Source organism: Catellatospora sichuanensis (assembly GCF_007483665.1).
Lineage (GTDB): Bacteria > Actinomycetota > Actinomycetes > Mycobacteriales > Micromonosporaceae > Catellatospora > Catellatospora sichuanensis.
In genome coordinates, this window is record NZ_VIQO01000013.1 from 230,013 (window position 1) to 284,806 (window position 54,794).

Here is a 54,794-nt window from a genome sequence, read left to right on the forward strand (position 1 = left end):
GCGGCCGGTCTTCGCGCCCATCAGCACCACGATGTTGCCGGGGCCGTCGGCCTCCTTGCGCTGCAGGCCGTCGACCGGCAGCACGCCCAGGCTGAGCGCGTTGACCAGCGGGTTGCCCTGGTAGCACTCGTCGAAGAAGACCTCGCCGCCCACGTTGGGCAGGCCCAGGCAGTTGCCGTAGCCGCCGACGCCGGCCACCACGCCGGGCAGCACCCGCTGGGTGTCCGGGTGGTCCGCCGCGCCGAAGCGCAGCGAGTCCATCACCAGGATCGGGCGGGCGCCCATGGCGAGGATGTCGCGCACGATGCCGCCGACGCCGGTCGCCGCGCCCTGGTAGGGCTCCACGAACGACGGGTGGTTGTGCGACTCGACCTTGAAGGTGACCGCGATCTTCTCGTTGATCTGGATGACACCGGCGTTCTCGCCCATGCCCGCCAGCATCCGGTCGGACGGCGGGGCCTTCTCGCCGAACTGCCGCAGGTGCACCTTGCTCGACTTGTACGAGCAGTGCTCGCTCCACATGATCGAGTACATGGCCAGCTCGGACTGGGTCGGCCGACGACCCAGGATCTGCTTGATCCGCTGGTACTCGTCGTCCTTGAGGCCCAGCTCAAGATAGGGCTGCAGCTCTTCGGGGGTGGACTCGGCGTCCTTCACCGTGTCCACGGTCATCGCGTCCAAGTGGTTCTGGCTCATGCTGCCGCCTTAGCGTCGGCCAGGTGCTTCAGCACCGACGAGAAGAATCCGAGACCGTCCAGCGACGGGCCGGTCAGCGCCTCGACCGCGTGCTCCGGGTGGGGCATGATGCCCAGCACGTTGCCGGCCTCGTTGCGGATCGCCGCGATGTCGCGGGTCGATCCGTTCGGGTTGCCGCGGACGTAGCGCGCGACGATCTGGCCGTTGGCCTCGAGCTCGTCCAGGGTGCGCCGGTCGGCGACGTAGCAGCCCTCACCGTTCTTCACCGGGACCAGGATCTCCTGCCCCTCGGTGAAGTGGTTCGTCCACGCCGTCGAGGAGTTCTCCATCCGCAGCCACTGGTCGCGGTTGCGGAAGTGCAGGTGCTGGTTGCGGGTCAGCGCACCGGGCAGCAGGTGGGCCTCGCAGAGGATCTGGAAGCCGTTGCAGATGCCCATGACCGGCATGCCCCCGCGGGCGGCGTCGGCGATCGTCTCCATCACCGGCGCGAACCGGGCGATCGCGCCGCAGCGCAGGTAGTCACCGTAGGAGAAGCCGCCCGGGAGCACCACGGCGTCGACGCCGTGCAGGTCCGGGTCGGCGTGCCAGAGCCGTACGACCTCGGCTCCGGAGATGCGCGCGGCACGGGCCGCGTCCCCGTCGTCCAGCGAACCGGGGAAGGTCACCACACCGATCTTGCTCATGCTGCTTCGACTACCCGGATCTCGTAGTCCTCGATGACCGGGTTGGCGAGGAGCTTGTCCGCGATCTCGCGAGCCCTCTCCAGGTCGGCATCTCCAGCGAAATCGATCTCGACACGACGACCGATACGCACTGAGGCGACGTCATTGACGCCCAGGCGGGGCAGCGCGTTCGCGACGGCCTGCCCCTGCGGGTCGAGGATCTCGGGCTTAAGCATGACGTCAACCACGACGCGAGCCACGGGGAAACTCCTGACTTTTTTCTATGTCTGCCTGTCCGCCACGGGCACCACCAGATTACCGGTCGGCCAACTCGCCCCTTATTCTGGGGAGCGCCAAAACTCCCAGGAGTTGACTGCTTTCACAGAGCTGAGAGCAAGGTCACGACCGCGAGGACGGCGCACACCCCGGCTCCGACGTAACGGATGACTGCCAGTCTCACCCGTTTCAACAGCCATCGACCGAGGAGCACCGCGAGTCCGGAAACCGTCGCCAGACCGAGCCAGCCGCCCAGAAAAGTCGGCAGCATCGGCCGTCCACTGGCCACCAGACCCGCCAACAGCAGTTGTGACAGATCGCCCCATTCGGCCGTGAACAGCACCGCGAAACTGGCCGCCGCCGCCCGCCAGCCCTGCTTGGGCTCGACGGCCTTGGCCTCGAACTCGGCCTCCTGCTCCTTCTCCTGCGCGTCCGCCTTCCTTGCGCCCCGGGCCAGGACGAACGCCCCCACCGCGAACAGCAGCGCGGCCACCAGCTGCACCGGCCGGGTCGGCAGCTTGGTCAGCAGCGCGCCGAAGGCGACAGCGATCACACACTGCACGCCGAACGCCGCGACCACGCCGAGCCAGGTGGGCAGCGGGCGGTAGCGGGTGCTGAGCACGAGCGTCGCCACGAACGTCTTGTCCGGCAGCTCGACCGGAACGATCGCGATATAGGCGACCAACAGTGCGGTGAGGAACTCCACGTGCCGATCCTCCCAGCTCAGGCATGCCTGCGGGCCCGGACCGGCCCGCAGTCCGCACCCGCCCGGCCGGCCCGCTGGCCGGCGGACCGTCCGCCGTGGCCGCGCCCTGACTCGCGGCGACGCCGCTCCGTGGCACGTCACTCCCCGCGGACGGAATGTCGTCCCGCCGCGGACTCGTCTCCACACAGCTCGACGGCACCAGCCAGTTAGGAAGGGCACCTTCTACAACGCGGAGCGTTAAGAAGGTGCCCTTCCTTTGCTCGGGTCAGAGGATGGCGGCGGGGGTGTAGGCGGCTGCGGTGGGGTGGTGGGCGGCGATCTTCTCGACCTGGGCGACGATCGCGGCGACCTGGGCCGAGGCCGCGCCGACGAAGGCGGAACGGTCGGTGACCAGGGCGTCGATCTCGGCGCGGGACAGGCCGAGGCGGGTGTCGGCGGCCAGGCGGTCGAACAGGTCGTTGTCGGCCTGGCCGCGCTCGCGCATGGCCAGCGCCACGCCGACCGCGTGCTCCTTGATCGCCTCGTGTGCGGTCTCCCGGCCGACGCCCTTCTTCACCGCGCCGACCAGCACCTTCGTGGTGGCCAGGAAGGGCAGGTAGCGGTCCAGCTCGCGGTTGATGACCGCCGGGTACGCGCCGAACTCGTCGAGCACCGTGAGGAAGGTCTGGAACAGGCCGTCCAGGGCGAAGAAGGCGTCCGGCAGCGCCACCCGGCGCACCACCGAGCAGGACACGTCGCCCTCGTTCCACTGGTCGCCGGCCAGCTCGCCGGCCATGCTCGCGTACCCGCGGACGATCACGGCCAGGCCGTTGACCCGCTCGCTGGAGCGCGTGTTCATCTTGTGCGGCATCGCCGACGAGCCGACCTGGCCGGGCTTGAAGCCCTCGGTGGCCAGCTCCTGGCCCACCATCAGCCGGATCGTGGTGGCCAGGCTCGACGGCGCGGACGCGGCCTGGGCCAGCGCGGTGAGCACGTCGAAGTCGAGCGAGCGCGGGTACACCTGGCCGACGCTGTCGAGCACCCGCTGGAAGCCGAGGTGACCGGCGACCCGGCGCTCCAGCTCGGCGACCTTCGCGGCGTCGCCGTCGAACAGGTCGAGCTGGTCGGCCGACGTGCCGACCGGGCCCTTGATGCCGCGCAGGGGGTAACGGGCGATCAGCTCGTCGAGGCGCTCGTACGCGATGAGCATCTCCTGCGCGGCGCTCGCGAACCGCTTGCCCAGCGTGGTCGCCTGGGCGGGCACGTTGTGCGAGCGCCCGGCCATGATCAGGTTGTCGTACTCGGCGGCGCGGGCGGCCATCCGGGTCAGCGCGGCGACGATCCGGTCCCGGATCAGCAGCAGCGAGTCGTGGATCTGCAGCTGCTCGACGTTCTCGGTGAGGTCGCGCGACGTCATGCCCTTGTGGATCTGCTCGTGCCCGGCCAGCGCGCTGAACTCCTCGATGCGCGCCTTCACGTCATGACGGGTCACCCGCTCGCGCTCGGCGATCGAGTCCAGGTCGACGGTGTCCAGCACCCGCTCGTACGCCTCGATGACGCCGTCCGGGAGCGCGATGCCCAGATCGCGCTGCGCGCGGAGCACGGCGAGCCAGAGTCGCCGCTCGGCGCGGACCTTCTCCTCGGGTGACCACAGCGTCACCAGTTCGGCGGAGGCATACCTGGTGGCCAGGACATTCGGAACGTGCGGGCGCTTTGTCACGTGCCTCATTCTCGCACGCACCGATCGACGACCCTGGCGAGGCCGTGCGGCCGCGTATATACTCGGAAGCCAAAGCATATATACGCGGGGTGAGGGGGAGTCGATGGCGAAGATGCTGATCGACATCGACGAGGAGCTGCTCGCCGATGCCGCCGAGGTCTTCGGCACGAAGACCAAGAAGGACACGGTGAACACCGCGCTGCGCGAGAGCGCCGCCCAACGCCGTCGAGCCGAGGCTTTCGACGAGTTGAGCGCACTGGCAGATACCGGATACTTCGACGAGCTTCTGGACAAGAAGAATTACCGTCCGAAGCCGTGACACCGACCTTCCTCATCGACACCAGCGCGCTGGTGCGTCTGCACCGCGGTCCGGCTCTGCGGGACGTCTGGCGTGACAAGGTCGATGCGGGTCTGGTCGGCATCTGCCCGATCACCGAACTGGAGCTGCTGTTCTCTGCCCGGTCCATGGCCGACCGAGTCAAGATCGTTAGACTGCTGACGGGCTCCTATATCGCCACCTTCATGCCCGACGGGGTCTACCAGCGCGCCGCCGAGGTGCAGGACCTGCTGACGCGCAGGGGCCAACATCGCAGCGCCGGGCCGATCGATCTGCTGGTGGCGGCGGCTGCGGAGCTGAACGGGCTGACGGTGCTGCACTACGACGGGGACTTCGACGTGATCAGGCGAGCCACCGGGCAGCCCGCCCAGTGGCTCGCTCCGCCCGGCACCATCCGCTAAACGATGACCTTCGCGGCGACGGCCTGCGCGATGGCCTGGAGCTGCGCCACCGTCAGCGGAGGTTCCGCCTGCACCGCGGTGGCGACGGGGCGGCCGTAGATGTTGCTCGCGTGGACACTGAATGTCCGACCGTCCGCGAGCCGCACCGACACCGTTGTCACCACCTGCTGCAGCTCACCCTCGACGTTCCGGCGATCGGTCTCGACGGGTCCCCCGGACGGGCCGTACCCGACCGGAGACACCTGCAGATACAGGTTGCCCACGCGCTGCCCGATCGACACGTCGCCGCCACCGGAGAAGAGCAGCTGCGTGACGTCCGTGATTTCACCCTTGGGTTTGAACCGCACGACCGGCTCGCCGCCCCACACCCAGACCAGATTCGGGGCGACCGCCAGCACTGCCTTGTCGAACTCTTCAGCGAGCCGATCCGCGGTGGCCGCGGCCTCCTCCGGCGTGCTGTAGACCAGCCGGAACCCGTTCACCGGCGAGGGCTCAGCGGTTCCGGGCGCGCCGGTGACGGGCACCGCCACCGGCGTCGACGGGTCCACCTGCCAGGCTCCCGAGCCCAGCGCCACGACACCCGCCGCCAGCAGGGCGAGGGCACCCGTGGTCACTCCCGCCAGCCGGCGCGCTGCCGTCCCGCGCCGCTCCCGGCGGATGATCCGGTCGACGTCGACGCCAGGTGCGGGAACCTCACCGATGACGTCGTCGAACAGCTGCTGTGTCATGACAAACCCCCCATCGGGACGACCTGGCGCCGCAGCGTCTCCAGGCCTCGTGCGGACTGGCTCTTCACGGTGCCGGCCGAGATGCCCAGCACCTCGGCGGTCTCCTCGACCGAGTAGTCGAGGTAGTAACGCAGCACGACCACCGCGCGCTGCCGCGGCCCGAGCGAGCCCAGCAGGGCGTTCAGGCCGTCGCGGTCCAGGAAGCCGTGCGGCTCGTGCATCGCCCGCTCCGGCAGCTCGGCCGTGGCCCGCTCCCGCCGCCACGGGCGGGCGGTCTCGTCGAGCCAGGCACGGGCCAGCACCCGCTGGGCGTACGCGTCGGGATTGTCGGCGGCGCGGACCTTGCGCCAGTGCCGGTAGAGCTTGCCGACGGTGACCGACACCACGTCGTCGGCCGCATGCCAGTCCCTGCTGAGCAGGTAGGCGGTGCGCCGCCAGCGGTCCATCCGCTCCGCGACGAACACCCGGAAACATTCCTCTTCGGACTTCGTCATCCCTCACCTCCACCCGCCCGACCGGCCTTCCGCGGCGTGGGGTTGCACGTCCGGCGGTTTCCGGCAGAACTGCGCACCCACCCGGCGCCGGACCCGCAGGTTCCCCGAAGCCGCTCGTCGACCACGGTCACGGGCGCAGCCGGGGCGGGATCTGGCCGGCCACCTTCGCCTGGAAGTCGGGGCAGGTGGTGAAGTCCTCGGCGGGGCACTCCAGGGCGTGCTCGACGATCGCCAGCGAGGCCTGCACCGCCACGACGCGCTCGCGGAGCTCGGCATGGTGCTGCCGGTAGAGCGCCAGCCGCCGGTCCCGGTCGGCGTCCTCGCCGAGCAGCTCCCGGATCTGGTCCAGGCTCAGCCCGGCCTTCTTGCCGAGCAGGATCAGCGCCACGCGCGCCACGTCGGACGGGCCGTAGACCCGGTGACCGGCCCCGGTCCGGCCCGGTGTCAGCACCCCCATCTGCTCCCAGTGCCGCAGCACGTGCGTGCCCAGCCCGTAGGCCGCGGCGACGTCGCCGATCTCCATCCGCTCGCTTGACTTCATGTCGACATGAACCTGCACGCTCGCCACCGGTGTCAAGTCACCTGACGAAGGAGAGTCATGACCGAGTACGCGAGCAGGCAGCTCGGCCGCGGCGGGCCCGCGGTGTCGCCTGTCGGGCTGGGCTGCATGGGGCTGAACGGGGGCTACGGCGCGGTCGACCGCCGGCAGGCGGCGTCCGTCCTGCATCAGGCCCTGGACCTGGGCGTCGACATGTTCGACACGGCGGACGCCTACGCCGAGGGCGGCAACGAGGAACTGGTCGGCGAGGTCGTCCGGCAGCGTCGCGACGAGGTGGTGCTGGCCACGAAGTTCGGCATGCGCGGGCGGCTCGGCACCCCCGGAGCGGCCGTGGACACGTCACCCGCCTGGGTGGCCGAGGCCTGCGAGGCGTCGCTGCGGCGGCTCGGCGTCGACACGATCGATCTCTACTACGTGCACCGGCGCGATCCGCGGGTGCCCGTCGAGGAGACCGTCGGCGCGATGGCGAAGCTGGTGGTGGCGGGCAAGGTGCGCTGGATCGGCCTGTGCGAGGTGAGCCCCGAGACGCTGCGCGCGGCGCACGCGGTGCACCCCGTCGCGGCGGTGCAGGTCGAATATTCGCTGTTCACCCGGGAGGTGGCGGAGGGCGGGCTGCTGGCGACGTGCCGGGAGCTCGGGATCGGACTGGTCGCGTACTCACCGGTCGGGCGCGGCCTGCTGGCGGGTCTGCCCGGGCTGGCCGAGCAGGACCAGAGGCGGATGCTCCCCAGGTTCAGCCCGCTGCACCTGCCGCACAACCAGGCGCTGGCCGCCGCCGTCGCCGCCGTCGCCGCGGAACTCGGCTGCACGCCGGCTCAGGCCGCCCTGGCCTGGGTGCTGGGCGAGGGCGAGGACATCGTGGCGATCCCCGGCACGAGCGACCCCGGCCACCTCGCCGAGAACGCCGCCGCCCGCACGGTGCGGCTCACGTCGCAGCAGCGGGCCGGGCTGCGCGCGGCGGTGCCGGACGGCGCGGTCGCCGGGGAGCGCTACCCGGCCGCCGCCGCCGCACTGCTGGGCCGGTGACCGCGATGGACGGGCAGCATCACCCCGATCGGCGGCGCAGGTCCGAGCACCAGGGCGGACATGCCTTCGACCGCGACCGCAGCGAGTCCTATGACCGCCGCGCCGCGGCGCTGCTGCGGCCGTTCTACCGGCAGGTGGCGGCGGAGATCGCGGCGACGGCACCGGCGGGCGGCCATGTCGCCGACATCGGCACCGGACCCGGCCGCATGCTGCACGAACTGGCGCGGCGGCGCGGCGACCTGCGGCTCAGCGGAGTGGACAGTTCGCCGGACATGGTCGCGGTGGCCGCGACGGCGGCGGACCGGGCCGGGCTGGCACAGCGGATCAGCCTGCATACCGCCGACGTCGCCGCGCTGCCGTTTCCCGACGGCGGCCTCGACGTGGCCAGCTCCACGTTGAGCCAGCACGAGTGGCCCCGCCTGGAGGCGGCAGCCGTGGAACTGGCGCGGGTGCTGCGACCTGGCGGGCTGCTGCTGGTGTACGACTTCCGCTTCCTGCCGGTCCGGCCGGCGCTGGCCGCCTACGGCCGGGCTCCGTTCACGGTGCAGCGGTCACGGCTGCGGCTGCCCTGGCACCCGGCCGCCCTCTTCACCCGCCTCACGCTGCGCAGGCGCTGAACCGGTTCCCTGACGCGCGTTGCCCTCGAGCAGGTCTGCCGCTTGGCTGCGAGGACTGAGCAGAACCCGCCCGTGCCACTGCGGCACGGGCGGGGTGGTCGCCGGGCTCAGCGCTCCAGGACCGCGACGACGCCCTGGCCGCCGGCGGCGCAGATGGAGACGAGGGCGCGGCCCTTGCCCTTCTGCGCCAGGAGTTTCGCGGCGGTGGCGACGATGCGGCCGCCGGTCGCGGCGAACGGGTGGCCGGCGGCGAGCGAGGAGCCGTTGACGTTGAGACGCGAGCGGTCGATCGCGCCCAGCCCGTTGGACTCCCACGCGGCCAGGGTCGCCAGCACCTGCGACGCGAACGCCTCGTGGATCTCGTAGAAGTCGAAGTCCTGCAGTTTCAGGTCGAGCCGGGACAGCAGCTGCGGCACCGCGTACACCGGGGCCATGAGCAGGCCCTCGGGCTCCGGGTCGCCGTGCACGAAGTCGACGGCGGCGGTCTGCGCGGTGACGAAGTGCGCGAGCACCGGCAGTTTGCGATCGGCGGCCCACTCGTCGGTGCCGAGCAGCACGACCGCGGCCCCGTCGGTCAGCGGGGTGGAGTTGCCCGCGGTCATGGTGGGGTTCTTGCCACGCAGGCCGTAGACGGGCTTGAGCGCGCCGAGCTTCTCCAGCGAACTGTCCGGGCGCAGGTTCTGGTCGCGGGTGAGGCCCAGATACGGCGTGAGCAGATCGTCGAAGAAGCCCGCGTCGTACGCGGCGGCCAGTTTGCGGTGCGAGTCCAGGGCCAGCTCGTCCTGATCGGCGCGGGTGACGGCCCAGCGCTCGGCGGTGATCGCGGCGTGCTCGCCCATGGACAGGCCGGTGCGCGGCTCGGCGTTGCGGGGCAGCTCGGGTTTGAACGGCTGCAGCGGGCGCAGCGCCATCGCGGCCTTGATCCGTTCGCCCGTGGTGCGAGCGTTGTTGAGGCGCAGCAGGATGCGGCGGAACTGCTCGTTGAGGGCGAGCGGCGCGTCGGAGGTGGTGTCGACACCACCGGCGATACCGGACTCCAGCTGGCCGAGCGCGATCTTGTTGGCCAGGTAGGTGATCGCCTGGAGGCCGGTGCCGCAGGCCTGCTGCAGGTCGACGGCGGGGGTGGCCGGGTCGAGGCCGGTGCCGAGCACGGATTCGCGGGTGAGGTTGAAGTCGCGGGAGTGTTTGAGCACCGCGCCCGCGGCCACCTCACCGAGGCGCTGCCCGGCCAGGCCGTGGCGGGCGACGAGGCCGTCCAGCGCGGCCGTGAGCATGTCCTGGTTGGAGGCCCGGGCGTACCGGCTGTTGGAGCGGGCGAACGGGATGCGGTTGCCGCCGATCACAGCCACCTTGCGCACTCTGTCAGTCACAACAGCCTCCTGGTGTCAGACCTTACTCGCGAGTAAGGTCTACCGCATGAGCGACCGTTACACAAGTTTCGCAAGGTCCGGGCCGGGGCGGGCGATAGTCAAGCGGCTCGGGCTGCCCGATCCGCCGCGGCTGCCGCGATACCGGTCAGGCGATGCGCTCATCCCCGGGCCGGTGCTCGTCGGGCCGTCCGACGGCCCGCGCTACGAGGAGCTGGCCAAGCTGCTCGGCTCGAACGAGGAGGGCGAGAAGCACCACGCGCTGGTCTTCGACGCCACGGGCATCACCACGCCCGCCGGGCTGCGGGCGCTCTACGACTTCTTCCACCCGGTGGCGCGGGCGCTCACCCCGGCCGGCCGCGTGATCGTGCTGGGCCTGCCGCTGAGCAGCGCCGCCGACCCCGGCCAGGCCGCGGCCCAGCAGGCGCTCGACGGATTCGTGCGCAGCATCGGCAAGGAGTTCGGCCGGGGCACCACGGCCCAGCTGGTCCGGGTGCACCCGGAGGCCGACGTCGCCGCGCTGCGCTCGACGCTGGAGTTCCTGATCTCGACGAAGTCGGCGTACGTCAGCGGGCAGACGATCACGGTGGACGCGACGCCGGCGCCCGACACGAAGGACCTGACCGGCAAGGTCGCGCTGGTGACCGGGGCGGCGCGGGGCATCGGCGCGGCCATGGCCCGGGTGCTGGCCCGCGACGGGGCGCACGTGATCTGCCTGGACGTGCCGGCGGCCGGGGACGACCTGGCCAAGGTCGCCAACGAGGTGCGCGGCGAGGCGTACCAGCTGGACCTGACCGGCACCGACGCCGCGCAGCGGCTGGTCGACCACGTCCGGGAGCGGCACGGCCGGCTCGACGTGCTGGTCCACAACGCGGGCATCACCCGCGACAAGACGCTCGCGAACATGGATCAGACCCGCTGGGACAGCGTGCTCAAAGTCAACCTGATCGCCCCGGCGCACGTCACCGAGGCGCTGCTCGACGCGGGCCTGATCCCGGCGGGCGGCCGTGTCATCGGGGTCGCCTCGATCGCGGGCATCGCCGGCAACCGCGGGCAGACCAACTACGCCGCCAGCAAGGCCGGCGTGATCGGCTGGGTGCGCGCGCTCGCGCCGGTGCTCGCCGCGCAGGGCGTCACCGTCAACGCGGTCGCGCCGGGCTTCATCGAAACCGCGATGACCGCGAAGATGCCGGTGCTCATCCGCGAGGTGGGGCGGCGGATGAACAGCCTGTCCCAGGGCGGCCTGCCGGTCGACGTCGCCGAGACGGTGGCCTGGTTCGCCGCGCCCGGCTCGGCCGCGGTGACCGGCAACGTGGTCCGGGTCTGCGGCCAGTCGCTGCTGGGGGCCTGATGCCGAGCATGCTGCGCGCCGCGCTGTCCGTGCTGCCCTTTCCCCGGCCGAGCACGCTGCCCGAGGACACGATGACCGGCACGGTCACCGTCGACCCCGAACACCTGGCCCGCTACCAGCGGGTATGCGGGTTCCGGCTGAGCGACCGGCTGCCGGTCACGTATCCGCACGTGCTGGGCTTCGGCTTGCAGCTCGACCTGATGACCCGGCGCGACTTCCCGTTCCCGGTCGTCGGCGGGGTGCACGTGGCCAACCGGATCGAGCAGCACCGGCAGCTCACCGCGGACGACGTGCTCGAACTCGCGGTGCACGCGCAGGACCTGCGCGACCACCCGCGCGGCCGGCAGTACGACGTGATCACGACGGCGTCGGTAGGCGGCGAGGTGGTGTGGCGGGACGTGTCGACCTACCTGCGCAAGGGACCGAGCGTCGAGCCGAAGGGCGAGCGCCCCGCCCGCGAGCCCGCCCCGGCGACGCCGCCGCACGCGACGTGGCGGGTGCCGACGTCGACCGGCACCGCGTACGCCGACGCGTCCGGCGACCACAACCCGATCCACACCTCGTGGGCGGGCGCGCGACTGTTCGGCTTCCCCAGACCCATCGCGCACGGCATGTGGAGCAAGGCCCGCTGCCTGGCCGCGCTCGAAGGGCGACTGCCTGCGGCGTACGCCGTGGAGGTGTCCTTCAAGCTGCCCATCCTGCTCCCGGCCACGATCGGATTCACCTTCACCGGCCGCGACTTCGCCCTGCGCGACGCCCGCACCGCCAAGCCCCACCTCTCCGGCACGATCACCTCCTGACCCGCGCCGCGCTCCGACTGGACTCGCCAGTTTCGGGGAAACTGCGGTTATCGGCGGCCTGATTCGCGCACTTTCCCCGAAACTGCAGCCGCGCCACGGCCGCGGGGCGGGGTGGCGCGGGGCGGGGTGGCGCGGAGCGGGGGTCAGCGGTCGAAGAAGGCGCGGAGCAGGGTGGCGGACTCGTCGGCCAGCACGCCGGAGTAGACCTCGGGGCGGTGGTTGAGACGGCGGTCGCGCAGCACGTCCCAGAGTGAGCCGGCCGCGCCGGTCTTCGGCTCCCAGGCGCCGAAGACCACCGTGCCGATGCGAGCCAGCACGATCGCGCCCGCGCACATGGTGCACGGTTCGAGGGTCACCACCAGGGTGCAGCCCTCGAGCCGCCACGCGCCGAGCCGGGCGGCGGCGGCGCGCAGCGCGAGGATCTCGGCATGCGCGGTCGGGTCGTGGGCGGCTTCCCGCTCGTTGCGGCCGACCGCCAGCTCCGTGCCGTCGGGGGCGTACACCACCGCGCCGACCGGCACGTCCGCGCTGTCGTCGCAGCCCGCGGCGACGTCGAGGGCGCGGCGCATCCACTCCTCGTGCCGCGGCCGGGGTCTCAAGACTCCCGCAGCTCCTCGACCTCGTCGCCGCAGCCGATCGCCTGGCACACCTCGGCGGTGACGTCGGCGGGCAGCAGGCCGTCGGTGGCGCAGAGGGTCAGCAGCTTGTGTGCGGAGACGCCGAGGTCGGCCAGCAGGTCGGCGTCGCCGACCGGGTCGGCGGTCGGGTCGGCGGCGGGGCGGTCCTCGTCGTCGTCGGCCGCCTCGACCTCGTCGATCTCCACGACCGGGACCTCGACGTCGACGAGAAGCAGCTTGCCGAGGCGGGACTCGTCGGCGAAGGCCGAGTCGGAACCGAAGATCCGCAGGTCCTCGCCCTCGTCGAGGCGCATGACGACCAGGTAGGCGTCGTCGGACTCGACGAACATCAAGGAGACGTCGGCACCCGGGTCGGCCTCACGCAGCAGGTCGGCCACCTCGTCCACGTCTGCCGCGTCATGCAGGTTCAGTTCGCTGGCGGCCCAGCCGGACCGGCTCCGGACCACCGCGGCGGCGAAGTACGACACGGTCCCCCCAAATGGTGTCGATATGGGCTACGAGCGATCCATGATTCGCCCGCGAGACGGCCCTCAGGCGGCGGTCGGCCGACTGATGACCCTGATCTGACAACGACCCGTCAGCCCGCCAGTCGCCGACGCATCGCGATCAGCTCGCGGAGTTTGTCGGCGGCGACGCCCTTGCCGGCCCCCCGGACGGCACGCGTCATGTTGGAGGCGCCGCCCACGACAGGCAGCAGCCGCTCCCGGCCGGTGCCTCCCGACAGCTCGGCGAGCAGCTGCAGGCGCCGGCGACAACGGTCCGGATCTGGCTGCTGCGGCGTCCACATACAGCCGAGAGTGCCGCGCGAGTGTGAGCTTCGTCAAGTCCGGTAATGCGGTTGTTTGGTGACGCTTCGTGACCGCCGCTCCTCAGCACGGTACCGGCGGCGCGCTCGTCTCGGGGGTTTAACGCAAGGTCACTCACAGTGGCCAGGCTCCTCGGCGGATCCACTCCGCGATTACGGAGAGTGCTGCCGCGGTCCAGGCGACGCCGGTCGCCGCGGAGACTCCCGTCGCGACCCCGCGGTCGCCGTACCGGATCAGGGCCAACGCGGCGGCCCAGGCGAGCAGACCCGCCAGCAGGGTCCAGCCGACGTATCCCCCCAGGGTCACCCCGAACATCCCGAACGACAGCAGCCACACCCCCGCCGCCAGCGCGCCGGCGACCACCGCCCAGGGTCGCACCGGATGGGGTTCACGCAGGGTGGGACGCGTTCGAGGCTGGGTCATGCCTGCTCCTCGCTGCGCTCGTCGACGGCATGACCGGGACTGAGCCACCCGGTTCGCGTGCTCCGCTCGCTCACTACCCTTCAACCGGCAGGAAAGCCGTCACGGTACGGCGATCCGCCGCGACCTCGGTGATCCAGCCCCCGGCGCGGCCCAGCCGCAGCAGCGTCTCCGCCCGGACCGGGACCTGCTCGGGGCGGCCCGGAGCGGGCGGCCAGGCCTGCCGGGCGGCATGGCCGTCCTTCGCCCAGTCGCGCACCGCGCGCAGCGGGTCACGGCCCTCCAGCGCCTTGGCCGCCTCGTCCAGCCGGTCCTGCACGTCGCCGAGCGCGGTCAGCACCGCCGCCGCGTTGCCGCCGCACATCGCGGCCACCAGCTCGGGCCGGCTGCCCGCGACCCGGGTGCCGTCCCGGAACGAGCCCGCGGCCAGGGTCAGCGCCAGCGGGTCGCCCGCGGCCGTCGCCGCCAGGGCCAGCGCCAGCAGGTGCGGCACGTGGCTGATGACCGCCACCGCGCGGTCGTGCTCGGCGCTGGTCGACGGCACCACCCGAGCGCCCAGCGAGGTGACCAGGCCGGCCACGGTGAGCCAGTCGTCCAGGCCGGTCGGCTCGTCCAGGCACAGCACCCAGGCGCAGCCCGTGAACAGGGCCGGATCGGCGGACGCGAAGCCGGAGGCGGACTTGCCCGCCATCGGGTGCCCGCCGACGAACCCGGCGAGCGGGTTGGCCGCCCGGCGCAACCGGGCCGCGACCGCCTCGCGTACCGGCCCCTTCACCGAAGTCACGTCGGTGATCAGGCCGTGGTAGCCGCTGGCCACCAGCGCGTCGAGCACGTCGTCCAGGGCCGGCAGCGGCACCGCCAGCACCACCAGTTCGGCGTCGGCCGCGGCGTCGCGGATGGTCGCGGTGAGCTGCCAGCGCTGCGCCGCGGGCACCCGGGCCGCCGCGCTGCGGGCCGTGGCCCGGGTCTCCGGGTCGGCGTCGAACCCGAGCACGCGGTGCCCGGCAGCGGACAGGGCGCGCATGAGTGAGCCGCCGATGAGTCCGAGTCCGATCACCGCGATGTTCACACGCGCAGCCTGCCACACCGTGAGCGTGGGAGCGTCGGCCCGGTGGGTGCCTCGTTGGGTATGACGTGCTGAAATGTTCGACATTGCGCAATATGACGGTGACCGCGGCACTCGGCGTGCTGATCTCACCGCTGGCCTTCACGGCCGTCCTCGCCGCACCGGTGAACCCGGCTCCGGCTCCTTCAGTGACCTTCAACGGGGAGGTGCTCGCCACCACGTACTGGGGCGGCACCATCTACGTCGGCGGCGACTTCACCTCGGTCACCAGCAACGGCAAGTCGGTCGGACGGTCGCGGCTGGCGGCCGTGGACGCACGGACCGGCGCGCTGCTGCCGTGGAACCCCGGCGCGGACGCCCGGGTCACCGCGCTGACCGCGGACGGCGGAGGTGTCTACGCCGCCGGCTCGTTCCACAAGGTGAACGGCGTCAACCGCGACAACCTGGCGAAGATCAGCGCCTCGGGCGCCGTGGAGAGCACCTTCAAGCACTCGATCTCCGGCACGCCGTACGCCATCGCCGTCGGGCACGGCCGGGTCTACCTGGGCGGCTCCATCACCAGCGTGGACGGGCAGGAGCGCACCCGGGCCGCCGCGTTCGACGCGCGCTCCGGCGCGCTGGACCCGAACTGGCGGCCGCACGTCAACGACATCGTGCGCGCCCTGCTGGTCTCGTCCGACCGCGTCTACCTCGGCGGACGCTTCAATGCGGTGAACTGGCTCAGGGGCACCGGCAAGGTGGCCGCGGTCGATCCGGCGCAGGGCGAGGTCGATCTGGGCTTCTGGTCCCACGTGACGGCGATGGTGCACGACCTGGCCCTGGACGGCGGCACGCTGTACGCCGGGATCGACGGCGGCGGCGGGCGGGCCACCGCGATGGACCTGGCCGGCACCGCGAAGTGGACCATCACCACCGACGGCGACGTACAGGCCGTGGCCGTGCTCGACGGCACGGTCTACCTCGGCGGGCACTTCGACAACGTGTGCAAGAGCGCCAACGTCGGCAACAAGGGCGTCTGCCTCGACGGCTCGACCCGCCGCGTCAAGCTGGCCGCGGTGACCACGTCCGGCGAGCTGCTGCCGTGGACCGCGAACGGCAACGGTTCGGTCGGCGTGAACACCCTCAGCGCCAGCCGGGAACTGGGGCAGCTTGTCGCCGGGGGCGCGTACACCGCGATCAACGGCAATCAGCAGCGCCGCTTCGCGCTGTTCAACCTGGTCAACCGCCCGGGTTTCCTGGACAGCGGCTGGTGATCCGGCCTTGATCACGAGAATGGGCTCCCGCCGACCGCGGGAGCCCATTCTCGTGTCACGGGTTACTTGATGTTCTGGATCATTACCGCGATCAGACCGGCGACCACCGGGGAGAGCACGACCAGACCGGCCTTCAGCTCGCCGAACGTGGTCTGGTCGAGCCCGAGCAGCTTCTCCAGTTTCGCCTTGTTCTCCGCCGCCTCGATCAGCTCGCCGGTCGGCACCTCGCCCAGGGAGAAATGCCGCTCCAGGTAGAGCTGCCCACGCCTGCGCAGCGTCGCCGCGGTCGGGGCGAACATGGTGCCGACGACGAACGAGGCGACTACGCCGGAGTAGAGCACCACGCCCTTGTCCAGCTTCGGACCGAAGCCGATCGCGGTCGCGTTGACCGCCATCACCAGCAACACGAGGATGCCGAGCTGGCTCAGCATGCGCGAGCACATCCGGCGCAGCCGCAGCAGCGCGTCCAGTTGCTGGCCAGGCGTGCCCGGCAGTGGATCCGCGACCACCTGCTTCACCGCTGCGAGGGTCGCCGCGCTGGTGAGCCCGCCGAAGATGGCCAGGGCCGACAGCGCGACCCCGCGGCTGGTCAGGTTGTCCGCGCCGCTGTCGCTGCGCAGCACGAACGGCGTCGCATAGACCAGCGCACCGGCGACCACGAGCACGGTTCCCACGGAGAACCACACCCGCCACTTCACGATGGTGTGCAACCGGCGCACCTCGGCCCACCGCGACAGGCCGAACCCGAACGCCTCCCCGGCCGCGGCGCCCAGCAGCGCGGCGACCACGACGAACGTCATCGGGTGCTTCTCGCTGGACCAGGCGATGCCCGCCCCGATCAGCGCCCCGACGAGCATCGTGAGCAGACGGAAGTCGCCGATCGACCAGCCGCGGGCCTCACGCGCGTCGGCCTGGTGCGCGGCAGCGACGACACCCGCCTGCCCGGCGGGCCGCTCGTGCTCGGCGTAGTCGAAGGCCCCGATCAGCCCGCCGGACGGCGGCACCGGCTCGGCGCCGGGGTGGTGCGGGTCGGACTGGCGTTGCTGGATCACGCGAAACTCTCCCGTCGGCATCGGCTCCACCGGCATGCGCTCACTCCCCGGCGTACTGTGCGAACACCTGGTGCAGCACCTCACGGCTCTTCTTGTGCAGCTCCTCGCCGGTCCACGATTCCTTGAGCTCGATGCTGCGTCCATCGTGGAGCTCGATCGTGGCGCGGATCGGCACCTGCTTGACGATGGTCACCTCGCGGACCTCCTCGTACGGCAGGAAGCGATGCATCTCGGCGAGCTTCGTCACCGAAGTCGTGGAGATCATGGCGGTCATCCGCTTGGTGCCTCCGTTCTTGTCGCCCTTGGTCGGCACGACGATCAGGCCGTTGTCGAGCACCAGCAGGTCGGCCTCGCCACCGTCGAAGGTGACGTTGCCCAGCCCGGCGATGACCTCGCCGCCGCGGGCGGTGGCCGTGGCCTCCACGACGACCGCCGCGGTGATCTCGACGCCGAGCTCGCGCAGCCTGGTCACCGCCTGCGCGGTGGTCGCCGGATCGACCGCGAGCCGGGCGATCGGCGCGAGGTCCAGCAGCTTGCCGTCGCGGTCGACCAGGTCGGCGGAACCGGTCCACGACGCCTGCCAGCCGGCCCGGTCCGAGCGCACCGCGGCCAGCATCAGCAGCACCTCCAGCGGCTCGGCGAAGCGGGCCGCGGCCTCCTCGCGGGTCACGTCGGTGAAGAACGCCTCACCCAGTTCGGCCGCCCGGCCCGCCGCCAGCGCGTCCAGCACCTCGGCCAGGCCCACCAGCGGCCGGTTCATGCGCCGGGCCAGCTCGCGGAAGATGTTGTCGGCGGTCGCCTGCAGCCGCCGGGTCGCGGTCTGCGCGGTGAACTGCGGCCAGGGCAGCACCTCGCGCCCGTCGACCCGCACCGCGAGCTGGTGCAGGCGGGCGCTGACCGCGGGCAGGTCGGGGATCAGGTCGGTGGCGCGGCGGCGGTCGTTGCTGGGCATACCCTCCGGCTGCGCGTTGATGGCGGCGATGCGCACCGGCAGCGGCGGGTGGGTGTCCCACAGCGAGCCGGTCTCGCGCTCCGCCGCCTCCTTGCGCAGGCCTGCGATCTCCTCTTCGCGCGCCGCCAGCAGGTCGCCGAATCCGGCGAACACGTTGTCCGGCAGCAGGCCCAGCTCGGCTCCGGGCGCGACATAACGGCCCAGGTAGAAGTCGTACGCCATGTCGATGACGGTGACCTCGGTCAGCGCCGCCACCGCGGCCTGCTTGCCCGCCAGCCGCACCGCGGCGGCGTCGGCCTCCAGCTCCTGGCGGCGCGACACCGCGTTGTCGATCAGCAGGTAGACCCGCGCGTAGCCCCGGATCGGCCAGCCCGCCACGTTCCACTTGCCGATCCGGCCGACCGCGCCCGCGATGGCGATGCGCCCCCGGTAGGCCACCGCACCCAGCCGGGTGTGCGCGCCCGAGTAGTGGCCCAGCTCGTGCGCGAGCACCGCGCGCAGCTGGTCGACGCTCATCGCCTGCAGCAGCGGGAGTCCCAGGTAGAGGTAGCGGCGTCCGGGGATGAGGCCCAGCAGCTTGGCGTGCTCGGACACGGCCGCGTTGACCTCGGGCACGATGCGCAGCTCGTCCGGGGCGCGGGTGCCCACACCCTCGGCCAGCCGGCGCACCTCGGCCCACAGGTGCGGGGCCTGCTCGGGCGACACGACCACGCCGGGCATGGGCTCGTTCTTCACCCGGATCGCCTGCCACAGCGCCCAGCCGACACCGCCGACGATCGCGATGAACAGCGGCGCGGTCACCTTCACCGCGATCGCCGCGGGCGCCACGCTGATCAGCCAGATCCCGAGCACCGCCGTCGCGGCCAGCTCCACCAGGATCATCACGAAGAAGCCGATCAGCATCAGCACGCTGAGCAGCGCACGCATACCTGCGGTCATGACACGTCCCTCCCCGTACGCCCGGAAGCCCGAACCGGCGCCGGACCTTGCACCGCGCGACGCGGCGTGCCGGACCTTATCGCGGCCCTCCGACGGCGACAATCCCCTTCCCCGCCTGGGGTTTGCGGGCCGACGGATAGCCTTGCGGGATGACCGGATCGGGTGGGCTGCGGGAGCTGCTGCGCGGGGACTGCCATGTCCACACCGACTGGTCCGACGGCGGCGACACCCTGGAGGCGATGGTCGCCGCGGCGGCCGCGCAGGGCCACGACTACCTGGTGCTGACCGATCACTCGCCCCGGCTGGCCATCGCGAACGGGCTGTCCGCGCAACGGCTGCGCCGCCAGCTCGACGCCGTGGCGACGGTGAACGAGGCGCTGGCGGGCACCGGTTTCCGGGTGCTGACCGGCATCGAGGTCGACATCGCCCCCGACGGCAGCCTCGACCAGGACCCGGAACTGCTGGCGCTGCTCGACGTCGTGGTCGGCTCGGTGCACAGCGAGCTGCGGATGGAGCGGGCCAAGATGACCCGGCGCCTGCTCACCGCGCTGGCCGACCCGCACCTGGACATCCTGGGCCACTGCACCGGCCGCAAGCTCCCCGTCGCCACCGACGCCCGGCACGCCTCCCGTGGCGGCGCACCGCGCCGGCGCGCGCCGAGCAGCTTCGACGTGGACGCGGTGTTCGCCGCGGCGGCCCGCCACGACAAGGCCATCGAGATCAACTCTCGGCCGGACCGCCTGGACCCGCCCTCGAACCTGCTGCGCAAGGCGGCGAAGGTGGACGGCCTGCGGTTCGCGATCAACTCCGACGCCCATGCGGTCGCGCAGCTCGGCTGGCTGCCCAACGGCTGTGCCCGCGCCGAGGCCGCCGGCATCACCGCCGACCGCATCGTCAACACCCTGCCCGCCGACGACCTGCTGGCCTGGACCCGTACCCACGCGCCCTGACCGCGCCCGTCCTCTGGGCGGCCCGCGGCCCGTGCGCGGTCCGGTCCGCGGCCTTGATCGTTCGACTTGCCAGGCAGGTGGGCGAATGCGGGGTCGAGATACGCACGACTGCCAGGCAAGTCGAACGATCTTGGCGGGCGCCGCGCCGCATGGTCGGAGGCTGTGGGGCGGCGGGTCAGGTGAGGCGGCGGCGGGAGAGGGCGCCCTGGGCGACGGCCACGCCGAGCAGGACGATCAGCGCGCCGACGGGCTGGTTCCAGTGCAGGGACTCGTCCAGCACGAGGATGCCGAGCAGGGTGGCCACCACCGGGACCAGGTAGGTGACGAACGCGGCCATCGAGGCGCCCGCGGCCGCGATGACGCGCATGTTCAGGGCGAACGCGATGCCGCTGCCGAATACGCCCAGCGCCACCACCGAGCCGATGACCGGCCAGGACAGCCCGGTGACCGCGGGCGGCATGCCGGAGATCAGCAGTGCGGCGAGCAGCGAGGCCCCGGTCGCGACGGCGGTCTGCGCGAACGCCAGCGACACCCCGGACGGCCTTACGCCGCCGAAGTCGCGGCCGGTGACGAAGCGCTTGAGGTACGGGATCGACACGCCGTAGCAGGCGGCCGCCGCCCCGCACATGAGCTGCCCGCTCAGCGAGGACGCCCCGGCGTCGTGCCAGAAGCCGAGCACGATGAGCACTCCGGCGAACCCGATCAGCAGGCCGCCGGCGGACCGGGCGGTGAACTTCTCGGTGCGGAACACCAGCACCGCGAACGGCAGCACCCACAGTGCGGTGGTGGCGTTCCAGATGCCCGCGACCAGACTGTCGACCCGCTCCTCGCCGTACGCGAAAAGGGTGAACGGCAGCGCCACGCCGACCACGCCCGGCAGCAGCATGTGCCCCCACAGCCGGCGGTCGCCCGGCAGCCGTTGCCCGCCGATGACCAGCAGCGCCAGCAGCGTCAGCGCGCCGATGGCGATCCGCCCGGCGGCGACCCAGGTCGGGTGCAGCTCCCGTACGCCGATCTTGATGAAGATGAAGCTCGATCCCCAGATGACGGCGTTGGCCGCGAACGCGGGCAACCAGGCGGACCTGGTCACGGACGCGGCGGTGTCAGGAGCAATCGCGGTGGTCACCCCTGACACACTGCCAGAGTCGCGAGGTCGGGAGCCAGCGAGTTCCGGACATCGAACGGCCGAATCGCGCCACGGCTGAGTCGCCTGCGCCCCGGCGGCGCCGTCGGCTAGGTTTCCACGCATGGGACGAGTTGATGACCTGGCCGATCGCTATGTCGACGAGTGGGCGCCGCTGAGCCCCACCGGCGCCACCTATGTCGGTATCAGCGGCTATGACGACAAACTGGATGACCTCTCCGCGGACGGCTATGCCGCCGTCGCGGACCTGGACCGCCGCACGCTGGCGGAACTGCGCACGATCGAGCCCGAGAACGAGCGTGAGTTCGTCGCCAGGGAAGCAATGATCGAGCGCATGGAGCTCAACGTCGCGCGGTTCGACGCGGGCGAGGTGACCAGCGAGCTCAACGTCATCTCCAGCGCGCTGCACGGGGTGCGGGGCACCTTCGACCTGATGCCCGTCGACGGCGAGGAGGCGGTGGCCAACATCGCCGCCCGGCTCAACGCCTTCCCCACCGCCCTCACGCAGTACCGGCAGACCCTGCTGGACGCCGCCCGCTCCGGCAAGGTGAGCGCGCGCCGCCAGATCGAGGAGGTCGCCAAGCAGTGCGACATCTGGACCAGCACGGAAGGTGACGACTTCTACTTCGGCCTGGCCCGGCGCATCGACGCCGACGGCGCGCTGCGCGCCGAGCTGGACCGCGGCGCCGCGGCGGCGAACGAGGCGACCCGGGAGTTCGGGCAGTTCCTGCGCGCCGAGCTGGCCCCGCTGGGCCGGGAGAAGGAGGCCGCCGGGCGCGAGCGCTACGAGCTGGCCTCCCAGTACTTCCTCGGGGCGCGGGTCGACCTGGACGAGACGTACGCCTGGGGCTTCGAGGAGCTGCACCGGCTGGAGACCGAGATGCGGGCCGTGTCGGCGGTCATCGCGGGCCCCGGCGCCTCCATCGACGAGGCCGTGGCCAAGCTCGACGCCGACCCGAAGTACAAGATCCAGGGCAAGGAGCAGTTCCGCGACTGGATGCAGCAGCTCGCCGAGAAGGCCATCAGCGACCTGAACGGCGCCCACTTCGACATCCCCGAAGCGATCCAGCGGATCGAGTGCTGCCTCGCCCCGACCAGCGACGGCGGCATCTACTACACCGGCCCGAGCGAGGACTTCAGCCGTCCCGGCCGGATGTGGTGGGCCGTGCCGCAGGGCGTCAACGACTTCTCCACCTGGCGTGAGGTGACCACGGTCTACCACGAGGGCGCTCCGGGCCACCACCTGCAGGTCGCCCAGGCGGCGTACCAGGCGGAGAAGCTCAACCGCTGGCAGCGGCTGCTGAGCTGGTCCTCTGGTCACGGCGAGGGCTGGGCGCTGTACAGCGAGCGGCTCATGGACGACCTCGGTTACCTGGCCGACCCGGCCGACAAGCTCGGCATGCTCGACGGGCAGGCGTTCCGGGCCGCCCGCGTCATCGTCGACATCGGCATGCACCTGGAGCTGGAGATCCCGCGGGACAACCCGTTCGGCTTCCACCCGGGCGAGCGGTGGACCCCCGAGCTGGGCTGGGAGTTCCTCCGCGCGCACTGCCGGGTGGGCGACGAGACCCTGCGCTTCGAACTCAACCGCTACCTCGGCTGGCCGGGACAGGCCCCGTCGTACAAGGTCGGCGAGCGGATCTGGCTGCAGGCCCGCGACGACGCCAAGGCCCGCAAGGGTGCCGCGTTCGACCTGCGGCAGTTCCACTCCGACGCGCTCGACCTCGGCTCCCTCGGCCTCGACCCCCTGCGCAAGGCCCTCGCCCGCCTCTGACCGAAGGCAAGGAAGGGCACCTTCTTATCGCTATGCGTATAAGAAGGTGCCCTTCTTAACTTCAGCCCTGGGCTGTGCTGGGCGGAAGGACCGCGGGCGGGTGGCTACTGCGGTCAGGGCGTGGCCAGGGCCTCCGTCGGCGACAGCCGCGAGGCGCGGATCGCCGGATAGAGGCCCGCGCAGCCGCCGATCACCAGCGTCGCACCCAGACCGCCGAGGGTCGCCCAGGCGGGCACGACACCCGGCCAGCCCTGGAGCAGGGCGTACGCCGTGGTCACCAACCCGCCCAGCAGCACCCCGCCGACCCCGCCCAGTGCCGCCAGCAGCAGCGACTCGGTCAGGAACTGGCCCCGCACCTGGCCACGGGTCGCCCCGAGCGAACGCCGCAACCCGATCTCGGCCCGCCGCTCCAGCACCGAGATGACCATCGTGTTGGCCACCCCGACCCCGCCGACCAGCAGTGCCACCGCGCCGAGCCCGAGCAGCAGGCCGGTGAACGCCTCGTCGGTGGCCAGTTGCGCGGCGAGCGCATCCGACGGCCGGGACACCTTGACCTCGTTGGGCGCCTCCGGGTTCGCGGTCGCCGCGAGCACCTCGCTCACCGCCTCCACCTGGGACTCCGACGATCGGGTGTACACCGTCGTGGCGTGCCCGTCGAAGTCCAGGTAGGACTCTGCCGCGGGCCAGCCGACCAGTGCGGCGCTGTCCAGCTCGGCGGCCAGCGGCACCGGCCGCAGGATGCCGACCACGGTGAACCAGCGGCCGCCCAGCCACACCTGCCGGTCCGGCCCCGCCTCGGTGACCCCGAGCCGGCTCGCCGCGGTCGACCCCAGCACCGTCGCCGGGTAACGTGCCGTCGCCGCGTTCAGCCACGTGCCGTCGGCCAGTTCCGCGCCGACCGTGGCGGGCAGGTCGAGGTCGGCGGCGCGTACGCCCAGGCTGCCGCTCTCCGCCTTGGGGATGCGGTCGGTGCGGTAGACCTTGGTGTCGATCCGGCCCACCGCGGACACGTCGGTGACCGGGCCGATCCGCTCGATCATCGTGGCCGCCTCCAGCGGCAGCTTCGCGTCCTGCCCGAACAGGTTGCTGCCCGGACTGACGGTGAGCAGGTTGGTGCCGAGCCGGTCCAGCGTCTGGTCCAGCTCCGCCCGCGACGAGGCGGAGATGCCGACCACGGCGACCATCGCCGCGATCCCGATGGCGATGCCCAGGGCGGACAGCAGTGCCCGGGTCGGCCGGGTACGCAGCCCGATCGCCCCCACCCGCACCAGATCCGCCCACCGCAACCGCGGCACCGCCAGCCCGGCGGCCCGTCCTTGATCGCTCGACTTGCCCGGCACCTGTGCGTATCTTGACCGTCCTTTCGCCCGGTTGCCAGGCAAGTCGGACGATCTTGGCGTGGTCATGCGGGGACCTCCGCGACGAGTGCGCCGTCGCGCAGGGCGATCATGCGGGGGAAGGCCGCGGCGATCTCCCGGTCGTGGGTGATCACGACCAGGGTGGTGCCGGCCGCGTTCAACTCGTGCAGCAGGTCCAGCACGACCTCGCCGGAGTGCGAGTCCAGGTTGCCGGTGGGCTCGTCGGCCAGCAGCAGCGGTGGGTCGCCGACCACGGCGCGGGCGATCGCGACCCGCTGCCGCTCACCGCCGGACAGCTCGTGCGGCCGGTGCGCCAGCCGGTGGGCCAGCCCCACCCGGTCCAGTGCGGCGGTCGCCCGTTCCCGGCGCTCCTTGAGCGGCACTCCGGCGTAGAGCAGCCCGTCCGCGACGTTGTCCACGCAGGACATGCCCTGCGCGAGGTGGAACTGCTGGAACACGAACCCGATCCGGCTGCCGCGCAGCGCCGACAGCTGCCGGTCCGACAGCTCCGCCAGGTCGTACCCGTCGATCTCGACGCGGCCGCTGGTCGGCCGGTCCAGTGCCCCGATCATGTGCAGCATCGTCGACTTGCCCGAGCCGGACGGGCCGACGATCGCGGCCGGCTCGCCGCGTTCGATCCGCAGGCTCACCCCGGCCAGCGCGGTCACCCCGCCCGGATAGACCTTGGCGACGTCGGTGAGTTCGATCATCGCGGGCGGTCGTGGCCCGCCGTCGCGACCTTCCGCCAGGTCGGCGGCACCGCTCGGCAGATCCGGGGGTACGCCGGTCACGACGGCATCCCGACGACCGTGCCCTCGGCCAGGCCGTCCCCGCTGACCTCGACCCGCCCGGCCGCGAACAGCCCGGTCTGCACCGCGACGATGCGGCTGCCGCCGCCCTCGACGACCTCCACGCCGTAGCCGCCCTCGGCCAGCGCCAGCAGCGCCGCCACCGGCACGGTGAGCACGCTTTCGCGCGTCTCCGCGGTGAAGTCCACGTCGACCGCGGCCTGGTGGAACCCCTGCACCGCCTCCTTCGCCGCCAGCGACACGGTGACCTCCAGGTTCGTGGTCGGGTCGGCGCCGTTGACCCCGGGGGCGATGACCGTCTGCACCCGGCCCACCTTGCCCGGCACCCGCTTGCCGTCGGGCAGCTCGACCTCCACGGCCGCGCCGACCTCGGCCAGCCGCTCGTCGGCGACCTCCAGCTCCACCACGACCGCCCGGTCCACCCCGCTGCGGGTCAGGATCGGCGTGCCGGGCTGCACCAGGTCGCCGACGGACGCGCTGAGCGCGTCCACGCGCACCTGGCCGCCCGCGAAGACGATCCGGCCCGGCTCGACCACACCCGTCTCCGGCAGGCCCAGGTCCTCCTGCCACTCCCGCACCGCACTGGCCGTCGACGAGGTGAACTCGCGGTCCACCGTGAAGCCGTCGTACCCGAGCGCCTGGAGGTTCTGCTCCAGCTGCTTGACGTCGGCGCCCTCGACCCCGTTGCGCAGCTGCCGGTACGCGGGCAGCGCACCGTACAGCAGCACCACCGGCTGGTCGTCGATGCGGAACAGGGGCTTGCCGCGGCCGATCACCGCGTTCTCCGCGGCCAGCCAGGTGACCGTGCCCGCGCTGCGCGCCCCGACGGTGTGCTCGGTGCCGTACCCCAGGGTGCCGCTCTTGGTCTCGGTGTCCGACAGCGTCTGCCGGGTCACCGTCGCCGTCTCCGCCGGCCCGGCGGCGGCCGCCTCCTCACCGCCGGACAGTTTCGGCAGGCCCACGGCCAGCCCCGCCGCCGCGGCGACCGCGAGCACGGCGACGCCGCCGACCAGGTAGCGAGCCCTCACTTGCCACCGCCGCCCTTGAAGTTCGGCATGATCGCCCGGCACTTCTCCAGCGCCTTCGCGAACGCCGGGCTGGTGCGCAGGTCACCGAGCGCGCCGTCCAGGCGCAGCTTGCCGGTGTCGTCGGGCTCCGGGAAGTTCTCGACACCGTTCTCGCGCATGCACTTGGCCAGGGCCCGCAGCTGCTCCACCTGCTGCGGGTCGAGGGCGATCGCCTCGCCGCCGTTGGGCAGCAGCGTCTTGCACGCCTCCATCGCGGGCGCCAGCTTGTCCTTGTCGACCTTCGCGAGGTCGGCCCGCATCTGGTCGCCCGGCTCGGGATCGGGCATGTCCACGCCGTGCTCACGCATGCACGCGGCGAACTTGCGCCCCTGCTCCTGCTTGTCCAGCGCGGCCGCCGAGGCCGACGCGCCCGGCCGGGCGCCGCCCGCGGTCGCCACACCCTCGTCCTTCGTGCCACCGCACGCCGCCAGCACCGGCACACACGCCAGCACGGCGGCCGCGGCCATCAGTCTCGTCCTCATGCCGCCATCAGACCCGCCCCCGCGTATCGCCCGCGTAACCACGACCACCCCTCACCCCGCCAAGAATCTGATCTTGCTGCAGCAAGTCTTGAAGAGTCGCGGCCATGAGGGCGCCGTGAAGCCGCGACTCTTCAAGAACTGCGACGCGGGCGGGCGGGGGTGGCGGGGGCGGGTCCGGGGGAGGTGATCTTGTTTATGTGGGGGTTATCGGGTGGGAGGGCATCATTGCTGCGTGCGGGTGCTGGTGGTGGAGGATGAGGACGTGTTGGCGGACGCCGTGGCCGAGTGGCTGCGGCGGGAGGCCTTCGCGGTGGACGTGGCCTACGACGGGGACACCGCGCACGAGCGGCTCGCCGTGCATCCGTACGACGTGGTGGTCCTCGACCGTGATCTGCCGGGGCGGCCGGGCGACGAGCTGTGCCGGGAGATCGCCGACCGGCTGCCGCAGACCCGGGTGCTGATGCTGACCGCCGCCGCGGCCGTACGCGAGCGCGTCGCCGGGCTGGCGCTGGGCGCCGACGACTACCTGGTCAAGCCGTTCGCGATGGTCGAGCTGGCGGCGCGGGTGCACGCGCTGGCCCGGCGGGCCGTGCTGAAGAACCCTGCGGTGCTCCAGCGGGCCGGGATCACCCTCGACCCGGCCCGGCGCACCGCGGAGCGCGACGGCCATGACCTCGGCCTGGCCCGCAAGGAGTTCGCCGTGCTGGCCGAGCTGCTGCGCGCCGACGGCGCCGTGGTCTCCGCCGAGCAGCTGCTCGAACGGGCCTGGGACGAGCACATCGACCCGTTCACCAACGTGGTACGGGTGACCGTGATGAAGCTGCGGCGCAAGCTCGGCGAGCCGCAGCCGATCGAGACAGTCGCCGGAGTGGGGTACCGCATACCGTGAACAGGCTGACCATCCGCGCCCGGCTGACCCTGCTCTACGTCGTGCTCTTCACCGTCGCCGGGCTGGCCCTGCTGACCATCACCTACTTCCTGGTGAAGCTGCAGATGAACGCCAACCCGTTCGACGCCAAGCTCGTCGTCACGGACCTGCTCAAGACCGGTGGGGACCTCCGGGCGCTGCGGGAGCTGCTGCAGACCAAGGCCGCGGAGTCCAACAGCGCCACCCTGACCACGATCATCACCCAGGGCGGGATCGCGCTGGCCCTGGTACTGGCCGCGGCGACCGGGGTCGCCTGGGTGCTCGCCGGCCGGGCGCTGCAGCCACTGCACCGGATCACCGCGACCGCGGGCCGGATCGCGACGAGCGCGGGCGGGCGCGGCCTGCACGAACGGATCGCGCTGAACGGGCCCAAGGACGAGGTCAAGCAGCTGGCCGACACGTTCGACGCGATGCTGAGCCGGCTCGACCACTCGTTCGACGGCCAGCGGCGCTTCGTGGCCAACGCGTCGCACGAGCTGCGTACGCCGCTGGCGCTGAACCGGGCGCTGGTGGAGCTGGCCATCACCCGGCCCGAGGCGAGCGCCGACGCCAAGCAGCTCGGCGACGCCCTGCTGAAGGTCAACGAGCGCCACGAGCGGCTCATCGACGGGCTGCTCATGCTCGCCGACAGCGAGCAGGAGGTGGCCGAGCAGACCCCGATCGACCTGGCCGACGTCGCCGAGTACGTGCTGGAGGCGCTGCCGGCGGGCGGCCCCACCGTGACGAGCCTGCTCGACCCGGCCCCGGTCACCGGCGACCCGGTGCTGCTGGAGCGGCTGGTACAGAACCTGGTCGAGAACGCGGCCCGGCACAACGTGCCCGACGGCTGGCTGCGGGTGGAGACCACGACCGTGGACGGGCGGGCCCGGCTGGTGGTGGTGAACAGCGGGCCGGTCGTGCCGGCGTACGAGATGGAATCGATCTTCCTGCCCTTCCGCCGCCTCGGCCGCGAGCGCGTCGGCGGCCCGTCCCGCGGCCTCGGCCTCGGGTTGTCCATCGTCCGCGCCATCGCCCAGGCCCACCACGGCACCGTCACCGCCACCCCCCGCCCCGGCGGCGGCCTGACCCTCACCACCACCCTCTGACCGGGCGGTTCTTGATCGTCGGAGTTGCCTGGCAGATGGGCGAATCTTGAAGCCGGATACCCACATGTGCCAGGCAACTCCGTGGATCACTTACCTGCCGCGGCGGTGATCGTGGTGGCGGTGACGGTGGTGTCGGTGGTGGTGCCCTGGACGGTGATCTCGGTGCCGGCGGGCAGGTCCTTGAGGGTGATCTTGTCGGTGCTCTGGACCGTGGTGGTGTCGCCGGTCTTGATGGTGAGCAGGCGACCGTCGCTGGTCTCCAGGTAGACCGTGGTGCCGTCGACCAGCTTTACCTTTCCGGTGATCGGCGCGGCAGGCTGCTGGGCGCCCTGCTGCCCTACCGGTAACCCGCCCTGCTGGCCGCCGGGGAAGGCGCCGGTGTTGCCGCGGAAACCGCCCGGCCGGTTGCCGGTGGCCCCGCCGCCGGTCGCCGCCGTGGTGCCGGACGTGCCGAAACGCTGCTGGACCTGGACACCGGCGAGGAACCCGCCGCAGGTCAGCACCAGCGCCAGCAGGGCGCCCGTGCTGCGGGTCAGCCACGGGCCGCGTTTGGCCTTCGCCAGGCCCGCCACGAGGTCGTCCATCGGCACGGCCGAGATGGCATCGGTCGGGATGACGTCGGTGGTGTCCGACTCCCGGGTACGGATCGCGTGCTTCATAGAGGTCAGGGCTCCTTACTCGTACCGCAGGGCGTCGATGGGGCGCAGGCCGGCCGCCCGGCTGGCCGGGTAGCTGCCGAAGAACAGGCCGATCGCCACGCAGACGCCCAGCGCCAGCGCCACCGAGTCGGGCATGACCACCGGTTTGATACCGACGATCTCGAAGTTCGCGCCGATCAGCGCCGCGGCCACCCCAAGCCCGCCGCCCGCGAGGCTGAGCAGCGTCGCCTCGATCAGGAACTGGGTGAGGATGACGCGGCGCGGCGCGCCGAGGGCCTTGCGGATGCCGATCTCGCGGGTCCGCTCGGTCACCGAGACCATCATGATGTTGGTGATGCCGATACCGCCCACGACCAGCGAGATCCCGGCGACCGCGCCGAGCAGCACGGTGAAGGTCTCGGCGGTCGCGGTGCGCGTCTCCAGCAGCTGAGAGGCATCCCTGATCTGGTACGGCGTGCTGCTCGCGCCGTCCGCGACGTGCATCTTCGCGTTGAGGATCGCGGTGATCTCGGCCTTCGCCGCGGCCACGGCGTCCGCGCTCGCCGCCTCGATGGTGATCGACGAGACGGGACCGTATCCGGTCAGCGAGCGCTGCACCGCGGGCAACGGCGCGATGGCCACGTCGTCGGGGTCGTTGAAGCCGGTCGAGCCTTTCTTCGCCAGCACCCCGATCACCGAGTAGATCTGCCCGGCGATGCCGATGCGCTGCCCGACGGGGTCCACCGTGCCGAACAGCTCCTCGGCGGTGGTCGGCCCGAGCACCACCACCCGCGCGGCCTGGTCGACGTCCTCCTCGGTGAAGCCCGACCCGCTCGCCACCACGCTGTTGGACGCCGCGAAGTACGACGGGTAGGTGCCGATCACCGAGTTGACGTCGTACGACGCGTCGCCGAAGGTCAGCGTCTGCGCGCTGGTCACCACCGGCGACACGCTCTTGACGTCCGGCGCGGACTCCTTGTCCTGCAGCGCCTTGACGATGTCGAGGGTCAGGTCGGTGCGGTAGCCGGTGTCGCCGCCGCGGCCGCCCTGCACGGTGAGCGTGTTGGTGCCGAGCGCGGCCAGGCTGTCCTCGACCTGCTTGGCCGAGCCGGTGCCGACCGCGACCAGCAGGATCACCGCCGCGACGCCGATCAGGATGCCCAGCACGGTCAGCCCGGACCGCAGCTTGTTCGCCGCGACGCCGCGCAACGCGAACCCGAAGATCTCGAAGAAGCTCATGCCTCCTCCTCGCTACGCTCGGCGTCGGCATGAGTCGGCGCCGACATGATCCGCTCACTGCGCTCGCTCATGCCATGACCCCTACCGGTGTGATGTCGCGGCGGCGTACGTCGGACACGACCAGGCCGTCGACCAGGCGGATGGTTCGGTGCGCGTGGGCGGCCACCTCGTCCTCGTGCGTGATCAGCACGATGGTGCGGCCCTGCGCGTTCAGCCCGTCCAGGATGCTCAGCACGTCCCTGGTGGAGCGGCTGTCCAGGTTGCCGGTCGGCTCGTCGGCCAGCAGCAGCGCCGGCTGGCTGACCAGCGCACGGGCCACCGCCACCCGCTGCTGCTGACCGCCGGAGAGCTGGTTCGGGTCATGGTCGGCCCGGTTGGCAAGACCCACCATGTCCAGCGCGGCGAGCGCCTGCTCGCGGCGCACGGCGGGCTTGATCCCGGCGTACGCCAGCGGCAGCTCCACGTTGGCCAGCGCGCTGGTCCGGGCGATCAGGTTGAAGGACTGGAACACGAACCCGATCCGGCGGTTGCGGACCAGCGCCAGCTGCGACTCGTTCAGCTCGCTGACGTCGACCCCGTCCAGCCGGTACGTGCCGGAGGTGGGCACGTCCAGGCAGCCGAGGATGTTCATCAGGGTGGACTTGCCGGAGCCCGACGAGCCCATGATGGCCACGTAGTCGCCGGGCGCGACGGTCAGCGAGACCCCGGCCAGGGCGTGCACCGCCGTCTCGCCCTCGCCGTACGTCTTGACCAGGTCCACGACGTCGAGGACGGGCCGCTGCTCGCGGCCGGGGGCCGTCATCGCCCACCACCGCCGGCACCGGGCCGGTTGCCGGTGTTGCCGCCGAAGCCGCCACCGGTGAGGCCGCCGCCCGGACCGCCGCCCGGGAACTGCTGCTGGTTACCGGTGCCGCTGGTCACGGTGGCCAACACGACCTGCTCGCCCACGGTCACCCCGGAGACGATCACCGTGTACGCGTCGCCCTTGAGCCCGATCTCGACCGCCCGGGTCTCCTGTACGCCGTCCTTCACCACGAGCACGGTGGTCCGGCCACCAGCCGTGCGCACCGCCGCGGCAGGCACATACACCGCGTCGGCCACCTCGTCGACGGTCACCGAGAGGCTCACCGTCTGCCCGAGCCGGGTGCCCTCGGGAATGCTGTCCAGCAGCACCTCGATCGGGTACGTCACCGTGTTGCCGCTGGAGGCGGTGGGCGAGATCGCCGACACCTTGCCGCTCGCGGTGGCGCCGGTCAGCGCGTTCCAGGTGACCTTCGCGGACTGCCCGATCTTCAACCGGGTCGCGTCCGCCTCGGCGACACCTGCCGTCACCTGCAGCTTCGTCAGGTCGGCCAGCTGCACGAACCCGGAGCCGCTCGACGATGAGGACGTCGCGCCGTTGCCGCCTCCGGACGAGCCGCCCGAGGAGCCGCCGACCGCGCCGCTGACCGCGACGACGGTGCCGGCCATGGGGGCCTTGAGCACGGTGCCGGCGACCGACCGCTGGGCCGCGGCGACCGCGGACTCCGCCTGGTCCACCTGGTTCTCGGCGTTGGCGATGCTGCTGTCGTCACCGCCGTCCTCGGCCCGGTCCAGCGCGTCGCGGGCCGCGTCGAGATTGCGCTCGGCGGTGCCCAGGCTCTCCTTCACCTCGGTCGCGTCCACGGTGGCCAGCACCGCGCCCTTGGCGACCTTGTCACCGACCTTCACCCTGATCGCGGTGACGGTGCCGCCGGTGGCGAAGTCGGCCGACATGGTGTTCGCCGACTCGATCGACCCGTCGGCGGTGACCGTCGCGGTCACCGTGCCCTGGGCCACCGCCACGGTGCGGGTCGTATTCGCCTCGGCCGGGGCCGCGTCTCCGCTGATCATGAAGTACGCCCAGGTGCCGCCACCGACCAGCAGCAGCCCGAGAGCGCTGTTGATCAGTGTGGTCCGCCCGAGCGGGATGCCTCGCCGCAATCGCATGGCACGCATCGTCGCGACCCGCCCTCGACGCGACCTCCCACCAACCTCGGAATGAGCTTGGAGCCTCAGCCGTCGACCTTTGGTACTCAAGTATCAAAAGAGCCCTTGTCTGATACCCAGAGGCCCTCCGGGTATCAGACAAGGGCGGTGATGCGCGTTAAGCAGCAAGCGGCAGGAGGACGCGGAACGTCGAGCCGACGCCCGGGGAGGTGGCCAGCTCGATGCGGCCGCCGTGGGCCTTGACGATCGCCGAGGCGATGGCCAGGCCCAGGCCCGCACCACCGTGGCTGCGGGCACGGTGCGGATCGGCGCGGTACAGCCGCTCGAAGATGCGGGCGGCGTGCTCGGGCGGCACTCCCGGCCCGGTGTCCTCGACCTCCACCACGGCGACCGGCAGGTCCGGATCCAGCTCTGCGCCGACCGAGGCGACCACCGGGCCGCTGTCGCGGGCCACCGGCAGCTCGAACGGCTCGTCAAGGGACTCGCCGCCGCGGTGGCTCACCCGCAGGGTGACCCGGGCGTCGCGCGGGGTGTGCTGGAGCGCGTTCGCCACCAGGTTCGTCACCACCTGGCGCAGCCGGTGCTCGTCGCCCTGCACGCCGACCGGCTCGAACCCGGCCAGCTCGACGGTTCGCCCCGGGCTGCGCACGTGCGCGTCGCGGACGGTGTCGGCCGCGACCGCCAGCAGGTCCACCCGGGACTGCTGCAACGGGCGTTCCTCGTCCAGCGCGGCCAGCAGCAGCAGGTCCTCGACCAGTAGGCCCATCCGGCCGGCCTCCTGCTCGATGCGGGACATCGTCTCGTCCAACTCCGGGCCTGGCGGCGCGCCACCGCGCCGGTACAACTCGGCGAAGCCGCGGATCGAAGTGAGGGGGGTGCGCAGCTCGTGCGAGGCGTCCGCGAGGAACTGCCGCAGCCGCTGCTCGGACGCGGCGCGCGCGGTCACCGCCGCCTCGATGCGCGACAGCATGGTGTTCAGCGCCAGCCCGAGCCGGCCGGGTTCGGTGTGCGGGTCGGGGTCGGGCACCCGTGCGGTCAGGTCGCCGCCGGCGATCTGCGCCGCGGCGTGCTCCATGTTGGTCAGCGGCCGCAGCCCGATCCGGACCACGCTGTACGCCGCGAAGCCCAGTCCCAGCAGCACCAGCGCCCCCACGCCCAGCCCGAGCAGGAGCACCAGGTTCGCGGTGCTCTCGACCCGGTCCAGCGAGATCGCCGCGACGCGATAGCCGCCCGGCGCCTGGCTCGCGGCGACCCGGAAGTCCTGGCCCGAGGCGCTGGTCGCGGTGAACAGAGTGGCCCGCTCCCGCGGCCCCCCTGCCTGAGCGTGTGACTTGATCTGGTCGAAGGTGAGCTGTGGACCCTGCGCGACGGTGCTGCCACCACTCAGGCACCAGGAGATCTGCCCCTGTGCGTCGTAGGCGATCACGATCGTGTCGCCCTGCGCCGGCGGCAGCCGCCAGCCGCCGTTCGTGGTCTGCGGCCCGTTGCAGTTGTCGCCGACCACGGCAGGTGACGGGCTCGCCTGCGACGTCGCAGTGGGGCTCGGCTGCACGGTGCCGACCGGGCTCGGCACCGCCGGGCCGGGTTGTCCAGTGTCCCGGCCGGGCGGCTTCGGCGTCGCCTCCGAGCTCGGCTGTGGCCGGTTGCCGAACCCGCCGGGGCCGGGGCCACCGAAGCGTTCGAGACCGCCGTTCAGCCGTCTCACGTCCTCGTCGAGCTGCTGCGCCAGGTAGTGGCGCAGGGTCGTGGCGGCGACGAAGTCGGTGATGAGCAGGGCCACCCCGGCGAGCGCGACCACCGCGACCACCATCCGGGTACGCAGGGTCCACCGGCGCCACGGTGGGCGGATCATTCCTGGCCACCTCGGGGCAGGCGCAGCGCGTACCCGACGCCGCGGACGGTGTGGATCAGCGGCGGGTCCCACTTGTCGACCTTCTTGCGCAGGTAGTAGACGTACGACTCGACGATGCGGCCGTCGCCGCCGAAGTCGTAGCTCCACACCCGGTCCAGGATCTGCGCCTTCGAGACCACCCGGCCCGCGTTGACGAGCAGGTAGCGCAGCAGGTTGAACTCGGTCGGGGAGAGGTCGACGAGCTTGCCGCCCCGGCGCACCTCGTGCGCGTCCTCGTGCAGCTCCAGGTCGGCGTAGCGGAGCACGCCGCTGTCGGCATGCTCGCCGCCGGGCCGGCTGCGCCGCAGGATGGCCCGGATGCGCAGCACGACCTCCTCCAGGCTGAACGGTTTGGTGACGTAGTCGTCCGCGCCGACGGTCAGGCCGGAGATGCGGTCCTCCACGGAGTGCCGGGCGGTCAGGAACAGCACGGGCACCAGGGCGTTGTCCGGCCCCCGGCCATCGGCGCGCAGTTGCCGCGCGACCTCGAAGCCGTCCAGGTCGGGCAGCATCACGTCGAGCACGACCAGATCGGGCTGGAACTCCTCGGCCGCGATGAGCGCGTCCCGGCCGGTGTTCGCGACCCGCACATCGAACTCGACCAGACGCAGCGTGGCCGACAGCAGCGCGCAGATGTTGGCCTCGTCGTCCACGACCAGCACCTTGGTCCGTGCCCGCTCCTGCTGCTGCGTCACCGTCAGCTCCCTGTCACCTCGACACTGCCTGTGAGCCCGTTGTATCCGTCTTACCTCGGAGAACGCTGGTAGCGCGATCGGAACATCGTGAACGCCGCCGCACCATGATCACGACGATCTTGCGCGAACCTGCCCATTTGACCGCTTTGAGCGTGTCGTACAGCCCGCGCAAGATCGCCCGGGTGGGGGAGGGGTTATGAGCGGGCGTTGAGGCGGACTTCTTCGCCTTCGGTGAGGCCGGAGGTGATGGTGACGTCGCCGTCGCCGCGTAGGCCGATGCCGATCGTGCGGGCGGTGCCGTCGGGGAGTTTCACCTCGCCGGTGCCGTCGCCGGTGACGCGGACCGCGGACTGCGGGAGGAGGAGGCCCTCGGCGCGGTCGAGCACGACGCCCGCGGTGGCGCTCTGCCCGATGAGCAGCCCTTCCGGCGCTCCGTCGAACGCCAGCAGTACGTGGTAGCGCACCAGCGTGCCGGTGGCCGTGCCGGTGGCGGCGACCTGGGCGATGGTGGCGGGAAGGGTCTCGTCGGGGCGGTTGGCGAGGGTCACCGTGGCGGGCTGTCCGACGGCCAGGCTCACCGTGTCGGCCTCGGCGAACTCGGCCTCGACCATCATCGTGGCGACGACGCCGAGCGTGATGAAGGTCGCGGTGCTCGCCGCGTCCCCGGCCCGGCCGCCGACGGTGAGCACCTTGGCCGCGACCGGAGCCGTGATCGTCGTACCGGCCAGGTTGCGCTCGGCCCTGGTCAGGTCGGCCTCGGCCTCGTTCACCGCGACCTGGGCGGAGTAGATCGCATCCCCGCCCTGGCCACCGCGCCCGGAACCCCCGCTGGAGCCGTTCGACGACCCGCCGGTCGGGCAGCTGCCGGAGCCCGTGCTCGGCACGGGGGTGCGGGACGGTTTGGCCGACGGTGTCGGCGAGGCCGAGGGCTGCGGAGACGGGCTGCCGGACGGCGAAGGGGAGACCCATGGAGACGGGCTGACCGTGCTCACCGCAGTGCCGACGGGCGTCGCGGACGCCGTGCCCGACGCGGACACCGTGGCGGAGACGGCCGACGCCGCCGTCCCGGTGGCAGCCGCGATGGCCGGATGCGTCAGCAGCACGGCGCTCACCGCCGTCACCGAGACGTCGGACCTGGTTGTCACCACCGTCGCCGAGACGGCGGTCTGGTTCGCCCCGAACGCCGCGCCGCGGGCCGAGGTGCAGTTCGTCGTCGTGTCGGCGGTGTCGGCGGCGTCCTGGGCGTCGGCGAGGGCCTGCGCGGCCTCGGACAGCGCATTGGCCGCGTCGTCCCGGGCCTCCCGCGCGTCGGCGTCGTCGATCCTCGCCAGGTCCTGCCCGGCCGCCACCTCGTCGCCCGGCTTCACCAGCACCGCGGTGAGCGTGCCCGCGACGGAGAAGGCCAGCTCGCGGGTGGCGACGGGGGACACCTTGCCCGATGCCGCGACCGACGAGGTGACCTCGCCCCGCTGCACCTCGACCGTCGCCGCGGCCGCCGGGGCCGGGTCACCGCCCTGCACCACGACCACTGTCACCACCGCGGCGGCGATGAGCACCGCCGCGCCCGCGGCCACCCACCGGCGTCGTCTTCCGCGCACCACGAACGTCATGGCCGGGAGTCTCGCGGCCGCCGCTCGGTGATCGCTTCAGCCAACCTCGGAGCCACCTCAAAGCCGCCACTCCCAGCCCATCCTGAGGTTCGGTCGAGCGAGCCCTGAGCCGCGGCGCGCAGGCTCGCGCAAGTGAAGACGCCGATGAGACACCCCCGCGCCGCCCTCACCGCCGCCGTCGCGATCGCCGTGCTCGGCCTCGCCGCGGCCTGCGGTTCCGGCGACGACACCACCGATCAGACCGCCTCCGGCGGGCAGGCGAGCGGGTTCGCCGCGTACACCGCATGCCTGAAGGAACAGGGCATCACCCTGCCGGAGGGCTTCGGACAGGGGCAGGGACAGGGCAGACCGTCCGGTGCGCCGACCGCCCGGCCCACGAACCAGCCGACCGCCCGGCCGACCGTACGCCCCAGCGGGCAGCCGGGTGGTTTCGGCGGCCCCGGCGGGGGTATGCGGGCACCGGACGGCGTGGACGCCGAGAAATGGCAGCAGGCACAGCAGGCTTGCGTAGCGGTACGCCCCAGCGGCGGACCCGGAGGAGGCTTCGGTGGCAACCGGGGCGACAACGGGGCCAACGCGGCGTACCGCAACTGCCTCGCTGAACGCGGTGTGGAGTTCACACCCGGGCAGCAGCTCGCGACCGCCGATCCGAAGGTGGCGGCGGCGATGCAGGCCTGTGCCGTGCTTCGCCCCACCACCACACCGAGCCCGGCGGCGAGCTGACCGCATCTCCCAGCCGACCGGGCTGGTGGACCGGAGTCGGTCCTGGCGGTGCTGTCCCCCCGTGCAGCACCACCGGACCGGCTCCCCCGTGACGAAAGGCCCGCTCACCCAGGTGAGCGGGCCTTTCTCGGATGCCGGGTCAGGCCGGTGGACGCCAGGCCACTCCGCGCATGAGTTGGTCCGCGCCGAGCCAGACGGCGTTCATCAGGCGCGTCGCCGTACGCCCGGGGTCTTCGTCGGGGTGGTCGGCGAGCCAGTCGGCGAGCGACTCGCTCGCGCCGACCAGCGTCAGCGCCATGGCGGTGAGGTCGTCGGGTTTGACCTGCCGCCCTTCCAGGCGCAGCGCCCCGTCGAGGCGATCGGTGATCACCTCGACGACCGTCTCGCGCATCGCGGCGACCTCCACCGAGAACGGCTGCTGGGTGCGGGCCTGCCGGTAGAGCACCGACCAGCCGTCGCGGTGCGCGCCGACGAACTCGAAGAAACCTTTGAACCCCTGCCACAGTTGCCGGTCCGGAGGGAGGGTGGGATCGGCCGCCGCGGCCAGGCCGCTGACCAGGCGCGCCGACTCGCGGCGCAGGCAGGCGATGAACAGCTCCTCCTTCGTGCCGAGGTACGCGTACACCATGGGCTTGGACACGCCGGACAGTTCGGCGATCTCGTCCATGTTGGCGTGATGGAATCCCCGGCGGGAGAACACCAGCACCGCGGCGTCGAGCATCTGCTGCTCGCGTTCCGCCCGCGGCACCCGGCCGCGCGGGGTGTCTCCGGCGCGTGGGCCAGCCGGCGCGTCGTCACCTGGAGGAAGTGGTCTGCTCTGCACCTTGCCAGCCTACCTACTCCGTCGTAAGGTTACGCACGAGTAAGTTTCAATGTTTTTGGAGGACATCATGGCCGACTTCGACCTGTCTGACTTCAGCTCTCTCGACCCGGCGCAGTTCGCGTCGCTGGTCAAGAACGCGTCTGACGCCCAGCTGAACGAGGTGCTCAGCGGCGACCTGCGGACGAAGGTGCTGGACGAGATCTTCCGCCGCATGCCCGGCCTGTTCCGCCCGGATCGCGCGGGCACCACCGAGGCCGTCATCCACTGGATCATCACGGGTGCCGCCGACGGCGGCTCGGACACCTACGAGCTGGTCATCTCCAAGGGCGCCTGCACCCTGTCCGAGACCCCGGTCAACGAGCCCAAGCTCGCCGTGACCGTGGGCCCGGCGGACTTCCTCAAGGTCGTCTCCGGCAACGGCAACCCCGTCATGATGTTCATGACCGGCAAGCTCAAGGCCAAGGGCGACCTGGCGCTCGCGGCCAACATCGCCAACCTCTTCAACATCCCCAAGGCCTGAGCTTGAGCGAGCGTAGCGAGCTCAACATGAGGCCCTGGGAAGGTCATGGTCGTCGTTCGCGAAGCGGGCGACGAGCATGACCGGCATGGAGTTCTCGCTCGATCTGAACGAGGAGCAGCGGGATCTGCGGGACTGGGTGCACGGCTTCGCCGAGCAGGTCGTGCGCCCGGCCGCCGCGGAGTGGGACGAGCGGGAGGAGACTCCCTGGCCCGTCATCGCCGAAGCCGCGAAGATCGGCCTGTACGACTTCGAGTTCCTGGCCAACCTCTGGGCGGACCCGAGCGGCCTGTCCATGTGCATCGCCAGCGAGGAGCTGTTCTGGGGTGACGCCGGCATCGGGCTGGCCATCATGGGCACCTCCCTCGCGGTCGCCGGGATCTTCGGCTCCGGCACCCCCGACCAGATGGCCGAATGGGTGCCGCAGTGCTTCGGCACCAAGGAGGACCCGAAGGTCGCCGCGTTCTGCTCGACCGAGCCGGAGGCCGGCTCCGACGTGGGCGCCATGCGCACCCGCGCGGTGTACGACCAGGCCACCGACGAGTGGGTGCTCACCGGGCAGAAGGCGTACGCCACCAACGGCGGCATCGCCAACGTGCACGTGGTGACCGCCGTCGTCGACCCGGAACTGGGCTCGCGCGGGCAGGCCGCGTTCATCGTGCCGCCCGGCAGCAAGGGCCTGCACACCGCCCGCAAGCTGCGCAAGCTCGGCATCCGTGCCTCACACACGGCCGACGTGTTCCTGGACGAGGTCCGGGTGCCCGGCAACTGCGTGCTGGGCGGCAAGGAGAAGCTCGACGAGCGGCTGGCGCGGGCGCGGTCCGGGCAGCGCTCCTCGGGCCAGGCCTCGATGCGCACGTTCGAACTGTCCCGGCCCGCGGTCGGCGCGCAGGCGCTGGGCATCGCGCGGGCGGCGTACGAGTACGCGCTGGAGTACGCCAAGACGCGGGTGCAGTTCGGCAAGCCCATCGTGGAGAACCAGGCGATCGCGTTCGCGCTGGCCGACATGCGCCTGGAGATCGACGCCGCGCGGCTGCTGGTGTACCGGGCGGCCTGGATGGGCCGCAACAACCGGCCCTTCACCGCGGGCGAGGGCTCGATGTCCAAGCTCAAGGCGGGCGAGGTCGCGGTGTCGGTGACCGAGAAGGCGCTGCAGATCCTCGGCGGCGCGGGTTACCTGCGTGAGCATCCGGTGGAGCGGTGGTACCGCGACGCCAAGATCTACACGATCTTCGAGGGCACGAGCGAGATCCAGCGTCTGGTGATCGCGCGTGCCATCACGGGCGCCTCGCTGCGCTGACGCCGCTTCACCCATAGACGGCGGTCCGCTTCGGCGGGCCGCCGTCTTCACTTTACAGTTACCGATCAGTAATATCCGGGTAACCCTGACGATCGAACGAGAGGCCTCACCGTCGTGGACCTGCTCTTCATTGTCCGCACCCTGGCCCGCCGCGGGCTGCTCAGCCCCGGCAGCCCGACCCGCGTCGCCGACCAGCTCAACACGCTGCGCCGGTGGGGCTTCACCCTCGCCGGCGAGCTGCGCGCCGCCGAGGCCCGCGACCCGCACCGCACCGCCGTCATCGACGAGCACCGCGGGGCGATCACCTACCGCCAGCTCCTGCACCGCGCCCAGCGCCTCGCCGTCGCGCTCGGCGGCACCCGGGGCGTGGCGCCCGGCGTACGCGTCGGCCTGATGTGCCGCAACCACGTCGGCCTGATCGAGGCCATGGTCGCCTGCTCACTGCTCGGCGCGGACGCCGTCCTGGTCAACACCGCGCTGTCCGCGCCGCAGCTCACCGCCGTGGCCGAGCAGCAGCAACTGCGCCTGCTCATCCACGATCGCGAGTTCGCGCCGGTCGCCGCGGCCGTGCCGTGCGAGCGGCTCGACGAGTCCCGGGTCGACGCGCTGGTCGCGGACACCCCGTCGCAGGGCCGCTGGTCCGACGTCAGCCGGGCGGGCCGCACCATCGTGCTCACCTCCGGCACCACCGGCGCGCCCAAGGGCGCCCGGCGACCCACCCCGCCGGGCTTCGGACCGCTGGTCTCCATCATCGACCGCATACCCCTGAAGGTCGGCGAGCGCATCCTGATCTCCGCGCCCCTGTTCCACACCTGGGGGTACGCCGCGCTCCAGCTCTCCCTGGCCATGCGCGCCACCGTGGTGCTGCAGCGCCGGTTCGAGCCGACGGCCACCGCGCACGCCGTCGACGTGCACGGGTGCACCGCCCTGTTCGCCGTGCCGGTGATGCTGCAGCGGCTGGTCGAGGCGGGCGCGGTGCCCGCGAAGCCGCCACGTGTCGTCGCGGTCAGCGGATCAGCCCTGCCCGGTGGCCTGGCCACCCGGTTCATGGACACCTGGGGCGACTGCCTCTACAACCTGTACGGCTCCACCGAGGCCTCCTGGGCGTCCATCGCCACCCCCGCCGACCTGCGCCGCGACCCCGGAACCGCGGGCCGGCCCCCGCACGGCACCCGGATCGCGATCCTCGACCCGACCGGCCTGCCCGTGCCCCGCGGCCGCATCGGCGAGATCCACGTCGGCAACGAGATGCTGTTCGAGGGATACACCCGCGGCCCCGGCGTCCCGCCGCCGCCCGGCGACCGCCCCGACGGCATGCTAGGCACCGGCGACCTGGGCCACCTCGACGCCGAAGGCCTGCTCTACGTGGACGGCCGCGCCGACGACATGGTCGTCTCCGGCGGCGAGAACGTCTTCCCCCGCCCTGTCGAGGAACTGCTCAGTCAGCTCCCACAGGTCCGCGAGGCGGCCGTGATCGGCGTCGCCGACCCCGAATACGGCCAGCGCCTGGCCGCCTACCTGGTCCTACACCCCGGCCAGCACCTCGACACCGACGAGGTCCGCGAGTACGTACGCCACTACCTGGCCCGCTTCAGCGTCCCCCGCGACGTCCACTTCGTCCCCGAACTCCCCCGCACCGCCACCGGCAAGGTCATCCCCCGCCTCCTCCGCACGATGTAAAGGAAGGGCACCTTCTTAACGCTATGCGTTGTAGAAGGTGCCCTTCTTAACGGTCCACTCGTGTTTCGGCAGGTCAGGGGCTCGTCAGCGCCAGGGGGAGACGACGCGGCCCTCCTCGGCCGCCAGGGCGATGTCGGTGCGGTACTGCCCGCCCGCCAGCTCCACGTGCGACACCAGCTCGTACGCCGCCGCCCGTGCCGCATGCAGGTCGTGCCCCGTCGCCGTCGCGCACAGCACCCGCCCGCCGGCCGTGCGCAGCACGCCGTCCGCGTCGCGCCTGGTGCCCGCGTGGATCAGCCCCTCCGCGCCGGTGATCTCGTCCCCGGTACGCGCGCTCGCCGGATACCCGGCACTGGCCAGCACCACGGTCACCGAGAAGGCATCCTTCCACTGCAGGGCGGAGTGTCCCGCCAGCTCGCCGGTGGCCGCCGCGTACAGCAGCCCGCCCAGCGGGGTGTCGAGCAGCGCCAGCACCGACTGCGTCTCCGGGTCGCCGAAACGCGCGTTGAACTCGATCACCTTCGGGCCGCCCTCGGTGATCGCCAGACCGATGTAGAGCAGGCCGGAGAACGGGGTGCCCGCGTCGCGCATCTGCTGCAGTGTCGGGTGGGCCACGGTCGCCATGACGTGCTCGACCAGGTTCGGCGGCGACCACGGCAGCGGCGCGTACGCCCCCATGCCACCGGTGTTCGGACCGGCGTCGCCGTCGCCGATGCGCTTGAAGTCCTGCGCGGGCAGCAGCGGCACCGCGGTCACGCCGTCGGTCACCACGAACAGCGACACCTCGGGCCCGTCGAGGTACTCCTCGATGACGACCCGCCCGCACTCGGCGGCGTGGGCCAGCGCGGCGGCACGGTCGTCGGTGACGACGACGCCCTTGCCCGCGGCCAGTCCGTCGTTCTTCACCACGTACGGCGCACCGAACGTGTCCAGCGCCCGCGCCGCCTCCTCGGCCGTCTCGCACGTGAAGGCACGCGCGGTCGGCACCTTGGCGGCGGTCATGACCTGCTTGGCGAAATCCTTGGAGCCCTCGAGCCGCGCGGCGCTGCCCGACGGACCGAAACACGGGATGCCCTTGGCGCGTACCGCGTCGGCGACCCCTGCCACCAGCGGCGCCTCCGGCCCCACGACCACCAGGTCGGCCTCGACCTCCACCGCGAGCCCCGCCACGGCCTCCGGCGACAGGATGTCCACCTCCCGCAGTTCGGTGGCCACCTCCGCGATCCCCGGACTCCCCGGCGCCACGATCACGGCGGTTACCCCCGGATCCCGCACCAACCCCAGCACCAGGGCGTGCTCCCGCCCCCCACCACCAACCACGAGTACCCGCACACCCCCACCCTACCTTCCGGGTTGATCATGAACTTATGGCACGGGTCGACGGCGATTCATGTCCACAACCTCATGATCACCCTGCGGCGTCGATGCGAGCGCGCGCCGGACGGTGCGGGGGATCAGTTGGGGATCCTGGGTGTCGGGCCAGGTGAGGCGGATGACGCGGTAGCCGGCGTTGACGAGGTCGTTCTGGCGTTGGCGGTCGCGGTATACGGCTTCGGGGCGGTCGTGGACCTCGCCGCCGTCGGCCTCGCCGATCAGCCGCGCCGCGCGCCACAGCATGTCGACGCGGGCGAGCACCTGGCCGGACGCGCCGGTGATCACCGCCTGCAGTTCGTCAGGCGGCACGCCGCCATCCGCGCAGCGCAGGCGCGCCCGGGTCTCCAGCGGCGACTCCGCCCGCCCGTCCGCCTGCTCGATCCAGGTCCGCGCCGTCGCGGCTCCCCGTCGGCCGAACATGAGCCGCGGCAACTCCGTGAGGTCCTCCTCGGTGAGCAATCCCAGGTGGAGCGCCGAGTCGAGGACCGACACCGCAGCCAGGCGGTCGAGTCTCAGGAGCAGATCCGCGACGGTACGCCGCACCGACGTCACCGCGATGCCGTCGACCACGGTGACATGCTCGGCGGCCAGGGTCAGCTGGTGCGGCACCACGGTTGCGTCGGTCAGCCGCCGCGGCACCGCCATCTTGCCCGGCAGGCTGACGTGCAACCGGGTCTGCGGACGCAAACCCTGCAACCCGTGCACCGCCGCGGCACTCTCCAGCACTGCGACAGCGTTCGGCCCGGCGCTCAGCACCGCCGCCCGGACGAGCGCCCGTGGCGAGTCGGGCACACCACGCATATCGGCATCAACCAGGTAGACGCCGCGGCTCAGCGCCCGCCAGACTCCCCGACGGAGGAAATTCTTGACAGAAGCGGTGGATAACTCCAGGTCGCGACACTGGGCAGCGGTGATCAGACCATCCTGCCGCTCGGCAAGGCGTTGCACAGCAAGCACATCCGTCAGCCTGAGCCGCCCAGACCCAGCTCACAACCCCTGTGGACAACCCCTGTGGACAACCAGGACCGTCCCCGGTTCGATCATGAACTTATGGCAGCGACACACCGTCGAGCCGTGCCATAAGTTCATGATCAACCCAGCTAGAGGGCCAGCATGTCGTGGCGGACTACGTTTTCGTCGCGGCCGGGGCCTACGCCGATCATCGAGATGCGGGTGCCGCAGAGTTCTTCGAGGCGTTCTATGTAGCGCTGGGCGTTGTTGGGGAGTTCGGCGAAGTCGCGGGCCTTGGAGATGTCTTCGAACCAGCCGGGGAGGTATTCGTAGATGGGTTTGGCGTGGTGGAAGGCGGTTTGGGTCATGGGCATCTCGGTGAGGTGCTCGCCGTCGACCTCGTAGCCGATGCAGACGGGGACCTGCTCCAGGCCCGACAGGATGTCGAGCTTGGTGACGACGAGGTCGGTGATGCCGTTGACGCGGACCGCGTAGCGGCCGATGACGGCGTCGAACCAGCCGCAGCGGCGCGGGCGGCCGGTGGTCGTGCCGTACTCCCCGCCGGTCTTGCGCAGGTGCTCGCCCATGTCGTCGTGCAGCTCGGTCGGGAACGGGCCCGCGCCGACACGTGTGGTGTAGGCCTTGATGACGCCGATCACGGAGCTGATCCGGGTCGGCGCGATGCCCGCGCCCACGCAGGCGCCGCCCGCGGTCGGGTTCGACGAGGTGACGAACGGATACGTGCCGTGGTCGAGGTCGAGCAGGGTGGCCTGCGCGCCCTCCATGAACACGGTCTTGCCGTCTTCGAGGGCCCTGTTCAGGATCAGGCGGGTGTCGGCGATGAACGGCTTGAGCCGCTCCGCGTAGGTGAGGTACTCCTCGACCACGGCGTCGACGTCGAAGCCCTTGCGGTTGTAGACCTTGAACAGGATCTGGTTCTTCTCCCGCAGCACCAGCTCCAGCTTCTGCCGGAGGATGCCGGGGTCGAGCAGGTCCTGCACCCGGATGCCCATGCGGGCGACCTTGTCGCCGTAGGCGGGGCCGATGCCGCGGCCCGTGGTGCCGATGCGGGCGGTGCCCAGGTAGCGCTCGACGACCCGGTCCAGCGCCCGGTGGTGGGGCATGACCAGGTGCGCGTCGGCGGAGATCAGCAGGCGGGACACGTCCACGCCGCGCTCGGCCAGGCCGTCGATCTCGGCCAGCAGCACCTTCGGGTCGATCACGACGCCGTTGCCGAGGACGATCTCCGCGTTGGGGTGCAGCGCGCCGCTCGGCATCAGGTGGAGGGCGAACTTCTGGCCGTCCGGGGTGACCACGGTATGGCCGGCGTTGTTGCCTCCGGAGAAGCGGACGACGTAGTCCACTCGTGATCCGAGCAGGTCGGTAACCTTGCCTTTGCCCTCGTCGCCCCACTGGGCGCCGAGAAGCACGATCGCTGGCATCTTTCCTTCGCCTCCTAGGCGAGCCGCGGGCCGCCCACGGCTGTGGTGACCCCGGGGTGCCAGGCTAACAGCTTGATCGGGCGCGCATGCCCGGGCAAGGCCGGAACCCCGGAGAGGACGACGCACGGTGTATGACGTGGTGCTGCTGAGCATGGCGGAGCCTGAAGGCGGCTGCTGTGGTTCCGACGGCTGCGGCGACGGTCACAGCGACGCGCCGCGCCCCCGGGTGCCGGTGCTCCACTGCGCGGACGCGCTGCGGGCCGCCGGGGCCCGGGTGGAGACCGTGGTGGCCTGCTCCGACACCGAGATCGACCAGGTGCTGGCGCGGCTCGACGGGCCGCCCCGCGAGGACGGCCTGACCTGGCCGGACGCCGACGGCAAGACCCGGCTGGTGATTGCGGTCACCGACGACGGGCAGTTGCGCCATGTACTGCGCCGCCTGGTGCGCCGGTATGCCCCGGCCCCGTCGAAGCGCCCCGCCGAGCTGCCCGCCGGGCGTACCGTGCCGGATCTGCCCGCGCTCGCGGTGCTGCCGATCGATGCGGCCGCGGTGGACTTCGCGGCGCAGCTCGGCCTGCCCCGGGAGCCGGCCGCGGTGGCTGCGGCGGTGCTCGGCGACCGGGCCCGGCGGCTGGACCTGCTGCGTCACGACGGCGGCTCGGTGACGCTCGACGGCGTGCTGCTGGCCGGTTCGACCGAGGACGGTCAGCCGGTGCAGTGGGCGGGCCGGGTGGAGGTCGACGATGCGGTACTGACCGACGGCGCGGAGCCGCTGCTCGCGGTCGCGGTCGCGAACGGCTCGGGGGCGACCCTGCTGGACGGGCTGCCGCTGCTGACCGCCGCCGACCCGGCCGACGGTGTGATCGATGTCGCGGTCGCGGTGCCGGTCCGGCACAAGCCGCTGTTCGGTACGCCGCGGCTGCGGATCGAGGTGCGTCGGGCGCGCGGCCGGGCGGTGTCGGTGACCCCGCGCGACGCGCAGGTTCCGTTCGCCGACGACGGGGTATCGGGCGAGCTGACCCGAAAGCGCTCCTGGTGGGTGGAGCCTGCGGCGTGGGCCGTCTATACCGGCTGACGGGACCTCCTGCCGGGGTGTGCGCACTGACTAGGCTGCAGGGGCAGACGGCACTGGGGAGTGATGGCGATGACGGAATGGGAGTGGCCGCCGGACGAGATCAGCGGCCCCGCTGAGGACAGCAAGCCGATCGTGCGCGGCCAGGGCGCCCGAGCGTCCGCCGCGGTGCCACGACCGGACCAACCCATGGCCGGCGTGCCGATGGCGGTCCCGGCCCCGCAGGCGGGCATCCCGCTCGCGGGCCCGCAGCCGGTGGCGGGCGGCGCCGACCTGACCCGCACCATGCAGGTGCCACTGCCGCCCCTGCCGCAGCGCGAGCGCACCGCGGTGCCGCTGCCGCCGACGGCAGTGCCGGTGCAGCCGCACAGCGCGCCCATCCCGCTGCCCCCGCAGCAGGCGGCCCCGCCGATCCCGCCGCCGCCCGTTCCGGCCCCGCCGACGGCTCAGGCGGCACCGCAGGCCGGGCCTGCCGTGCCCGCGCCACCGGCCGACCCCCGTGCGGGCGCGCCGACACGGGCCGCCGAGGCCCGCGCCGCGGCACCCGTCGAAGCCCGCGCCGCGGCACCCGTCGAGGCCCGCGCGACAGTGCCGGTCCCGCCCGCCGAACCGCGGGCGACCACACCTTTCCCACCCGCCGAGGCGCGCGCGGCCGTGCCTTTCCCGCCCGCTGAAGCACGCGCGGCGGTACCCTTGCCCGCTCCCGAGGCGGCGACGCCGGTCGCCGATTCGGGCGCCAGGCCTGCGTCCGCGACCGCCGCGGTGCCCCCGCCCCGGCCGGCCGTCACGGCCGTGCCTCCGCCGCAGACCGCACCGGGCGTATGGCCGGTGTCGCCGTCACCGCACATCCCGCCGCTGCCCACCACGCCGGCCCCCGCGCCGCCGCAGTTCGGCGCGCCGCAGCAGCCCGGCCCCGGCGGCGAGGTCTACCTGCCCACGGCCGAGGAGTTCGCCCGCCGACGGGCCACCCGCCCCGCCGATCCGGTCGCCCACATGGGTATCCAGGCCGCGCTGCGCAAGTCCACGTTCGGCCTGCTCAACCTGAGCCCCGGGCAGCGCGAGCAGGAGATCCGCCGCGCCACCGACCTGGTCCGGCGCAACTTCGGCGGGCTGCGGCAGATCACCGTGGTCAACCCGAAGGGCGGCGCGGGCAAGACCGTGGCCGTGCTGCTGCTGGCGATGACGTTCGGCCGCAAGCGCGGCGGGTACGTGCTGGCCTGGGACAACAACGAGACCCAGGGCACCCTCGGCATGCGCTCCCAGCAGGACTTCCACTCGCGTACGGTGCGCGACCTGATGCGCGACCTGCACCAGTTCCAGGGCTCGCAGAGCCGCGTCGGCGACCTGTCCCAGTACGTGCGTTCGCAGGGCGACGGCATGTTCGAGGTGCTCGCCTCGGACGAGTCCGCCACCGCGGGCGAGATGCTCACCGCGCACGCCTTCGCGGAGATCCGCGAGGTGGTCAGCCGCTTCTACAAGCTGATCATGGTGGACACGGGCAACAACGTGCGGGCCGAGAACTGGCAGGCCGCCATCGACGCAACCGACCAGCTCGTGGTCACCATGTCCGCCCGCAACGACTCGGCGGAGACCGCCGCCCGGATGCTCGACCACCTGGAGCAGACCGGCCGCAGCCGCCTGGTCCGGCAGGCCGTCACCATCGTCTCGCTGCCGCCGAGCCGCCGCGAGCTGGACATCCCCGCCATCGAACGGCACTTCGCCGCGCGCACCCGGGCCGTGCTCATCGCGCCGTACGAGCGCATGCTCGACTCCGGTGAGCCGATCGACTACGGGCGGCTCACCGAAGAGTCCCAGGACGCGTGGCTGCGTATCGCCGCGTCGGTCGCCGAGGGCTTGTAACCGGGGGCTCCGCCGGAGTGGGGCGGGCGCTGGCCGCGCAGAGCACGGCCTGGTAAGCGCCCGCCCGTGCCTCAGGAGTTGAGGGCGTCGAAGGCGGACGGGTCGCAGTCGCGCAGGAACTGGGCGCAGCGGGCGGCCTCGTCGGCCTCGCCGATCTCGGCGGCGGCGACCGAGAGCGCGTGCAGGCAGCGCAGGAAGCCCTGGTTGGGCTCGTGCGACCACGGTACGGGGCCGTGGCCCTTCCAACCCGCGCGGCGCAGCTGGTCCAGGCCGCGGTGGTATCCGGTACGGGCGAACGCGTACGCCGGAACGGGCTGCCCTGCGGTCAGCGCGAGCTGCGCCAGCGCGGCCCAGGCTGCGCTGTACGTCGGGTGCGCCGCGGCGACGGAGGTCGGGTCCTCGGCTGCGGCCAGCGCGGCGTCGGCCGCCTCGTCGGCGGGCAGCAGCGTGGCAGGAGGTTCGGGCATCAGGTTCTGCATACGGACATTCAACCCGGCTCGGGTGCCGATGTCCCCGCGCTGCGCTGAGGGTTTCGTCACGGGCATACTCGCCTGATGTCTGCTGCGACCCCGTTGGAGATCGAATCTCTGGAGGAGCTGGCCGAACGGCTGGCCGAGAAGAGCCTGGCCGGGCTGACGGTGCAGGGGCTGACCATCGGCGCCGACCTGTCCCGGATCAGGGTGAAGGATGCGGTTTTCATCGGCTGCACGTTCCCGAGCCTGGCCGCGGAGGCTGCGCTGGTGCGCCGGGGCGCGCACGTGGTGCCGGTGGCCGACTGGGTGCCGTACCCGACGCATCCGGCGCGCCTCTACACGGCCGCCGACCTGACCGCCGGGTTCGCCGAGGGCGGCTTCGCGGGCATGTACGACACCCGGGTGTACCGGCACTTCGTCGCCGAGGGCGGCCCGAACGCGGGGGTCCGGGAGGCGCTGGCGCAGCGGCTGCACGACCACGGCATCGACAACGCACTGCACGACGCCCTGGCCGCGATCGAGCCCCGGCGGCGCATCGGCATCATGGGCGGGCACGCCGAAGTGCGCGGCAGCGACGCGTACCGGATGGCGGCGGCGATCGGCCACGCGCTGGGCGGGCACGGCCGCCTGGTGCTGACCGGCGGCGGCCCCGGTGTCATGGAGGCCGCGAACCTGGGCTCCTACCTGGCCGCGTACCCGGCGGCGGCGCTGGACGAGGCGATCGGCCGGCTGGCCGCGGAGCCGGACTTCCATGCGCACGACCCGTACACGAAGGTCGCGCTGCACGTGCTGGCCGAGTTCCCGGCGGCGGACCCGTGGGCGGGCGGCCTGTCCGTGCCGACCTGGCTCTACGGCCACGAGCCGGCCAACGTGTTCGCGGGCCAGATCGCAAAATACTTCTCGAACGCGATCCGGGAGGACGTGATCCTGAAGGCGGCCCGCGGCGGCATCGTGTTCGCCCCGGGCCGGGCGGGCACCGTGCAGGAGGTCTTCCAGGCCGCCACGAAGACCTACTACGCCACCGACGGCGACAGCGGCCCGTTCGTCTTCCTCGGCCGTCGCTTCTGGACCGAGCAGCTGCCAGTCACGGAACTTCTGCGCACCCTCCTCAACGGCGCCGCCCTGGCCGACCTGGTCCACGTCACCGACGACGTCGACGAGGCCCTGACCATCCTCTGCGAGTGAAAGGAAGGGCACCTTCACATCGCTCTGCGTAGAGGAAGGTGCCCTTCTTAACCTCGCACCACACGCGAGCAGGACGAACGCCGGCCGGCCCGCTTACGCGACTGGCCGGCCGACCCGCTACGCGACCGGGATTCTGCGCCAGAAGCCGACCGGCAGGTTGACCTCGGGCTCGCCGGTGAGGCCGTTCTCGTCCATCGCGTTGAACAGGGCGATGCGCAGGTCGCCGAAGAAGAATTCGAGCGCGTGCAGCACGTGCGGGCGCCAGGCGGTGGGGCTGATCCGTTCGATGATGTTGACCCGGGTCAGCGCGCGGCCGCGGGCCGACAGGATGGCCGGGTGGGTGTCGGCCCACCAGTCCAGGCGCAGACCGGGCCAGTCGAGCTGGGCCTGCAGGTCGATGGTGTCCCAGCTGATCGCGCACTCGTCGAACTTGCGGTGGGTGATCTCCAGGTTGGCGTCGGGGAAGCCGAACACCACGGGGCCGCCGGTGAACCAGGCCTCGGAGTCCAGGTCCCACACCAGCCAGGAGCCGACCAGCGGCTGTCCGATGATCCGGGCGAAGCGGTTACGGTGCGCCGCCGCCAGCGCACCGGCATCGTGGTGCCAGACCGGGTCGTACCCGTCGATGCCCAGCACGTGCGGACCTCCTGCCCTGAGACGCGGATTCGGACGATCGTACCGATTCCCGTCAGGTTAAGCGGGGACCCGGGTCGACACGCGCGCGGCGGAACACGCCGGGATCGTGAAATGCGGTCATGATCTGCAATGGAAGCGCAGATCATGACCGCATTCGGCGATCTTGTGCCAACCCGCGGACCGGAGCGGCCCGCGGGTGGCGGATTACTTGATCCGGGTGCCGGTGGAGCGCAGGTCCTGGCAGGCCTGGGCAACGCGGGCGGCCATGCCGGCCTCGGCGGCCTTGCCCCACGCGCGCGGGTCGTACTGCTTCTTGTTGCCGACCTCGCCGTCGACCTTCAGCACGCCCTCGTAGTTGCGCAGCATGTGGTCGGCGACCGGGCGGGTGAACGCGTACTGGGTGTCGGTGTCGACGTTCATCTTGACCACGCCGTAGTCGCACGCGTCGCGGATCTCCGACAGCAGCGAGCCCGAGCCGCCGTGGAACACCAGGTCGAACGGCTTCTCCTTGCCGTACTTCGCGCCGACCTGCTCCTGGATCTCCTTGAGGATCTCCGGGCGGAGCTTGACGTTGCCCGGCTTGTAGACGCCGTGCACGTTGCCGAAGGTGAGGGCGGTCATGTACCGGCCCTTCTCACCCAGGCCCAGCGCGGCGGCGGTGGCCAGCGCGTCCTCGACGGTCGAGTACAGCTTCTCGTCGATCGCGCCGACGACGCCGTCCTCCTCGCCACCCACGACGCCGACCTCGATCTCGAGGACGATCTTCGCGGCGTGGGTGAGGGCCAGCAGCTCCTCGGCGATCTGCAGGTTCTCGTCCAGCGGCACGGCCGAGCCGTCCCACATGTGCGACTGGAACAGCGGGTTCTCGCCTCGGGCCACGCGCTCCTTGGAGATCGCGAGCAGCGGGCGGACGAAGCCGTCCAGCTTGTTCTTGGGGCAGTGGTCGGTGTGCAGCGCGACGTTGACCGAGTACTTCTTGGCCACCTCGTGCGCGAACGCGGCGAAGGCGACCGAGCCGCTGACCATGTCCTTGATGGTCGGGCCGGACAGGTACTCGGCGCCGCCGGTCGAGACCTGGATGATCCCGTCGCTCTCGGCCTCCGCGAAGCCCTGCAGCGCAGCGTGCAGCGTCTGCGAGGAGGAGACGTTGATCGCGGGGTAGGCGAACGCGCCGGCCTTGGCGCGGTCGAGCATCTCGGCGTAGACCTCAGGGGATGCGATAGGCATCTGTGAACGCTCCTAGCGTGCGTGCAGTGACGCGGATGGCCGCGGCGGTGCGCGTCGCCGCGCCCGATGGCTGCGGGAAGACCGCGATGTCCTCGTTACAGGAGTATTGCCTACGTCACTTGACCTGGCGAATCGGCCCCACCCGACCCGTCAGCCCTCGTCCCCGTCCGGCACCAGCAGGCTGAGTGCCCAGCTCACGATGCCCATGACGATGGCGCCCCAGAACGCGGGCCAGAATCCGTTGATCTCGAACGGCAGCTTGAACACGGTGGCCAGCCAGTCCACGAGCAGGAACAGCGCCGCGTTGACGAAAAGTGCGAACAGGCCCAGCGTGATCACGTAGAAGACGCAGCCGAGCAGGTGTATGACGGGCTTCAGGATCGCGTTGACCAGGCCGAAGATCAGCGCTACCACGATGAGGGTCAGGATGCTGCGCACGGTGGTAGCGGCGGTGATCTCGATGCCGGAGACGACCAGTGTGGTGACCCAGAGCGCTACTGCGTTGATCACCCAGCGGATCAGAAAGCCCATACGGTCATCTTCTACGCCGAAACCCACATCTGCTGGCGAATATCACAGGCGAGTCATACCGTGAAACAATGACCGAGAACGTGGCAGGGAACGCGTACGCCGACGACGTGCCCGAAGCCGACGCGCTCGAGCAGTCGACGCCGGCGGATCCCCTGGCGGACGCCGAGGACATCAGCAACGCGCTTCCCGAGGAGCCACTCGGAGAGCCGGACGAGCCGGTGCCGCCGGCCTCCGAGTGGGACAAGATCGAGCAGAACGTGGCGGCCGTGCCCGCCGACGAGGACTACTCCTGAGGCAGTACCCAGTCCGGGTGCGTGAGGACGAAGGCGTCCAGGGTGTCGGCGCGCAGCGCGGCGAACAGCTTCGGTGCCACCACGGGATCAAGGTGCTCACCGGCGGTGAGGTCGTTCACTGTGCGCTGGCGGAACGTCGGCTGGCTGATCCCGATGATGTCCGACCACTCGATCCGGTCCAGCCGCAACGCCAACCCGAGCAGGCTGAGGTCACCGGTGTGCAGCCGGAGTCCGGGTGTACGCACCAGTCGGGTCAGCGTTTCCGCGTCCCGTAGCAGGTCGAGTTCGCCCGCCTTCTGCGCCAGTCCACGGACCACCCGCTGGCCGACGCGGTCCCGGTCATACGCCCCGTTGGACATGCCGAAACGCTGCCGGAGCAGGTCCGTCGCCTCCGCACCGCGGTAGGTCCGGCAACCCGCTGGGTAGATCACCCCGGTGTGATGTGACTTCACACGCTCGGGCAGGCAGACCGGAACGCCGCCGAGCGCGTCCGCGATCGAGCGCACGGCGCCGAACTTGACCTCCGCGACGGCATCGATCCGAACCCCGGTCAGCCGCTCGACCGCCTGCTTCGTGCCGATGGCCCCGCCGAGGTGGTAAGTCCCGTTGATCTTGCTCCTGCCCTCGCCGGGCACGTCGACGAGCAGGTCGCGCTCGAAAGAGATCAGGTAGGCGTTGCCGCCGACGGCCGGCACGTGAATCAGCATGATCGTGTCGGCACGAGCATCCGGGCGGCCAGCGTGCTGATCAAGGCCGAGCAGCAGCAGGTTCAGCGCCCCCTCCGGTGCTACCACGGGAGCCAGGGTCGCGATCGCGGGATCGATCACCTCGCCGGGAGCGCCGCTGCGCCACAGCTGCACCGGCGACGCCAGCGCGAGCACGGCGAGCACGGCGGCGGCCCCGGTGCGGGTCTTCATGCGGCGGCGGCGGCGCCGGGCGGCCAGGGTGTCGATGGCCCGCCGCAGCGGATCGAGCGCGGGCGCCTGGACCTCGTGCCGGGCGAACGCTTCACGCAGTTCTTCTTCGATCATCGAACCCCTCCCAGGCTCAGCTGCTCCGCCGACTCCCGCAACCGGGTCAGCGCCTTCGAGATGTAACCGCGGGCCGTGCCGACCGTGCAGCCGAGCATGTCGGCGATCTCCGCGTCGGGCAGGTCCTCGTAGTAGCGCAGCACCAGCGCCGCCCGCTGCTGCCGCGGCAGCGTGGCGAGCACGGACCAGATCAGGTCGCGGTCCGCGGTGCGCTGCGCATGATCGACGGGTACGGCGACCGCCGCGTCGGCGTCGGGCCGCAGGAACACCCGGCGCAGCCAGGAACCGCGCCGCCAGTCCACGTACTGGTTGATCATCATGCGCTTGACGTAGCGCTCAGGCGCCTCCGCCCGGGCCACCCTGCGCCAGTTGAGCTGGACCCGGACCATCGTCTCCTGGACGAGGTCCTGGGCCATGTGCTGGTCGCCCGTGAGCATCACCGCATAACGCGCGAGCGCGCCGAGTCGCGAGTTGACGAATTCCTCGTACGTCACAGCCACCTCCTCGACTCACAGGACGTGTCCGGAGGTACGGAACATTGCCCGGTACTGTTATGCGGCGTGACCGTAGTCGACACTCTCCAGGCCCTGGCCGCGCCCCCGCTGGCCGCCGCCGACTTCAATCCGCTGGATCCGACGGACTGGTTGAACCTGTTCGGCCCGGCCGCGCTCTTCGGCGTCTGCTTCATCCTGTTCGCCGAAACCGGCCTCATGGTCGGCTTCTTCCTGCCCGGCGACTCGCTGCTGTTCATCGCGGGCGTGTTCGCCTCCGGCTTCCTGGAGTCCAAGGGCGTCCAGCTGCCGATCGGCTGGCTGCTGCTGCTCGGTCCGCTCTGCGCCATCATCGGCGCGCAGCTGGGACACTGGCTGGGCGCGAAGTACGGCCCCAAGATGTTCAACAAGCCCGACTCCCGCCTGTTCAAGCAGGAGTACGTGCGCAAGGCCGAGCACTACTTCGAGAAGTTCGGGCCGCGCAAGGCCATCGTGCTGGCCCGGTTCATCCCGATCGTGCGCACCTTCATGAACCCGGTCGCGGGCGTGCTGGGCATGCCGGCCAAGCAGTTCTTCGTGTGGAACGTGATCGGCGCGATCCTCTGGGTCGACGGCATCCTGCTGGCCGGCTACCTGCTCGCCGAGCAGATCATCAGCGCGATCGGCGGCCCCGAGCACATCGACAAGTACATCCTGCCGATG

At 71.7% G+C, this 54,794-nt stretch carries 57 protein-coding genes and 1 pseudogene (2 of these 58 cut by a window edge); 20 read left to right on the forward strand and 38 right to left on the reverse strand.

What is annotated here, in order from left to right; translation table 11 throughout:
- The 5 genes from purL to purB form a co-directional block, all read right to left on the reverse strand.
- Positions 1-696, reverse strand: the start of a protein-coding gene (gene purL / locus FLL47_RS26030) for a phosphoribosylformylglycinamidine synthase subunit PurL (protein ID WP_144123189.1). It extends 1,791 nt beyond the left edge of the window; only the first 696 of its 2,487 coding nucleotides appear in the window; the start codon lies at positions 694-696; the stop codon falls past the left edge of the window.
- The gene (purQ, locus tag FLL47_RS26035) at positions 693-1,379 is read right to left on the reverse strand and encodes a phosphoribosylformylglycinamidine synthase subunit PurQ (RefSeq protein ID WP_144123190.1); all 687 of its coding nucleotides are present in this window, start codon (positions 1,377-1,379) and stop codon (positions 693-695) included. The genes purL and purQ overlap by 4 nt, the downstream gene beginning before the upstream one ends.
- Positions 1,376-1,618 carry a phosphoribosylformylglycinamidine synthase subunit PurS gene (gene purS, locus FLL47_RS26040; protein ID WP_120317757.1) on the reverse strand — a complete coding sequence of 81 codons (243 nt, stop codon included), beginning with the start codon at positions 1,616-1,618 and terminating at the stop codon, positions 1,376-1,378. The genes purQ and purS overlap by 4 nt, the downstream gene beginning before the upstream one ends.
- 119 nt (positions 1,619-1,737) lie before the next feature.
- The gene (locus FLL47_RS26045; RefSeq protein ID WP_144123191.1) at positions 1,738-2,340 is read right to left on the reverse strand and encodes a TMEM165/GDT1 family protein; all 603 of its coding nucleotides are present in this window, start codon (positions 2,338-2,340) and stop codon (positions 1,738-1,740) included.
- A 265-nt stretch (positions 2,341-2,605) separates the two neighbouring features.
- On the reverse strand, positions 2,606-4,048 hold the full coding sequence (purB, locus tag FLL47_RS26050) for an adenylosuccinate lyase (protein WP_144123192.1): 1,443 nt from the start codon (positions 4,046-4,048) through the stop codon (positions 2,606-2,608).
- Between the two features lie 94 nt (positions 4,049-4,142).
- Here purB and FLL47_RS26055 point away from each other — a divergent pair, with 94 nt between their 5' ends.
- Both FLL47_RS26055 and FLL47_RS26060 read left to right on the forward strand, forming a co-directional pair.
- Positions 4,143-4,358, forward strand: a complete 216-nt coding sequence (locus FLL47_RS26055; RefSeq protein ID WP_144123193.1) for a type II toxin-antitoxin system VapB family antitoxin — start codon at positions 4,143-4,145, stop codon at positions 4,356-4,358.
- On the forward strand, positions 4,355-4,777 hold the full coding sequence (locus FLL47_RS26060; RefSeq protein ID WP_144123194.1) for a PIN domain nuclease: 423 nt from the start codon (positions 4,355-4,357) through the stop codon (positions 4,775-4,777). The genes FLL47_RS26055 and FLL47_RS26060 overlap by 4 nt, the downstream gene beginning before the upstream one ends.
- Here the strand turns inward: FLL47_RS26060 and FLL47_RS26065 are convergent.
- The 3 genes from FLL47_RS26065 to FLL47_RS26075 form a co-directional block, all read right to left on the reverse strand.
- Positions 4,774-5,505 carry a hypothetical protein gene (locus FLL47_RS26065; RefSeq protein WP_144123195.1) on the reverse strand — a complete coding sequence of 244 codons (732 nt, stop codon included), beginning with the start codon at positions 5,503-5,505 and terminating at the stop codon, positions 4,774-4,776. The genes FLL47_RS26060 and FLL47_RS26065 overlap by 4 nt on opposite strands.
- A complete protein-coding gene (locus FLL47_RS26070) occupies positions 5,502-5,999 on the reverse strand; it encodes a SigE family RNA polymerase sigma factor (RefSeq protein WP_144123196.1) in 498 nt (165 codons plus the stop codon). The genes FLL47_RS26065 and FLL47_RS26070 overlap by 4 nt, the downstream gene beginning before the upstream one ends.
- 127 nt (positions 6,000-6,126) lie before the next feature.
- Positions 6,127-6,540, reverse strand: coding sequence for a MerR family transcriptional regulator (locus tag FLL47_RS26075; protein ID WP_144123197.1), 414 nt, complete (start codon positions 6,538-6,540; stop codon positions 6,127-6,129).
- A 57-nt stretch (positions 6,541-6,597) separates the two neighbouring features.
- Between FLL47_RS26075 and FLL47_RS26080 the strand changes: the two genes are divergently transcribed.
- Positions 6,598-7,584, forward strand: a complete 987-nt coding sequence (locus FLL47_RS26080; RefSeq protein ID WP_144123198.1) for an aldo/keto reductase — start codon at positions 6,598-6,600, stop codon at positions 7,582-7,584.
- A gap of 5 nt (positions 7,585-7,589) precedes the next feature.
- Positions 7,590-8,201, forward strand: coding sequence for a class I SAM-dependent methyltransferase (locus FLL47_RS26085; protein WP_144123199.1), 612 nt, complete (start codon positions 7,590-7,592; stop codon positions 8,199-8,201).
- A 107-nt stretch (positions 8,202-8,308) separates the two neighbouring features.
- On the opposite strand, the gene FLL47_RS26090 is transcribed toward FLL47_RS26085, so the two are convergent.
- Positions 8,309-9,571, reverse strand: a complete 1,263-nt coding sequence (locus FLL47_RS26090) for an acetyl-CoA C-acetyltransferase (protein ID WP_186315912.1) — start codon at positions 9,569-9,571, stop codon at positions 8,309-8,311.
- A gap of 46 nt (positions 9,572-9,617) precedes the next feature.
- On the opposite strand from FLL47_RS26090, the gene FLL47_RS26095 reads away from it, so the two are divergent.
- Complete coding sequence (locus tag FLL47_RS26095; protein ID WP_144123200.1) at positions 9,618-10,919, forward strand: 3-oxoacyl-ACP reductase; 1,302 nt, start codon at positions 9,618-9,620, stop codon at positions 10,917-10,919.
- Entirely contained in the window at positions 10,919-11,719 is an 801-nt protein-coding gene (locus FLL47_RS26100) for a MaoC/PaaZ C-terminal domain-containing protein (RefSeq protein WP_144123201.1), read from the forward strand. Before FLL47_RS26095 ends, FLL47_RS26100 begins: the two co-directional genes overlap by 1 nt.
- Before the next feature lie 143 nt (positions 11,720-11,862).
- Here FLL47_RS26100 and tadA read toward each other — a convergent pair whose 3' ends face one another.
- From tadA to FLL47_RS26125, 5 genes are all read right to left on the reverse strand, one after another.
- Positions 11,863-12,366 (reverse strand): tRNA adenosine(34) deaminase TadA, encoded by a 504-nt coding sequence (gene tadA / locus FLL47_RS26105; protein ID WP_425457766.1) that lies wholly within the window; start codon positions 12,364-12,366, stop codon positions 11,863-11,865.
- A complete protein-coding gene (locus FLL47_RS26110) occupies positions 12,315-12,824 on the reverse strand; it encodes a tRNA adenosine deaminase-associated protein (RefSeq protein WP_144123202.1) in 510 nt (169 codons plus the stop codon). Before FLL47_RS26110 ends, tadA begins: the two co-directional genes overlap by 52 nt.
- Positions 12,825-12,934: 110 nt before the next feature.
- Positions 12,935-13,144 carry a hypothetical protein gene (locus FLL47_RS26115; protein ID WP_144123203.1) on the reverse strand — a complete coding sequence of 70 codons (210 nt, stop codon included), beginning with the start codon at positions 13,142-13,144 and terminating at the stop codon, positions 12,935-12,937.
- 133 nt (positions 13,145-13,277) lie between these two features.
- Positions 13,278-13,586, reverse strand: a complete 309-nt coding sequence (locus FLL47_RS26120) for a hypothetical protein (protein ID WP_144123204.1) — start codon at positions 13,584-13,586, stop codon at positions 13,278-13,280.
- 73 nt (positions 13,587-13,659) lie between these two features.
- Positions 13,660-14,736 (reverse strand): prephenate dehydrogenase/arogenate dehydrogenase family protein, encoded by a 1,077-nt coding sequence (locus FLL47_RS26125; RefSeq protein WP_425457767.1) that lies wholly within the window; start codon positions 14,734-14,736, stop codon positions 13,660-13,662.
- An 8-nt stretch (positions 14,737-14,744) separates the two neighbouring features.
- Between FLL47_RS26125 and FLL47_RS26130 the strand changes: the two genes are divergently transcribed.
- Positions 14,745-15,902, forward strand: coding sequence for a PQQ-binding-like beta-propeller repeat protein (locus FLL47_RS26130; RefSeq protein ID WP_144123206.1), 1,158 nt, complete (start codon positions 14,745-14,747; stop codon positions 15,900-15,902).
- A 62-nt stretch (positions 15,903-15,964) separates the two neighbouring features.
- Here FLL47_RS26130 and FLL47_RS26135 read toward each other — a convergent pair whose 3' ends face one another.
- Together FLL47_RS26135 and FLL47_RS26140 are read right to left on the reverse strand one after the other, a co-directional pair.
- Entirely contained in the window at positions 15,965-16,954 is a 990-nt protein-coding gene (locus FLL47_RS26135; RefSeq protein ID WP_144123207.1) for a hypothetical protein, read from the reverse strand.
- Positions 16,955-16,994: 40 nt separating this feature from the next.
- Entirely contained in the window at positions 16,995-18,845 is a 1,851-nt protein-coding gene (locus tag FLL47_RS26140; RefSeq protein ID WP_246158599.1) for a M48 family metallopeptidase, read from the reverse strand.
- Between the two features lie 167 nt (positions 18,846-19,012).
- Here FLL47_RS26140 and FLL47_RS26145 point away from each other — a divergent pair.
- Positions 19,013-19,795, forward strand: a pseudogene (locus tag FLL47_RS26145) (PHP domain-containing protein); the annotation flags it as partial.
- Positions 19,796-19,970: 175 nt separating this feature from the next.
- Here FLL47_RS26145 and FLL47_RS26150 read toward each other — a convergent pair.
- The gene (locus FLL47_RS26150) at positions 19,971-20,921 is read right to left on the reverse strand and encodes a DMT family transporter (protein WP_246158602.1); all 951 of its coding nucleotides are present in this window, start codon (positions 20,919-20,921) and stop codon (positions 19,971-19,973) included.
- A 121-nt stretch (positions 20,922-21,042) separates the two neighbouring features.
- On the opposite strand from FLL47_RS26150, the gene FLL47_RS26155 reads away from it, so the two are divergent.
- Positions 21,043-22,713 (forward strand): DUF885 domain-containing protein, encoded by a 1,671-nt coding sequence (locus FLL47_RS26155; RefSeq protein WP_144123210.1) that lies wholly within the window; start codon positions 21,043-21,045, stop codon positions 22,711-22,713.
- Between the two features lie 113 nt (positions 22,714-22,826).
- On the opposite strand, the gene FLL47_RS26160 is transcribed toward FLL47_RS26155, so the two are convergent.
- The 4 genes from FLL47_RS26160 to FLL47_RS26175 all read right to left on the reverse strand — a co-directional run bounded on the left by FLL47_RS26160 (position 22,827) and on the right by FLL47_RS26175 (position 26,429).
- Positions 22,827-24,053 (reverse strand): ABC transporter permease, encoded by a 1,227-nt coding sequence (locus FLL47_RS26160; RefSeq protein WP_425457768.1) that lies wholly within the window; start codon positions 24,051-24,053, stop codon positions 22,827-22,829.
- A gap of 62 nt (positions 24,054-24,115) precedes the next feature.
- A complete protein-coding gene (locus FLL47_RS26165) occupies positions 24,116-24,781 on the reverse strand; it encodes an ABC transporter ATP-binding protein (protein WP_144123413.1) in 666 nt (221 codons plus the stop codon).
- Between the two features lie 77 nt (positions 24,782-24,858).
- A complete protein-coding gene (locus FLL47_RS26170) occupies positions 24,859-25,908 on the reverse strand; it encodes an efflux RND transporter periplasmic adaptor subunit (protein ID WP_144123212.1) in 1,050 nt (349 codons plus the stop codon).
- On the reverse strand, positions 25,905-26,429 hold the full coding sequence (locus FLL47_RS26175; protein WP_144123213.1) for a hypothetical protein: 525 nt from the start codon (positions 26,427-26,429) through the stop codon (positions 25,905-25,907). Before FLL47_RS26175 ends, FLL47_RS26170 begins: the two co-directional genes overlap by 4 nt.
- Positions 26,430-26,661: 232 nt before the next feature.
- Between FLL47_RS26175 and FLL47_RS26180 the strand changes: the two genes are divergently transcribed.
- On the forward strand, positions 26,662-27,318 hold the full coding sequence (locus FLL47_RS26180) for a response regulator transcription factor (protein WP_186315913.1): 657 nt from the start codon (positions 26,662-26,664) through the stop codon (positions 27,316-27,318).
- Positions 27,315-28,442: a sensor histidine kinase gene (locus tag FLL47_RS26185; protein ID WP_144123214.1), complete on the forward strand. Its 1,128-nt coding sequence runs from the start codon at positions 27,315-27,317 to the stop codon at positions 28,440-28,442. The genes FLL47_RS26180 and FLL47_RS26185 overlap by 4 nt, the downstream gene beginning before the upstream one ends.
- Before the next feature lie 86 nt (positions 28,443-28,528).
- Here the strand turns inward: FLL47_RS26185 and FLL47_RS26190 are convergent, their stop codons facing one another.
- The 7 genes from FLL47_RS26190 to FLL47_RS26220 form a co-directional block, all read right to left on the reverse strand.
- The gene (locus FLL47_RS26190; RefSeq protein ID WP_144123215.1) at positions 28,529-29,101 is read right to left on the reverse strand and encodes a hypothetical protein; all 573 of its coding nucleotides are present in this window, start codon (positions 29,099-29,101) and stop codon (positions 28,529-28,531) included.
- A 15-nt stretch (positions 29,102-29,116) separates the two neighbouring features.
- Positions 29,117-30,319, reverse strand: coding sequence for an ABC transporter permease (locus FLL47_RS26195; protein WP_144123216.1), 1,203 nt, complete (start codon positions 30,317-30,319; stop codon positions 29,117-29,119).
- Between the two features lie 67 nt (positions 30,320-30,386).
- On the reverse strand, positions 30,387-31,121 hold the full coding sequence (locus FLL47_RS26200) for an ABC transporter ATP-binding protein (RefSeq protein WP_144123217.1): 735 nt from the start codon (positions 31,119-31,121) through the stop codon (positions 30,387-30,389).
- Positions 31,118-32,287: an efflux RND transporter periplasmic adaptor subunit gene (locus FLL47_RS26205; RefSeq protein ID WP_144123218.1), complete on the reverse strand. Its 1,170-nt coding sequence runs from the start codon at positions 32,285-32,287 to the stop codon at positions 31,118-31,120. The genes FLL47_RS26200 and FLL47_RS26205 overlap by 4 nt, the downstream gene beginning before the upstream one ends.
- Before the next feature lie 157 nt (positions 32,288-32,444).
- Positions 32,445-34,139 carry a sensor histidine kinase gene (locus FLL47_RS26210; RefSeq protein ID WP_246158604.1) on the reverse strand — a complete coding sequence of 565 codons (1,695 nt, stop codon included), beginning with the start codon at positions 34,137-34,139 and terminating at the stop codon, positions 32,445-32,447.
- Entirely contained in the window at positions 34,136-34,873 is a 738-nt protein-coding gene (locus FLL47_RS26215; RefSeq protein ID WP_144123219.1) for a response regulator transcription factor, read from the reverse strand. The genes FLL47_RS26210 and FLL47_RS26215 overlap by 4 nt, the downstream gene beginning before the upstream one ends.
- 194 nt (positions 34,874-35,067) lie before the next feature.
- On the reverse strand, positions 35,068-36,483 hold the full coding sequence (locus FLL47_RS26220; RefSeq protein WP_144123220.1) for an efflux RND transporter periplasmic adaptor subunit: 1,416 nt from the start codon (positions 36,481-36,483) through the stop codon (positions 35,068-35,070).
- Between the two features lie 144 nt (positions 36,484-36,627).
- On the opposite strand from FLL47_RS26220, the gene FLL47_RS26225 reads away from it, so the two are divergent.
- Entirely contained in the window at positions 36,628-37,206 is a 579-nt protein-coding gene (locus FLL47_RS26225; RefSeq protein WP_144123221.1) for a PT domain-containing protein, read from the forward strand.
- A gap of 139 nt (positions 37,207-37,345) precedes the next feature.
- On the opposite strand, the gene FLL47_RS26230 is transcribed toward FLL47_RS26225, so the two are convergent.
- Positions 37,346-37,927: a TetR/AcrR family transcriptional regulator gene (locus tag FLL47_RS26230; protein WP_144123419.1), complete on the reverse strand. Its 582-nt coding sequence runs from the start codon at positions 37,925-37,927 to the stop codon at positions 37,346-37,348.
- Positions 37,928-38,096: 169 nt separating this feature from the next.
- On the opposite strand from FLL47_RS26230, the gene FLL47_RS26235 reads away from it, so the two are divergent.
- The 3 genes from FLL47_RS26235 to FLL47_RS26245 all read left to right on the forward strand — a co-directional run bounded on the left by FLL47_RS26235 (position 38,097) and on the right by FLL47_RS26245 (position 41,526).
- Positions 38,097-38,549, forward strand: coding sequence for an SCP2 sterol-binding domain-containing protein (locus FLL47_RS26235; RefSeq protein ID WP_144123222.1), 453 nt, complete (start codon positions 38,097-38,099; stop codon positions 38,547-38,549).
- A gap of 85 nt (positions 38,550-38,634) precedes the next feature.
- Positions 38,635-39,846 (forward strand): acyl-CoA dehydrogenase family protein, encoded by a 1,212-nt coding sequence (locus FLL47_RS26240; protein WP_144123223.1) that lies wholly within the window; start codon positions 38,635-38,637, stop codon positions 39,844-39,846.
- Positions 39,847-39,960: 114 nt separating this feature from the next.
- Positions 39,961-41,526: an AMP-binding protein gene (locus FLL47_RS26245; protein ID WP_144123224.1), complete on the forward strand. Its 1,566-nt coding sequence runs from the start codon at positions 39,961-39,963 to the stop codon at positions 41,524-41,526.
- 84 nt (positions 41,527-41,610) lie between these two features.
- Here FLL47_RS26245 and purD read toward each other — a convergent pair whose 3' ends face one another.
- The 3 genes from purD to FLL47_RS26260 all read right to left on the reverse strand — a co-directional run bounded on the left by purD (position 41,611) and on the right by FLL47_RS26260 (position 45,293).
- Positions 41,611-42,858 (reverse strand): phosphoribosylamine--glycine ligase, encoded by a 1,248-nt coding sequence (gene purD, locus FLL47_RS26250; RefSeq protein ID WP_144123226.1) that lies wholly within the window; start codon positions 42,856-42,858, stop codon positions 41,611-41,613.
- A 33-nt stretch (positions 42,859-42,891) separates the two neighbouring features.
- Positions 42,892-43,857 carry a type IV toxin-antitoxin system AbiEi family antitoxin domain-containing protein gene (locus FLL47_RS26255; RefSeq protein WP_246158607.1) on the reverse strand — a complete coding sequence of 322 codons (966 nt, stop codon included), beginning with the start codon at positions 43,855-43,857 and terminating at the stop codon, positions 42,892-42,894.
- Between the two features lie 143 nt (positions 43,858-44,000).
- Positions 44,001-45,293: an adenylosuccinate synthase gene (locus tag FLL47_RS26260; RefSeq protein WP_144123228.1), complete on the reverse strand. Its 1,293-nt coding sequence runs from the start codon at positions 45,291-45,293 to the stop codon at positions 44,001-44,003.
- 127 nt (positions 45,294-45,420) lie between these two features.
- Between FLL47_RS26260 and FLL47_RS26265 the strand changes: the two genes are divergently transcribed.
- Together FLL47_RS26265 and FLL47_RS26270 are read left to right on the forward strand one after the other, a co-directional pair.
- On the forward strand, positions 45,421-46,368 hold the full coding sequence (locus FLL47_RS26265) for a diacylglycerol kinase family protein (RefSeq protein ID WP_144123230.1): 948 nt from the start codon (positions 45,421-45,423) through the stop codon (positions 46,366-46,368).
- A gap of 69 nt (positions 46,369-46,437) precedes the next feature.
- The gene (locus FLL47_RS26270) at positions 46,438-48,225 is read left to right on the forward strand and encodes a chromosome partitioning protein (protein ID WP_246158610.1); all 1,788 of its coding nucleotides are present in this window, start codon (positions 46,438-46,440) and stop codon (positions 48,223-48,225) included.
- Between the two features lie 71 nt (positions 48,226-48,296).
- Here the strand turns inward: FLL47_RS26270 and FLL47_RS26275 are convergent, their stop codons facing one another.
- Entirely contained in the window at positions 48,297-48,704 is a 408-nt protein-coding gene (locus FLL47_RS26275) for a DUF3151 domain-containing protein (RefSeq protein WP_144123425.1), read from the reverse strand.
- A gap of 75 nt (positions 48,705-48,779) precedes the next feature.
- On the opposite strand from FLL47_RS26275, the gene FLL47_RS26280 reads away from it, so the two are divergent.
- Complete coding sequence (locus tag FLL47_RS26280) at positions 48,780-49,883, forward strand: LOG family protein (RefSeq protein ID WP_144123232.1); 1,104 nt, start codon at positions 48,780-48,782, stop codon at positions 49,881-49,883.
- Positions 49,884-50,000: 117 nt separating this feature from the next.
- On the opposite strand, the gene FLL47_RS26285 is transcribed toward FLL47_RS26280, so the two are convergent.
- From FLL47_RS26285 to FLL47_RS26295, 3 genes are all read right to left on the reverse strand, one after another.
- Positions 50,001-50,519, reverse strand: coding sequence for a hypothetical protein (locus tag FLL47_RS26285; protein WP_144123234.1), 519 nt, complete (start codon positions 50,517-50,519; stop codon positions 50,001-50,003).
- A 204-nt stretch (positions 50,520-50,723) separates the two neighbouring features.
- Positions 50,724-51,746, reverse strand: a complete 1,023-nt coding sequence (fbaA, locus tag FLL47_RS26290; RefSeq protein ID WP_144123236.1) for a class II fructose-bisphosphate aldolase — start codon at positions 51,744-51,746, stop codon at positions 50,724-50,726.
- A gap of 150 nt (positions 51,747-51,896) precedes the next feature.
- Positions 51,897-52,277, reverse strand: coding sequence for a phage holin family protein (locus FLL47_RS26295; RefSeq protein WP_144123238.1), 381 nt, complete (start codon positions 52,275-52,277; stop codon positions 51,897-51,899).
- A 68-nt stretch (positions 52,278-52,345) separates the two neighbouring features.
- Here FLL47_RS26295 and FLL47_RS26300 point away from each other — a divergent pair, with 68 nt between their 5' ends.
- Positions 52,346-52,570: a hypothetical protein gene (locus FLL47_RS26300; protein ID WP_144123240.1), complete on the forward strand. Its 225-nt coding sequence runs from the start codon at positions 52,346-52,348 to the stop codon at positions 52,568-52,570.
- On the opposite strand, the gene FLL47_RS26305 is transcribed toward FLL47_RS26300, so the two are convergent.
- Entirely contained in the window at positions 52,561-53,601 is a 1,041-nt protein-coding gene (locus tag FLL47_RS26305; protein WP_144123242.1) for an LCP family protein, read from the reverse strand. The two genes, FLL47_RS26300 and FLL47_RS26305, sit on opposite strands and share 10 nt — an antisense overlap.
- Positions 53,598-54,095: a SigE family RNA polymerase sigma factor gene (locus FLL47_RS26310; protein ID WP_144123244.1), complete on the reverse strand. Its 498-nt coding sequence runs from the start codon at positions 54,093-54,095 to the stop codon at positions 53,598-53,600. The genes FLL47_RS26305 and FLL47_RS26310 overlap by 4 nt, the downstream gene beginning before the upstream one ends.
- A 66-nt stretch (positions 54,096-54,161) precedes the next feature.
- Here FLL47_RS26310 and FLL47_RS26315 point away from each other — a divergent pair, with 66 nt between their 5' ends.
- A protein-coding gene (locus FLL47_RS26315) for a DedA family protein (RefSeq protein WP_246158612.1) crosses the window boundary here: on the forward strand, positions 54,162-54,794 show its 5' portion. 126 nt of this gene lie beyond the right edge of the window; 633 of the gene's 759 nt are visible here — the first part of the coding sequence; the start codon lies at positions 54,162-54,164; its stop codon lies off the right edge, out of view.

Excerpts from the sequence above, each read along its gene's own strand:
- FLL47_RS26190 (WP_144123215.1), bottom strand. The coding sequence starts at position 29,101 with ATGAAGCACGCGATCCGTACCCGGGAGTCGGACACCACCGACGTCATC.
- fbaA (WP_144123236.1), bottom strand. The coding sequence starts at position 51,746 with ATGCCTATCGCATCCCCTGAGGTCTACGCCGAGATGCTCGACCGCGCC.
- FLL47_RS26100 (WP_144123201.1), top strand. The coding sequence starts at position 10,919 with ATGCCGAGCATGCTGCGCGCCGCGCTGTCCGTGCTGCCCTTTCCCCGG.
- FLL47_RS26130 (WP_144123206.1), top strand. The coding sequence starts at position 14,745 with ATGACGGTGACCGCGGCACTCGGCGTGCTGATCTCACCGCTGGCCTTC.
- FLL47_RS26165 (WP_144123413.1), bottom strand. The coding sequence starts at position 24,781 with ATGATCGAACTCACCGACGTCGCCAAGGTCTATCCGGGCGGGGTGACC.
- FLL47_RS26200 (WP_144123217.1), bottom strand. The coding sequence starts at position 31,121 with ATGACGGCCCCCGGCCGCGAGCAGCGGCCCGTCCTCGACGTCGTGGAC.
- FLL47_RS26075 (WP_144123197.1), bottom strand. The coding sequence starts at position 6,540 with ATGAAGTCAAGCGAGCGGATGGAGATCGGCGACGTCGCCGCGGCCTAC.
- FLL47_RS26240 (WP_144123223.1), top strand. The coding sequence starts at position 38,635 with ATGGAGTTCTCGCTCGATCTGAACGAGGAGCAGCGGGATCTGCGGGAC.
- purQ (WP_144123190.1), bottom strand. The coding sequence starts at position 1,379 with ATGAGCAAGATCGGTGTGGTGACCTTCCCCGGTTCGCTGGACGACGGG.
- FLL47_RS26155 (WP_144123210.1), top strand. The coding sequence starts at position 21,043 with ATGGGACGAGTTGATGACCTGGCCGATCGCTATGTCGACGAGTGGGCG.
- FLL47_RS26085 (WP_144123199.1), top strand. The coding sequence starts at position 7,590 with ATGGACGGGCAGCATCACCCCGATCGGCGGCGCAGGTCCGAGCACCAG.
- FLL47_RS26260 (WP_144123228.1), bottom strand. The coding sequence starts at position 45,293 with ATGCCAGCGATCGTGCTTCTCGGCGCCCAGTGGGGCGACGAGGGCAAA.
- FLL47_RS26065 (WP_144123195.1), bottom strand. The coding sequence starts at position 5,505 with ATGACACAGCAGCTGTTCGACGACGTCATCGGTGAGGTTCCCGCACCT.
- FLL47_RS26275 (WP_144123425.1), bottom strand. The coding sequence starts at position 48,704 with ATGCAGAACCTGATGCCCGAACCTCCTGCCACGCTGCTGCCCGCCGAC.
- FLL47_RS26300 (WP_144123240.1), top strand. The coding sequence starts at position 52,346 with ATGACCGAGAACGTGGCAGGGAACGCGTACGCCGACGACGTGCCCGAA.
- FLL47_RS26125 (WP_425457767.1), bottom strand. The coding sequence starts at position 14,736 with ATGTCGAACATTTCAGCACGTCATACCCAACGAGGCACCCACCGGGCC.
- FLL47_RS26225 (WP_144123221.1), top strand. The coding sequence starts at position 36,628 with ATGAGACACCCCCGCGCCGCCCTCACCGCCGCCGTCGCGATCGCCGTG.
- FLL47_RS26230 (WP_144123419.1), bottom strand. The coding sequence starts at position 37,927 with ATGCTCGACGCCGCGGTGCTGGTGTTCTCCCGCCGGGGATTCCATCAC.
- FLL47_RS26220 (WP_144123220.1), bottom strand. The coding sequence starts at position 36,483 with ATGACGTTCGTGGTGCGCGGAAGACGACGCCGGTGGGTGGCCGCGGGC.
- FLL47_RS26175 (WP_144123213.1), bottom strand. The coding sequence starts at position 26,429 with ATGAGGACGAGACTGATGGCCGCGGCCGCCGTGCTGGCGTGTGTGCCG.
- FLL47_RS26280 (WP_144123232.1), top strand. The coding sequence starts at position 48,780 with ATGTCTGCTGCGACCCCGTTGGAGATCGAATCTCTGGAGGAGCTGGCC.
- FLL47_RS26210 (WP_246158604.1), bottom strand. The coding sequence starts at position 34,139 with ATGATCCGCCCACCGTGGCGCCGGTGGACCCTGCGTACCCGGATGGTG.
- FLL47_RS26205 (WP_144123218.1), bottom strand. The coding sequence starts at position 32,287 with ATGCGATTGCGGCGAGGCATCCCGCTCGGGCGGACCACACTGATCAAC.
- FLL47_RS26070 (WP_144123196.1), bottom strand. The coding sequence starts at position 5,999 with ATGACGAAGTCCGAAGAGGAATGTTTCCGGGTGTTCGTCGCGGAGCGG.
- FLL47_RS26305 (WP_144123242.1), bottom strand. The coding sequence starts at position 53,601 with ATGATCGAAGAAGAACTGCGTGAAGCGTTCGCCCGGCACGAGGTCCAG.
- FLL47_RS26195 (WP_144123216.1), bottom strand. The coding sequence starts at position 30,319 with ATGAGCTTCTTCGAGATCTTCGGGTTCGCGTTGCGCGGCGTCGCGGCG.
- FLL47_RS26270 (WP_246158610.1), top strand. The coding sequence starts at position 46,438 with ATGACGGAATGGGAGTGGCCGCCGGACGAGATCAGCGGCCCCGCTGAG.
- FLL47_RS26120 (WP_144123204.1), bottom strand. The coding sequence starts at position 13,586 with ATGACCCAGCCTCGAACGCGTCCCACCCTGCGTGAACCCCATCCGGTG.
- FLL47_RS26235 (WP_144123222.1), top strand. The coding sequence starts at position 38,097 with ATGGCCGACTTCGACCTGTCTGACTTCAGCTCTCTCGACCCGGCGCAG.
- FLL47_RS26295 (WP_144123238.1), bottom strand. The coding sequence starts at position 52,277 with ATGGGCTTTCTGATCCGCTGGGTGATCAACGCAGTAGCGCTCTGGGTC.
- FLL47_RS26095 (WP_144123200.1), top strand. The coding sequence starts at position 9,618 with ATGAGCGACCGTTACACAAGTTTCGCAAGGTCCGGGCCGGGGCGGGCG.
- FLL47_RS26115 (WP_144123203.1), bottom strand. The coding sequence starts at position 13,144 with ATGTGGACGCCGCAGCAGCCAGATCCGGACCGTTGTCGCCGGCGCCTG.
- purB (WP_144123192.1), bottom strand. The coding sequence starts at position 4,048 with ATGAGGCACGTGACAAAGCGCCCGCACGTTCCGAATGTCCTGGCCACC.
- FLL47_RS26080 (WP_144123198.1), top strand. The coding sequence starts at position 6,598 with ATGACCGAGTACGCGAGCAGGCAGCTCGGCCGCGGCGGGCCCGCGGTG.
- FLL47_RS26055 (WP_144123193.1), top strand. The coding sequence starts at position 4,143 with ATGGCGAAGATGCTGATCGACATCGACGAGGAGCTGCTCGCCGATGCC.
- FLL47_RS26140 (WP_246158599.1), bottom strand. The coding sequence starts at position 18,845 with ATGACCGCAGGTATGCGTGCGCTGCTCAGCGTGCTGATGCTGATCGGC.